At 63.6% G+C, this 54,064-nt stretch carries 54 protein-coding genes; 25 read left to right on the top strand and 29 right to left on the bottom strand.

From position 1 onward, the window contains the following. Positions 1 to 224: 224 nt before the first annotated feature. On the bottom strand, positions 225 to 1,982 hold the full coding sequence (locus tag C667_RS02135) for a PHA/PHB synthase family protein (RefSeq protein ID WP_004356024.1): 1,758 nt from the start codon (positions 1,980 to 1,982) through the stop codon (positions 225 to 227). A 336-nt stretch (positions 1,983 to 2,318) separates the two neighbouring features. Here C667_RS02135 and C667_RS02130 point away from each other — a divergent pair, with 336 nt between their 5' ends. From C667_RS02130 to C667_RS02065, 14 genes are all read left to right on the top strand, one after another. Continuing rightward, a complete protein-coding gene (locus C667_RS02130; RefSeq protein WP_004356022.1) occupies positions 2,319 to 2,927 on the top strand; it encodes a TetR/AcrR family transcriptional regulator in 609 nt (202 codons plus the stop codon). Between the two features lie 67 nt (positions 2,928 to 2,994). Beyond that, on the top strand, positions 2,995 to 3,414 hold the full coding sequence (locus C667_RS02125) for a hypothetical protein (RefSeq protein WP_004356020.1): 420 nt from the start codon (positions 2,995 to 2,997) through the stop codon (positions 3,412 to 3,414). 27 nt (positions 3,415 to 3,441) lie between these two features. Next, on the top strand, positions 3,442 to 4,482 hold the full coding sequence (gene hlyD, locus C667_RS02120) for a secretion protein HlyD (protein ID WP_004356018.1): 1,041 nt from the start codon (positions 3,442 to 3,444) through the stop codon (positions 4,480 to 4,482). Position 4,483: 1 nt separating this feature from the next. After that, the gene (locus C667_RS02115; protein ID WP_004356016.1) at positions 4,484 to 6,259 is read left to right on the top strand and encodes an ATP-binding cassette domain-containing protein; all 1,776 of its coding nucleotides are present in this window, start codon (positions 4,484 to 4,486) and stop codon (positions 6,257 to 6,259) included. Then, positions 6,256 to 7,425 (top strand): ABC transporter permease, encoded by a 1,170-nt coding sequence (locus C667_RS02110; protein ID WP_004356014.1) that lies wholly within the window; start codon positions 6,256 to 6,258, stop codon positions 7,423 to 7,425. Before C667_RS02115 ends, C667_RS02110 begins: the two co-directional genes overlap by 4 nt. 4 nt (positions 7,426 to 7,429) lie before the next feature. Beyond that, positions 7,430 to 8,548, top strand: a complete 1,119-nt coding sequence (locus C667_RS02105; RefSeq protein WP_004356012.1) for an ABC transporter permease — start codon at positions 7,430 to 7,432, stop codon at positions 8,546 to 8,548. After that, a complete protein-coding gene (locus tag C667_RS02100) occupies positions 8,545 to 10,083 on the top strand; it encodes an efflux transporter outer membrane subunit (protein WP_039920582.1) in 1,539 nt (512 codons plus the stop codon). The genes C667_RS02105 and C667_RS02100 overlap by 4 nt, the downstream gene beginning before the upstream one ends. Before the next feature lie 20 nt (positions 10,084 to 10,103). After that, the gene (locus C667_RS02095) at positions 10,104 to 10,310 is read left to right on the top strand and encodes a YgaP family membrane protein (RefSeq protein ID WP_004356008.1); all 207 of its coding nucleotides are present in this window, start codon (positions 10,104 to 10,106) and stop codon (positions 10,308 to 10,310) included. A 7-nt stretch (positions 10,311 to 10,317) separates the two neighbouring features. Beyond that, on the top strand, positions 10,318 to 11,730 hold the full coding sequence (locus C667_RS02090) for an MBL fold metallo-hydrolase RNA specificity domain-containing protein (protein ID WP_004356006.1): 1,413 nt from the start codon (positions 10,318 to 10,320) through the stop codon (positions 11,728 to 11,730). Then, positions 11,727 to 12,593, top strand: coding sequence for an LOG family protein (locus tag C667_RS02085; protein WP_004356003.1), 867 nt, complete (start codon positions 11,727 to 11,729; stop codon positions 12,591 to 12,593). Before C667_RS02090 ends, C667_RS02085 begins: the two co-directional genes overlap by 4 nt. A gap of 5 nt (positions 12,594 to 12,598) precedes the next feature. After that, a complete protein-coding gene (locus tag C667_RS02080) occupies positions 12,599 to 13,792 on the top strand; it encodes a lipid A deacylase LpxR family protein (protein ID WP_004356000.1) in 1,194 nt (397 codons plus the stop codon). 2 nt (positions 13,793 to 13,794) lie between these two features. Further along, positions 13,795 to 14,316 carry a cytochrome c gene (locus C667_RS02075; RefSeq protein WP_245538407.1) on the top strand — a complete coding sequence of 174 codons (522 nt, stop codon included), beginning with the start codon at positions 13,795 to 13,797 and terminating at the stop codon, positions 14,314 to 14,316. A 54-nt stretch (positions 14,317 to 14,370) separates the two neighbouring features. Next, on the top strand, positions 14,371 to 15,579 hold the full coding sequence (locus C667_RS02070; RefSeq protein WP_004355996.1) for an acetate/propionate family kinase: 1,209 nt from the start codon (positions 14,371 to 14,373) through the stop codon (positions 15,577 to 15,579). Positions 15,580 to 15,621: 42 nt separating this feature from the next. Next, on the top strand, positions 15,622 to 17,994 hold the full coding sequence (locus C667_RS02065) for a phosphoketolase family protein (RefSeq protein ID WP_004355994.1): 2,373 nt from the start codon (positions 15,622 to 15,624) through the stop codon (positions 17,992 to 17,994). Between the two features lie 100 nt (positions 17,995 to 18,094). Here the strand turns inward: C667_RS02065 and C667_RS02060 are convergent, their stop codons facing one another. From C667_RS02060 to C667_RS02020, 9 genes are all read right to left on the bottom strand, one after another. Beyond that, entirely contained in the window at positions 18,095 to 20,086 is a 1,992-nt protein-coding gene (locus tag C667_RS02060; RefSeq protein WP_039920579.1) for a relaxase/mobilization nuclease domain-containing protein, read from the bottom strand. A 436-nt stretch (positions 20,087 to 20,522) separates the two neighbouring features. Further along, on the bottom strand, positions 20,523 to 21,122 hold the full coding sequence (locus tag C667_RS02055) for a S26 family signal peptidase (protein ID WP_004355992.1): 600 nt from the start codon (positions 21,120 to 21,122) through the stop codon (positions 20,523 to 20,525). Further along, a complete protein-coding gene (locus tag C667_RS02050; RefSeq protein WP_004355991.1) occupies positions 21,119 to 21,664 on the bottom strand; it encodes a DUF2840 domain-containing protein in 546 nt (181 codons plus the stop codon). The genes C667_RS02055 and C667_RS02050 overlap by 4 nt, the downstream gene beginning before the upstream one ends. Continuing rightward, positions 21,661 to 21,933, bottom strand: coding sequence for a hypothetical protein (locus C667_RS02045; RefSeq protein ID WP_004355990.1), 273 nt, complete (start codon positions 21,931 to 21,933; stop codon positions 21,661 to 21,663). Before C667_RS02045 ends, C667_RS02050 begins: the two co-directional genes overlap by 4 nt. Then, the gene (parA, locus tag C667_RS02040; protein WP_004355989.1) at positions 21,930 to 22,568 is read right to left on the bottom strand and encodes a ParA family partition ATPase; all 639 of its coding nucleotides are present in this window, start codon (positions 22,566 to 22,568) and stop codon (positions 21,930 to 21,932) included. The genes C667_RS02045 and parA overlap by 4 nt, the downstream gene beginning before the upstream one ends. Before the next feature lie 253 nt (positions 22,569 to 22,821). Beyond that, entirely contained in the window at positions 22,822 to 23,679 is an 858-nt protein-coding gene (locus C667_RS02035; RefSeq protein ID WP_004355988.1) for a replication initiator protein A, read from the bottom strand. 26 nt (positions 23,680 to 23,705) lie between these two features. Continuing rightward, positions 23,706 to 23,999, bottom strand: coding sequence for a helix-turn-helix domain-containing protein (locus C667_RS02030; protein WP_028838244.1), 294 nt, complete (start codon positions 23,997 to 23,999; stop codon positions 23,706 to 23,708). Positions 24,000 to 24,082: 83 nt separating this feature from the next. Next, positions 24,083 to 24,856 carry a DUF2285 domain-containing protein gene (locus C667_RS02025; protein WP_004355986.1) on the bottom strand — a complete coding sequence of 258 codons (774 nt, stop codon included), beginning with the start codon at positions 24,854 to 24,856 and terminating at the stop codon, positions 24,083 to 24,085. Positions 24,857 to 25,180: 324 nt separating this feature from the next. Then, positions 25,181 to 25,531, bottom strand: coding sequence for a DUF2958 domain-containing protein (locus tag C667_RS02020; RefSeq protein WP_004355984.1), 351 nt, complete (start codon positions 25,529 to 25,531; stop codon positions 25,181 to 25,183). Between the two features lie 273 nt (positions 25,532 to 25,804). On the opposite strand from C667_RS02020, the gene C667_RS02015 reads away from it, so the two are divergent. The 3 genes from C667_RS02015 to C667_RS02010 are packed head-to-tail and all read left to right on the top strand — an operon-like array spanning position 25,805 to position 27,507. Further along, complete coding sequence (locus C667_RS02015; RefSeq protein WP_442478165.1) at positions 25,805 to 26,065, top strand: helix-turn-helix domain-containing protein; 261 nt, start codon at positions 25,805 to 25,807, stop codon at positions 26,063 to 26,065. A gap of 8 nt (positions 26,066 to 26,073) precedes the next feature. Beyond that, the gene (locus C667_RS24600) at positions 26,074 to 26,637 is read left to right on the top strand and encodes a TIR domain-containing protein (RefSeq protein WP_004355979.1); all 564 of its coding nucleotides are present in this window, start codon (positions 26,074 to 26,076) and stop codon (positions 26,635 to 26,637) included. A gap of 33 nt (positions 26,638 to 26,670) precedes the next feature. Then, positions 26,671 to 27,507 (top strand): macro domain-containing protein, encoded by an 837-nt coding sequence (locus C667_RS02010; RefSeq protein WP_004355978.1) that lies wholly within the window; start codon positions 26,671 to 26,673, stop codon positions 27,505 to 27,507. Between the two features lie 105 nt (positions 27,508 to 27,612). Here the strand turns inward: C667_RS02010 and C667_RS02005 are convergent, their stop codons facing one another. After that, complete coding sequence (locus tag C667_RS02005) at positions 27,613 to 27,927, bottom strand: DUF736 domain-containing protein (protein ID WP_004355976.1); 315 nt, start codon at positions 27,925 to 27,927, stop codon at positions 27,613 to 27,615. Between the two features lie 892 nt (positions 27,928 to 28,819). Between C667_RS02005 and C667_RS02000 the strand changes: the two genes are divergently transcribed. Continuing rightward, the gene (locus C667_RS02000; protein WP_004355974.1) at positions 28,820 to 29,485 is read left to right on the top strand and encodes a hypothetical protein; all 666 of its coding nucleotides are present in this window, start codon (positions 28,820 to 28,822) and stop codon (positions 29,483 to 29,485) included. A gap of 174 nt (positions 29,486 to 29,659) precedes the next feature. Here the strand turns inward: C667_RS02000 and C667_RS01995 are convergent, their stop codons facing one another. From C667_RS01995 to radC, 6 genes are all read right to left on the bottom strand, one after another. Then, positions 29,660 to 29,839 carry a hypothetical protein gene (locus C667_RS01995; RefSeq protein WP_004355972.1) on the bottom strand — a complete coding sequence of 60 codons (180 nt, stop codon included), beginning with the start codon at positions 29,837 to 29,839 and terminating at the stop codon, positions 29,660 to 29,662. Positions 29,840 to 29,927: 88 nt separating this feature from the next. Continuing rightward, the gene (locus tag C667_RS01990) at positions 29,928 to 32,003 is read right to left on the bottom strand and encodes a ParB/RepB/Spo0J family partition protein (protein WP_004355970.1); all 2,076 of its coding nucleotides are present in this window, start codon (positions 32,001 to 32,003) and stop codon (positions 29,928 to 29,930) included. Between the two features lie 64 nt (positions 32,004 to 32,067). Further along, positions 32,068 to 32,895, bottom strand: a complete 828-nt coding sequence (locus C667_RS01985) for a DUF932 domain-containing protein (RefSeq protein ID WP_004355968.1) — start codon at positions 32,893 to 32,895, stop codon at positions 32,068 to 32,070. A gap of 725 nt (positions 32,896 to 33,620) precedes the next feature. Beyond that, a complete protein-coding gene (locus C667_RS01980; RefSeq protein ID WP_004355966.1) occupies positions 33,621 to 33,899 on the bottom strand; it encodes a hypothetical protein in 279 nt (92 codons plus the stop codon). A 65-nt stretch (positions 33,900 to 33,964) separates the two neighbouring features. After that, positions 33,965 to 34,315 (bottom strand): DUF2958 domain-containing protein, encoded by a 351-nt coding sequence (locus tag C667_RS01975; RefSeq protein ID WP_004355963.1) that lies wholly within the window; start codon positions 34,313 to 34,315, stop codon positions 33,965 to 33,967. A 281-nt stretch (positions 34,316 to 34,596) separates the two neighbouring features. After that, positions 34,597 to 35,103, bottom strand: coding sequence for a RadC family protein (radC, locus tag C667_RS01970; RefSeq protein WP_004355961.1), 507 nt, complete (start codon positions 35,101 to 35,103; stop codon positions 34,597 to 34,599). Between the two features lie 555 nt (positions 35,104 to 35,658). Between radC and C667_RS01965 the strand changes: the two genes are divergently transcribed. Then, on the top strand, positions 35,659 to 36,585 hold the full coding sequence (locus C667_RS01965; protein ID WP_004355959.1) for a hypothetical protein: 927 nt from the start codon (positions 35,659 to 35,661) through the stop codon (positions 36,583 to 36,585). A gap of 68 nt (positions 36,586 to 36,653) precedes the next feature. Here the strand turns inward: C667_RS01965 and C667_RS01960 are convergent, their stop codons facing one another. Then, positions 36,654 to 36,968, bottom strand: coding sequence for a DUF2958 domain-containing protein (locus C667_RS01960; RefSeq protein WP_442478164.1), 315 nt, complete (start codon positions 36,966 to 36,968; stop codon positions 36,654 to 36,656). A gap of 38 nt (positions 36,969 to 37,006) precedes the next feature. Between C667_RS01960 and C667_RS24585 the strand changes: the two genes are divergently transcribed. The 3 genes from C667_RS24585 to C667_RS26790 all read left to right on the top strand — a co-directional run bounded on the left by C667_RS24585 (position 37,007) and on the right by C667_RS26790 (position 41,679). Beyond that, complete coding sequence (locus C667_RS24585; protein ID WP_083881242.1) at positions 37,007 to 37,780, top strand: Hachiman antiphage defense system protein HamA; 774 nt, start codon at positions 37,007 to 37,009, stop codon at positions 37,778 to 37,780. Then, a complete protein-coding gene (locus tag C667_RS01955; RefSeq protein ID WP_039920575.1) occupies positions 37,767 to 41,171 on the top strand; it encodes a DEAD/DEAH box helicase in 3,405 nt (1,134 codons plus the stop codon). The genes C667_RS24585 and C667_RS01955 overlap by 14 nt, the downstream gene beginning before the upstream one ends. A 79-nt stretch (positions 41,172 to 41,250) precedes the next feature. Continuing rightward, positions 41,251 to 41,679: a helix-turn-helix transcriptional regulator gene (locus C667_RS26790; protein ID WP_004355953.1), complete on the top strand. Its 429-nt coding sequence runs from the start codon at positions 41,251 to 41,253 to the stop codon at positions 41,677 to 41,679. Between the two features lie 46 nt (positions 41,680 to 41,725). On the opposite strand, the gene C667_RS01945 is transcribed toward C667_RS26790, so the two are convergent. The 7 genes from C667_RS01945 to guaB all read right to left on the bottom strand — a co-directional run bounded on the left by C667_RS01945 (position 41,726) and on the right by guaB (position 50,514). Then, positions 41,726 to 44,917 carry a hypothetical protein gene (locus C667_RS01945; RefSeq protein WP_039920574.1) on the bottom strand — a complete coding sequence of 1,064 codons (3,192 nt, stop codon included), beginning with the start codon at positions 44,915 to 44,917 and terminating at the stop codon, positions 41,726 to 41,728. Positions 44,918 to 44,990: 73 nt separating this feature from the next. Further along, positions 44,991 to 45,515, bottom strand: a complete 525-nt coding sequence (locus C667_RS01940) for a helix-turn-helix transcriptional regulator (RefSeq protein WP_004355949.1) — start codon at positions 45,513 to 45,515, stop codon at positions 44,991 to 44,993. A gap of 4 nt (positions 45,516 to 45,519) precedes the next feature. After that, positions 45,520 to 45,795, bottom strand: coding sequence for a hypothetical protein (locus C667_RS24580; protein ID WP_083881241.1), 276 nt, complete (start codon positions 45,793 to 45,795; stop codon positions 45,520 to 45,522). Between the two features lie 60 nt (positions 45,796 to 45,855). Then, entirely contained in the window at positions 45,856 to 47,112 is a 1,257-nt protein-coding gene (locus tag C667_RS01935) for a tyrosine-type recombinase/integrase (protein WP_004355947.1), read from the bottom strand. 43 nt (positions 47,113 to 47,155) lie between these two features. Further along, on the bottom strand, positions 47,156 to 47,326 hold the full coding sequence (locus C667_RS25465) for a hypothetical protein (protein WP_157302106.1): 171 nt from the start codon (positions 47,324 to 47,326) through the stop codon (positions 47,156 to 47,158). Between the two features lie 86 nt (positions 47,327 to 47,412). Beyond that, on the bottom strand, positions 47,413 to 48,978 hold the full coding sequence (gene guaA / locus C667_RS01930) for a glutamine-hydrolyzing GMP synthase (RefSeq protein ID WP_004355946.1): 1,566 nt from the start codon (positions 48,976 to 48,978) through the stop codon (positions 47,413 to 47,415). Positions 48,979 to 49,050: 72 nt separating this feature from the next. After that, complete coding sequence (gene guaB, locus C667_RS01925) at positions 49,051 to 50,514, bottom strand: IMP dehydrogenase (protein ID WP_004355943.1); 1,464 nt, start codon at positions 50,512 to 50,514, stop codon at positions 49,051 to 49,053. An 82-nt stretch (positions 50,515 to 50,596) separates the two neighbouring features. Here guaB and C667_RS01920 point away from each other — a divergent pair, with 82 nt between their 5' ends. After that, the gene (locus tag C667_RS01920; protein WP_004355941.1) at positions 50,597 to 51,103 is read left to right on the top strand and encodes a DUF4124 domain-containing protein; all 507 of its coding nucleotides are present in this window, start codon (positions 50,597 to 50,599) and stop codon (positions 51,101 to 51,103) included. A gap of 119 nt (positions 51,104 to 51,222) precedes the next feature. On the opposite strand, the gene C667_RS01915 is transcribed toward C667_RS01920, so the two are convergent. Continuing rightward, positions 51,223 to 51,549: an RnfH family protein gene (locus C667_RS01915; protein WP_004355940.1), complete on the bottom strand. Its 327-nt coding sequence runs from the start codon at positions 51,547 to 51,549 to the stop codon at positions 51,223 to 51,225. Further along, on the bottom strand, positions 51,546 to 51,998 hold the full coding sequence (locus C667_RS01910; protein WP_039920583.1) for a type II toxin-antitoxin system RatA family toxin: 453 nt from the start codon (positions 51,996 to 51,998) through the stop codon (positions 51,546 to 51,548). The genes C667_RS01915 and C667_RS01910 overlap by 4 nt, the downstream gene beginning before the upstream one ends. A gap of 122 nt (positions 51,999 to 52,120) precedes the next feature. On the opposite strand from C667_RS01910, the gene smpB reads away from it, so the two are divergent. Further along, positions 52,121 to 52,567: an SsrA-binding protein SmpB gene (gene smpB / locus C667_RS01905; RefSeq protein WP_004355936.1), complete on the top strand. Its 447-nt coding sequence runs from the start codon at positions 52,121 to 52,123 to the stop codon at positions 52,565 to 52,567. 27 nt (positions 52,568 to 52,594) lie between these two features. On the opposite strand, the gene C667_RS01900 is transcribed toward smpB, so the two are convergent. After that, positions 52,595 to 53,167 (bottom strand): YIP1 family protein, encoded by a 573-nt coding sequence (locus C667_RS01900; RefSeq protein ID WP_004355934.1) that lies wholly within the window; start codon positions 53,165 to 53,167, stop codon positions 52,595 to 52,597. Between the two features lie 178 nt (positions 53,168 to 53,345). On the opposite strand from C667_RS01900, the gene C667_RS01895 reads away from it, so the two are divergent. Next, on the top strand, positions 53,346 to 53,753 hold the full coding sequence (locus C667_RS01895; protein ID WP_004355932.1) for a MarR family winged helix-turn-helix transcriptional regulator: 408 nt from the start codon (positions 53,346 to 53,348) through the stop codon (positions 53,751 to 53,753). A gap of 32 nt (positions 53,754 to 53,785) precedes the next feature. On the opposite strand, the gene C667_RS01890 is transcribed toward C667_RS01895, so the two are convergent. Further along, positions 53,786 to 54,064, bottom strand: a 279-nt coding sequence (locus C667_RS01890; protein WP_004355929.1) for a response regulator transcription factor, incomplete at its 5' end; no start/stop codon positions are given.

The raw sequence follows: 54,064 nt of genomic DNA, 5'->3' as shown, positions 1-54,064 counted from the left end.
TGCCGTTTACGGCGCCGCCGGCGCCCACTCGACGACGCCGTTTAACGACGCCAGATTTGTGCGGAATCAGGGAGCCGGCAACACTTGTAAAGTTGGATGGGCAGTTCACTGTTCATTTCATTGCTCCACGGTCATGAAATGCCCCATTGGGGCGGGTATGGGCCATCCCGGAGGAATGTCCCGGTCGAAGTCGGGTCGCTGAATCGCGGCCTTGGGGCGTCATGTCATCGCATCGCCACATAGGTCCCCGGCGCATCACCAAGCTGTGGTTGCGTGCCGCTCATCGCAGGCGGCGCCACGCGCCCGGTCGAACGCCGCGCCAGCCATTGCTGCCAGGCCGGCCACCAGGAGCCCTCGTTCAGCGGGGTTTCGGCACGCCACGTTTGCGGATCGACGTAGCGAGCGCCGACGCTGCGGGTCGCAATCTGGTAGCTGCGCCGCGGGTGCCCCGGCTCGCTGACCACGCCAGCGTTGTGCCCGCCACTGGTAAGTACGAAGGTCAGCTCCGCATCACTGAGCAGGTGCATCTTGTACACGGATGGCCAAGGGGCAACGTGGTCGCGCACCGTGCCGACGATGAGCATCGGCACTTCGATGTCGGCGATCGCTACCGGCCGTCCGCCGACCTGGTAGCGTCCCTCCGCCAGATCGTTGCTCAGATACAAGCGCCGCAGGTACTCGCTGTGCATGCGATAGGGCATGCGCGTCACGTCGGCGTTCCAGGCCATCAGGTCATTGAACTGCTGGCGTTCGCCCAGCAGGTACTCGCGCACGCGGCGGGACCAGATCAGGTCGCGCGAGTTGAGCATCTGAAACGCACCGGCCATCTGCTTGCCGTCGAGATAGCCCTTGTCCCACATCCCGGCTTCTAGCCAAGCCAACTGGCTGTCGTCGATGAACAGTGCGATTTCGCCCGATTCGCGGAAATCGGTCTCCGACGCCAGCAGGGTCAAACTGTGCAGCCGATCGTCGCCATCGCGCGCCATCGCGGCAGCGGCGATCGTCAGCAAGGTGCCGCCCAGGCAATAGCCAACCGCCTGCACCTTGCGCTCGGGCACGATGGCCGTGACCGTGTCCAGCGCATCCATGACCCCCAGCCACCGGTAATCCTCCAGGCCAAGGTCACGATCGGCCGCGGTCGGGTTCTTCCATGAAATGATGAACACCGTGTGCCCGTGATCGACCAGGTACTTCACCATCGAGTTGTGTGGCGACAGGTCGAGGATGTAGTACTTCATGATCCACGAGGGCACGATCAGCACCGGCTCGGCATACACATCGGGCGTCGTCGGTGTGTACTGGATCAGCTCGATGAGGTGGTTGCGGAACACCACCTTTCCTGGCGTGACCGCCACGTCCTTGCCGACCTCGAAGCCTTCGACCCCGGCCGGCGCATCCTCAAGCGCGAGACGCTGCGCATCGTCGAAGAAGTTCATGGCGCCACGCCACAGGTTGGCGCCGCCGCTGGCACTGATGGCTTCCAGCACTTCCGGATTGGTCCAGACGAAATTCGAAGGCGACCACATGTCCAGCCACTGCCGCCCCGCGAAAGTGACCATGTTCTCGTGATGGCGCGACACGCCACGCACGCCGGTGGTGGCGTTGTGCCACCACTGCTGCTGCAGCAAGAAGCCCTGGTAAATGACGTTGAACGGCCACTGCTGCCACGCTGGAGCCGCGAACCGCCGATCCTGCTCCAGCGGTTCGATGCACGTGGGGCAGCCTTGGGCGCTTGCAGCGTGCGCGGCGTAACGTGCCAAGCGTTGCTGCTTGTGCAACCCCTTTTCGATCAGGCTGCGCTGCTTGCCCGGTGAAAGGCTCAGGTGCAGCGCCCAGTCGTACCAAGCCAGCAAACCCGCAGCCGGCGACAGCCCGCCAGTGGCGCGCGCCCGCCAGGCGTTCGCCAGCGTATCCAGGACATCGGGGTGAAAGATTTCGGATGGTGCCGGCACGGGCTTGTCAGACGTGGCAAGGGCGTTCATGTTTTATCATCTCATTTAGCAAGTGACTTGTTACTATCTTATCGCTTGCAGGAAAAGATGCAAGCCTTGCTGGCCATGTGGGATGAATTTCCGCTGGCGCCCCGGCGAACCGACTTCCCGCACCCTCAACGAACTAGCCGACTTGTCAGTCGAATGCCTCGTCCCCGCTTGAATGGCGCGCTCGCCTCTTGAGATTCATCAAAGTCGGTCGTTGAGCGCACCGGATGGACAAGAGCTGGCCCTTACCGCCCCAGCCTGTCTGCTTTCTGATCTTGCGTCATGGTTAATTTGCGTGTTAGGATAGTAATAGGTCACTTACTACATGGAGTCTAATCGGTGAACGAACGTCCTCAATATCTGTCCGCCGAAGAGCGGCGGGAGGCCACGGTGCAAGCCGTGGTCGACTTGGCAGCCGAGCAAAACCCGGCCGAAATCACGACTACGGCCATTGCCGATCGAATGGGTTTGACGCAGGGAGCGCTGTTTCGCCACTTCCCCACCAAGCACGCGATCCTGGAGGCAACGATGACCTGGGTCGGCGAGCGACTGCTGGAGCGCGTGGACAAGGCGGCCGAAGGCACTAAGTCGCCTGCCGCGGCGCTCGAAGCCATGTTCATGGCGCATATCGACTTCGTGGCCAAGCATCCAGGCGTGCCGCGCATGCTGTTCGGAGAACTGCAGCGCTCTAGCGAGACGCTCGCCAAGCGGATGGTGCAGACCTTGATTCGTCAATACGAACAGCGCCTGCGCCGTGTGATGGAAGCCGGCAAGGTGCAGGGCGAGTTGGATGCGGATCTGAATGTGGATGCCGCCGCCGTGTTGTTCATCGGCACGATCCAGGGACTCGTCATGCAGTCGCTGCTGGCCGGCAAGGTCAGTCGCATTCGGCGAGACGCGCCGGGCGTGTTTGCCATCTATCGGCGTGGCATCGAAAGCACCAAATGAAGGATCCGTCTGCTCCGCAAGCGCGACTGCGACCTCCAAACCCTTCGATAAATCGGGAGCAACAAACATGATGGCACACAGCGGACGCGCGATCTGGATGCGTGTGATTTCCTTGATTGCCATCGGATTTGGCCTGCTGACCCTCCAGGAAGGTGGCGCAGTGCTGTTTGTCGACGGTGCGGCGCGCCAGGCAGCCGGGCACTATGTGCCGTTCGTGCTCTGGTTCAATTTTCTGGCCGGTTTCGCCTACATCGTCGCGGGCGTTGGCTTGTGGATGCGCCGGCGCTGGGCTATGTGGTTGGCGGTTGCCATCGCGGTGGCGAGTGCGCTCGTGTTCCTGGCTTTCGGAGTGCATGTGGTTCTGGGTGGCGCCTGGGAGCGGCGGACGGCGGCGGCCATGACGCTGCGCACGCTGGTGTGGGCGGGCATAGCGGCCATGGCTTGGCGCCGGTCAGCGGCGAATGTGCCGACCGCGCGCGAGCACTGAACATATTTATCTAGCGGAAACCCTTCAATGACCACTCCAAACCTCTCCATCAAAAAAATTCGTTGGGCCGTGATCGCTGTCGTCGTGATCGCTCTTGGCGGCGCACTGGCGTTCTGGCTATCGCGCGACCGTAACAAGGAAGATGCGTTGCGCCTCTACGGCAACGTAGACATCCGCGAGGTGCAACTGGCCTTCCGCCAGCCCGGGCGCGTGATGCAGATGGCTTTCGATGAGGGTGATGCCGTCCGCGCCGGCGCGCGCCTGGCCGCGCTCGACGCGCAACCGTATCGGGACGCCCTTGTGGCGGCACAGGCCCAGGTGCAGGTGGCGCAGGCGGAACTGGCCAAGCTGCGCCGTGGCCTGCGGCCGCAGGAAATCACCCAGGCGCGCGAGGCGCTCAAGAAAGCTCAGGCGCTCGTCACCGAGGCCGAGCGCAATTTTCAGCGCCAGAGCGGCCTGCTGGCATCGGGCGCCAGCAGCCAGCGTACGGTCGATGCCGCCCGCACCGCAAGGGATCAGGCCGCCGCGGGCGCCGAAGCAGCCAAGGCCGCCTTGTCGCAAGCAATCGAAGGTTTTCGCAAAGAGGACATCGCCGCGGCAGAGGCTCGTCTGGCGGCCGCGCAGGCAGCAGCAGCGCAAGCCACCACGTCCCTGGCGGACACCGAATTGACGTCGCCCAGCGACGGAACCGTCATCGCGCGGGTGCGCGAACCCGGCAGCATGGTCGCGAGCCAGAGCACGGTCTACAGCCTGAGTCTGGATAAGCCTGTGTATGTGCGCGCCTACGTGGGTGAGTCGGATCTGGGGCGCATCGCGCCCGGCACGGCGGTGCGCGTCAAGAGCGATTCTTCGGAGAAGGTCTATCGCGGCCAGATCGGCTTCATCTCGCCGCGCGCCGAGTTCACGCCCAAGACGGTGGAGACAACGGACTTGCGCACGGATCTGGTCTATCGCCTGCGCATCGTCATCGACGAAGCCGATGACGACGCCGCCTTGCGCCAGGGCATGCCCGTGACGATAGCGGTCGATGCCAAACCAGTCTCTGGCGCGCGCGTGGGGGAGCGTTGAGATGCAGGCGAACACGGCCATGGCCACCACGCCTACAAGCGCCAGCGCCGATAGCGCCGCCGTCGTCATCGAAGGCCTGAACAAGCATTTTGGCGACGTAAAGGCCCTGCGGAGCTTGAGCGCACGCATCCACTATGGGCGGCTGACGGGACTGGTCGGCCCCGATGGCGCCGGTAAGACGACGCTGATGCGGATTCTGACCGGGCTCCTGGTGCCCAATGCTGGCCGTGTCACTCTGGCCGGCTTCGACGTGGTCAAGGACAACGACGCGATCCACGTCGCCAGCGGCTACATGCCGCAGCGCTTCGGCCTGTACGAAGACCTGTCGGTGATGGAGAACATGCGGCTGTATGCGCAGTTGCGCGGCATGGATGCGGATCGCAACGCCGCGCTGTTCGCCGAACTGCTAGATTTCACGCGCCTCGCGCCCTTCACCAAGCGCCTGGCCGGCAAGCTCTCCGGCGGCATGAAACAAAAGCTCGGCCTTGCCTGTGCGCTCATGGCGCGACCCAAGGTGCTGCTGCTGGACGAGCCTGGAGTCGGGGTGGACCCGGTCAGCCGCCAGGATTTGTGGCGCATGGTGCAGGCCCTGACCGATGAGGGCATGGCGGTGGTCTGGTCCACCGCCTATCTGGACGAGGCCGAGCGTTGCGAAAGCGTGCTTCTGCTCAACGAAGGCCAGTTGCTCTTCGACGGCCCACCGCAAGAGCTGACCGCGCAGCTCAAAGGCCGGAGCTTCCGTCTTGAAGATGTCGGCACCGAACGCCGAGCAGTCCTGACGAAAGTCCTGGATTTGCCCAGTGTCAGCGATGGTGTGATTCAGGGCGCTGGTGTCCGCGTGGTGCTGCGCGAGGGCGCGACCGTGCAGGACGTACAACTGCTGGCGGATCAGGCCCAAGTGCGCCTGGCCCAAGTGCCGGCCCGCTTCGAAGACGCCTTCATCGATCTTCTCGGCGGCGGCCCCGGCGGTACATCGCAGCTCGCCGAGCGCCTGTCGCCGGTCGAGCTGGGTTCCGACATTGCGGTGTCTTGCCGCAATCTCACCAAGCGCTTCGGCGAATTCACGGCCACCGACAACGTCAGCTTCGAAGTGCAAAAGGGTGAAATCTTCGGCCTGCTTGGGCCCAATGGCGCCGGCAAATCCACTACCTTCAAGATGCTGTGCGGCCTGCTCAAGCCCACTGCGGGCGAGGCGCAAGTGGTGGGGCACGATCTGCGCCGCGCCACCGGCGCAGCCAAGAGCCGACTCGGCTACATGGCGCAGAAGTTCTCACTCTACGGCCTGCTTTCGGTGCGGCAGAACCTGGAATTCTCGGCCGGCGTCTACGGGCTGGAAGGTGAAACCCGCCGCGAACGCATCGAGGAAATGATCGCCACCTTTGATCTGGGCGGCTGGCTGTCCTCGACACCCGACTCCCTGCCGCTGGGGCACAAGCAACGCTTGGCATTGGCCTGCTCGCTGATGCACAGGCCCCCGGTGCTGTTTCTGGACGAACCCACTTCAGGGGTAGATCCCATCACCCGGCGCGAATTCTGGACCCACATCAACGGTCTGGCACGCAAGGGCGTGACCATCATGGTCACCACCCATTTCATGGACGAGGCCGAATACTGCGACCGCGTCGCCATGCTTTCGCGCGCGCGTCTAATCGCCCTGGATACGCCTGATGCGCTCAAGCGAATCGCCGCCAATTCCGAGCGGCCCGACCCGACCATGGAGGACGCCTTCATTCACCTGGTGGAGTCTGCCGACCGTCAGATGGAGGTTGCCGCATGAACGCCGTTGAGAAGCACAAGGCCGACGCTGGCCCGACCCAGGGCGATCTGCGCCGCTTTGACCTGCGGCGCCTGGTGGCCCTGGTCACCAAGGAAAGCTACCAGGCACTGCGCGATCCCTCGACGCTGCTGATCGCGTTCGTGCTGCCGGTGGTGTTGCTTTTGCTGTTCGCCTATGCGGTATCGCTGGATGCCAAGGAGGTTCGCGTCGGTGTGGTGCTGGAGTCGCCCGGCGCGTCGGCCCAATCTTTGGGCGCAGCCTTTTCCGGCACGCGCTTCCTGAACACACACTTCGCCCATGACCGCCGCGAAGTGGCCGAGCAGCTCATCTCAGGCACGCTGCGCGGCTACGTGGTGATCCCGCAGGACTTCGAGCAGCGTTTGGCCCAGCGCGGTAGTGAACCGCTGGTGCAGATCGTCACCGATGGTTCCTACCCCAACACTGCCAACTACGTCGAAAACTATGCCCGCGGCGTGGTGCAGTCCTGGCGTGCGGGATTGGATGCTGCAGCGCCGGCGCAAGCCATCGTGCTGGAGCCACGCTACTGGTTCAACCCCGAGTTGGAAAGCCGCCGCGCGCTGATTCCTGGCGCCATCGCCATCGTCATGACCATCATCGGCACCATGCTAACGGCGCTGGTGGTGGCGCGCGAATGGGAGCGCGGCACGATGGAGGCGGTGCTGTCCACACCGGCCTCGGTGGCCGAAATCCTGATCGGCAAGCTGCTGCCGTACTTCGTGCTCGGCATGCTGTCCACGCTTGGCGCGGCGGCGCTGGCGGTGTTCGTGTTCGGCGTGCCGATGCGGGGCTCGCTGGCAGCGCTGCTGCTGCTGTCGGCGGTGTTCATGGTGCCGGCGCTGGGCCAGGGTCTGCTGATCTCGTCACTGGCGCGCAACCAGTTCTTGGCGGCGCAGATCGCGCTGTTCTCGGGCTTCCTGCCGGCTTTCATGCTGTCGGGCTTCCTGTACGAGATCGACGCGATGCCCGCACCGATCCGGGCCATCACCCGGGCGGTTCCGGCGCGCTACTTCGTCGATTCGCTCAAGACAGTGTTCCTGGCCGGCGACATCTGGGCCGTCTTCCTGCCCAACCTGGCGGCCATGGCGGCGATCGGTGCGCTGTTCTTCGTCATCGCCAAGCGCGCCACGCGCAAAAACCTGGAGTGAACCGATGTTCTTCTCTGCATTCTCGTTCACCCGCCTGCGCGCCCAGTTCATCAAGGAAGTGCTGAGCGTCCTGCGCGACCCGCGCAGCCGCATGGTGGTGTTCGCCCCACCGATCCTTCAATTGCTCATATTCGCTTTTGCCGCGACGCTGGAGGTGCGCAACGTCGACATTGCCGTCTACAACCAGGACGCCGGGCGTTGGTCAAACGAACTGGTGCAGCGCCTGGACAGTGCCCGCTTCATCACCCACGTCCGGCACGTCGACAGCCAGCTGCAGCTGCACGAGCTTATCGACCGCGGCGAGGTGATCGCCGCGCTCGCTATTCCCGTCGATTTCTCGCGCGCCATCGCCGCCGGTGACAGCGGCAGCGCCCAGGTGCTGGTCGATGGCCGGCGCAGCAACTCGGGGCAAATCACTGTGGCCTATCTGTCCACTATCGCTGCTGAGGTCGGCGCTGAGGTCATTCCCGACGCGCAAGCGCCGACGCCGGTCGTCGTGCGCCACTGGTTCAATCCGAACCTGGTCTATCGCTGGTACATAGTGCCCGGCCTCACGGGCATCCTGGCGCTGTTCAGTTCGCTGATGATCACTTCATTGTCGATTGCGCGCGAACGCGAGCTCGGCACCTTCGACCAATTGCTGGTGTCGCCCACCTCGACACCGGAAATCATCATTTCCAAGTCGCTGCCGGCGCTGGCCATCGGCACGCTGCTGGGCCTGTTCATGATCAGCGCCGGCGTCTTCCTGTTCGGCATTCCGTTCACGGGCTCGTTCGCGCTGCTGCTGGCCAGCCTGGTGCTATTCATCGCCTCGGTGGTCGGCATCGGCCTGATGATTTCCGCCGTCAGCATGACGCAGCAGCAGGCCATCCTGGGCGCGTTCGCCGTCGGTATTCCGGCGGTGCTGATGTCCGGCTTTGCCACGCCTGTGGAAAACATGCCCGTCGTCCTGCAATGGCTGGCTCAGGCCATTCCGCTGACCCACTTCCTGATCATCGTCGAAGGCAGCTTTCTCAAGGCCATGCCGACCGGTGACATTCTCGCCAGCCTGTGGCCGCTGGCGGTCATCGCCCTCGCCACGCTGACCATGGCCACCGTATTCGTCCGAGGACGCCTGCAATGAAATCCAAGACCCGCACACCCTTTCTTCGCGCAACCGCCACCGGCCTGACCCCTGGGCGCGTACGTCCCCTCGCGCTGGCACTGTCCTGCGTGCTGCTGACTGCCTGCGCAACCGTGGGCCCCGACTACCGCGAACCACCGCCGGTCGACATCGGCAGCGGCTGGACTCTGCCGTTGGCAAGCGCATCCCAATCCGCAGACTTAAGCCAATGGTGGTCTGCACTGGATGACCCCGCCCTCGATCGCCTGATGGTCACGGCGCTGGCACAGAACCTGGATCTGCGCCAGGCTGCGGCACGCATCGATGAGGCGCGCGCCTTGCGCGATCGTGTGGCCGGCGAAGCATTGCCCACTGTCGGCGCAGGTGTCAGCGTCAACCGGCGCCGTCAAAGCGAGAACGGCCCTTTGCCCGTAGGCTCCATCCCCGGTCTTGACGCCACGCAGACCATCTACGACGCGGGTTTCGACGCGGCCTGGGAGGCCGACTTGTTCGGGGCCAAGCGGCGCGCCCTGGAAGGCGCTGGCGCCCGCCTGCAGGCGACCGAAGCCGAGGCACAGGGCGTACGCATGCGCATCGTGGCCGAGGTCGCGCGCACCTGGTTCAACGCCGTCGGCGCCCGCTACGAGTTGCACGCACAACAAGCCACGCTGGATACGCTGCAGCAGACTTGGGAGTTGGTGCGCCTGCGGCATGCGCTGGGCGACGCGTCGGCCGCCGATGTAGAGGCAGCTTACGCCCAATGGACGGCAGTCAACGCGCTCATCCCGGATATCGAGGCGCGCCAGCGCGCCGCGGTGCTCAGCCTGGGCGTGCTACTCGGCGCACCGCCGGAGCGGGAGCTGGCACTGCTTGATAGCCCCTTGGCGCCGAGCACGCTGCGGGCGCTGCCGGTGGGCGAGCGCGCCGACATGCTGCGCCGGCGCCCGGACGTGCTGGCTGCGGAACGTCGCCTGGCAGCGAGTTCGGCCGACATCGGCGTGGCCACGGCCGAGCTGTTTCCCAAACTCTCCATCGGTGTCGGTGGCGGGTTCCAAGCGCTCAGTACGGGCGATTGGTTCGATGCCTCCAGTGCGCGCTTCTCCATCCTGCCGATGATTTCCTGGCGCCTGTTCGACGGCGGCCGCGTGCGAGCCGAAATTCGGGCACGCGAGGCCGCCGAGCGCCAGGCCGCGCTGGCCTATGAGCAGGCCGTGTTAGCGGCCCTGGGCGACGCCGAACGCGCGCTGGTCGACTACCACAGCGGGCTGGATACTTTGGCGCGCCGCGGCATGTCACTGGATGCGGCGCGCACCAGCTACGGCCACGCCAGGACGCGCTACGCGGCAGGCGACATCGCGCTGGTCGAACTGCTGGCCGCCCAGCGCAGCCTGCACGAGGCCGAAACCGCAGCCGCGCGGGCACATACCAACGCCGCCGTGCAATTGGTGGCGCTGTACAAGGCCCTTGGTGGTGGCTGGGACGTATCCACGGCGGCACCGACCGCAACCCATCCGCTTCGTGGCGCTACCGCCCCCCTCGCGTTTTCAAGCCGTTGACTCAACACAAGGAGACCGTCATGCAAATCAACGTTGGAAGTCTCGACCGCATTGTCCGCATCGTCGTCGGGCTGATTCTGCTCAGCTTGCCGTTGTGGCTGGACTCACCCTGGCGGTGGCTGGGGCTCATCGGAATCATGCCCCTCATCACTGGCCTGGCTGGTCGCTGTCCGGGCTACCGTCTGCTTGGCCTGAGCACTTGCCCGATACAAAAAAAACCGGAGTGAGCATCCCATGAAACTGCATTTTCTGGGCGCTGCGCGCGAAGTTACCGGGTCGTGTTTCCTGGTGGAAGCGCTCAACGTACGCTTCCTGGTGGATTGCGGCATGGTTCAGGGCGGACGCACGGCGGCGGCACGCAACCATGAACCATTCCCGTTCGACCCGGCGGCGATTGATTTCGTGCTCCTGACCCATGCCCATATCGACCATAGCGGGCTATTACCCAAACTCACGCGTGCCGGGTTCAAAGGCGCCATCTATGCCACCACCGCCACGGTTGATCTGCTGGGCGTGATGCTGCCCGACAGCGCTCACATCCAGGAGAGCGATGCAAAGCGCAATGCGCAGCGACTCCGCGGAAAGGACGCACTGCCGCCGCTGTATACGCTGCAGGATGCCAGCGACTGCTTGCAGCAGGCGCGAGGCGTCGAATACGACCGGGAGTTCGCGCCCCGCGTCGGGGTGCGCGCACGTTTCCGCGATGCCGGGCACATTCTTGGGTCGGCCATCATCGAGGTTTGGGTTACCGAATATGGCTACCCGACAAAGCTCGTCTTCAGTGGCGACCTCGGTCAGCCGGGGCGCCCAATACTGCGCGACCCGACACCCATCGAGGACGCCGACATCCTCGTCATCGAGTCCACCTACGGCAACCGCCAGCACAAGGATTTCTCGGCGACCGAAGAGGAAATGATCGGCATCGTCGAAAAAACATTGTTCGAACGCGGCGGCAATGTCATTGTGCCGGCCTTCGCGGTCGGCCGAACCCAGGAAATCCTTTATCACCTGCACCGACTAACCTGCGAGGGGCGGCTGCGGCAACCGAAGGTATTCGTCGATTCGCCAATGGCCACGCAGGCCACGCGCATCACGCGCGAGCATCTTGAACTATTCGACGAACAGGCAAAACACCTGGCCGGGTGGCATGCGCGCGGCGAAAACCTCCCATACCTGCACTTCACGGAGAGCGCTGAGGAGTCCATGGCGCTGAACCGGATCCGCTCCGGGGCCATCATTATTTCTGCCAGTGGCATGTGCGATGCGGGGCGCATCCGGCACCACCTTCGCCACAATTTGCCACGCCGGGAATGCAGCATCTTGTTTCCCGGTTTTCAGGCGCAGGGGACGCTTGGTCGGCGCCTGATCGAGGGTGCCGAACGTGTACGCATCTTCGGTGAGGACATCCCGGTACGTGCGGCGATCCACAGCGTGGACGGCCTCTCCGCGCATGCCGACCAGAAGGCGTTGCTGGATTGGGCTCGGGGTTTTGTTCAACCCCCGGCGCAAACCTTCGTGGTGCATGGGGAACTGTCCGCCGCGCAGGCCTTCGCCGAACTCTTGCAACAGCAACTCGGCTGGCAGGTTACGGTGCCCGAATATGGTCATGTGCTGCGCTGGCCGGATTTTCTGGCGGTCGAGCGATGACCCCGTCGGCAAATCCTGACGAGCGCCTGCGCGCCATCCTCGATTCACCCACTTACCGCCTCGCATACGAGGACATCGACTTGCTTGGCCAGGAAGAACTGCGGCCATTGCGGCTGCAGCTCGAACTGCTCAAGCCCGAACGCATCCTGCACGAACAAGGGATCCATTCGACGGTGGTGGTCTTCGGCAGTGCCCGCATCAGCGACGCCGAAACCGCGGCTGCGCGCCGCGACACGCTGGAGCGACAGACACGCGCCGCGCCGTCCGATGCCAAGCTGGCGCGGGAACTCGCCCAGGCCCGACGCCGGGTGGATCAAGCGCGCCACTATGAGCAGGCGCGACGCTTCGCAAGCCTGATCTCTGCACGATTTCAGCAGCAGAACCGCCGTGACTTCGTCGTCGTCACTGGCGGCGGGCCGGGCATCATGGAGGCGGCCAACCGTGGTGCCTTCGAGGCTGGCGCACGCTCGATCGGCCTCAACATCACGCTGCCGCACGAACAAGCGCCGAACCCTTATATGTGTCCGGAGCTGGCGTTCCGGTTTCACTATTTCGCGGTGCGCAAGATGCATTTCCTGCTGCACGCAAAAGGTTTGGTGGCCTTCCCCGGCGGCTATGGAACGCTTGATGAGCTGTTCGAGGTGCTGACCTTGATCCAGTCCGGCAAGATGAAGCGGATTCCGGTGATTCTTGCGGGGCGCGCATTCTGGCGCCGCGCCGTCGATTTTGATCTTCTGCTCGACGAAGGCTATGTATCACCATCGGATCTCGACTTGTTCACCTGCGTGGACGAAGCCGAGGAAATCATCGACGCCCTCGAACGCTTTTACGTCGATCGGGCAGTGGATGGCGGGCCAGCGTGATGCGGATGGGCAAGCAGAATGCGCGCCTGCGCGGCACCAAGACGCCGCGGCCGATATGGGCCGCCACCGCGTTGCTGCTTGCCGGCGCGGCGCTCGGTTCCAACGCTGCCCGCAGCGCGGAACTCCCGCTCTCGATTGATCTTTCCCACTGTCCGCCCGAGCAATCCCTGCGCTGGAGGGGCGGGACCTTGCGCCTGGAGAACGATTTGTTCACCGGCACCGACCGCAACTACACCAATGGGGTGGCGTTGACCTTGGTGTCGCGCGATCTGCAAGGTGCGCTCCGCCCGGAGTGCCTGCCCCGGCCGATCGGTTGGTACGCCCGTTTCATCGGTTGGGCTGATCCCGAGTTCTGGCGAGACTCCGGCGCCCAGGCATCGTCGCAAAACCTTGTCGTTCGCTTTGGCCAGTCTATGTACACACCCGAGGACAAGACGCGTACCGATCTGATTGCCGACGATCGGCCGTACGCTGGCCTGCTCTACCTGGGCCTGGCGTGGAATCGCCGAATCCACCCACAGGCTGCCAGCTATGAAATGCTGGACGTACGCGAACTAACCCTGGGCGTGATCGGCCCCTGGTCGCTGGCAGAGAAGTCGCAGGATCTGGTGCATCGGGTGCGTGGCATCGAGCGATTTCGCGGCTGGGACAACCAGTTGCGCAACGAGCCTGCGTTCCAGATGGCCATGGAGCGCAAGTTCAAGTCGTACACGGAGGGTGCCGTCCAGCCAGGATGGGACAGCGACGTGATCGGCAGCTATGCCCTGCGGATCGGAAACATTGAAACCGCGGCCAGCACCGGGGTGGAATGGCGGGCCGGCTGGAACATTCCGAACGACTTCGGCAGCTATCCAATCCGCCCTGGCGCGGAAAACCGGCCACCTTCAGCGGTTGCCGATTTGCGCACGACAACACCGCAATCGGCCTTGGCGCCCAAACCCGGCGCGCATGTCTTCCTGAACCTCGAGGCCAAGGCGGTCGCCTGGGACTTCTCGCTCGACGGAAACCTGTTTCGCCACAGTCACCACGTCAGCCGTCGGCCCTGGGTCGTTCAGGCGGCCATCGGCATCAGCAGCCAATGGATTGTTGCCGGGCACGGCGTGCGGCTTGCAGTCATGCGCGTCTGGAGAACCCGCGAGTTCGACCAGCAGATCGGCCGCCACGCCTTCGGATCGATTGCCCTGAGCATCGAATTTTGAGCATGCCAGCCACCATCAGCCCGTTTGCAAAACATTCATCAACGACCCCCATGGAGAATCCCGTGAGCCACCCCTTGAACACCCGCTCGCTTTTCACAGTCGCCTTGTCCGTGGCCTTGGCCATTACCGCAACAGGACTTGGCGCACAGTCCGTAGAGGCCACGAAACCAATGGCACTGCGCACCGTCATGGAGAAGCTTGGCCGTGACATGCAAGCCGTCACTGGCGCGATTTCCAAGGAAGAATGGGCGCTGGTCGCCGAGTTGGCGCCAAAAATCGCCAAGCACGCCGAACCGCCCCTTTCGGAAAAGATGCGCATCCTCGGCTGGCTTGGCACTGATGCCGGAAAGTTTCGAGACTTCGATGGCCACGTCCACGACGCCGCGACCGCCATGGGGGATGCCGCGAAGCGGGGCGACGGCCAGGCCGTGATTACAGCGTTTTCCAAAACGCAGCAAAGCTGCCTGGCCTGCCACCAAAGCTTCCGGCAATCGTTCGTGGAGCAGTTCTATGGGAAACGCTGACAGGGATTTTTCACAGACCGGTTCGCATAAGACATCACGATCGAGAGAGTCACGATGAGCAACTCACAGCCGAGCCTCATCCTGGTGCTCAACTGCGGTTCCTCAAGCATCAAGTTCGCAGTATTCCCTGTTGATGCCGACCCATTGCCGCGCACGCCGCTCTGGAACGGCAAGGTACAAGGTATCGGCGGGCCTGCACCGAATTTCGGCGAATCCGGCGTGGAGCCGTTTCCGGTGGAACTGGATGCCGAGCATCCGCACACCGCCGCCCTGCAGTTTATTCAGGAACGCATCAGCAAACGCCTTGATGGCCGCCGCGTAACCACCGTGGCGCATCGCGTAGTGCATGGTGGGAGCCGCTATTGGGCCCCCACCCTTGTCACCCAGCAGATGCTGGACGACCTGCGCAGCTACATTCCGCTGGCCCCACTGCACCAACCGTTCCCGCTGAAGGCGATGGGACTTTTGCTGGAGCAGCGCCCGGACATCGTGCAAGTGGCCTGTTTCGACACTGCCTTTCACCACAGCCTGCCGAAGGTGGAGCAGATCCTGCCGCTACCGTATTCAGCCTGGGAACGCGGTCTGCGCCGCTACGGTTTCCACGGGCTTTCGTACGACTACATGAGCCACGCTCTGCCCGAGCGCCATGGTGATCTGGCACGAGGCCGCACCATTGTTGCGCACCTCGGCAGCGGGGCCAGCTTGTGCGCTATGCAGAACCTGGAAAGCGTCGCCACCACGATGGGCTTTTCCGCGCTTGACGGCCTGATGATGGGCACCCGCACGGGCTCGCTCGATCCCGGCGCTTTGCTCTACTTGATGGAGGTCGAAAGACTTTCGCTGGAAGAAGTGGGCAGCACGCTTTACAACCAGTCCGGCCTTCTCGGTGTTTCCGGGATTTCGGCCGAACCGCGCGTGGTGGTGAAGCACGAGAATGATCCCGGTGAGGCTGGCGAACGCGCCCGCATCGCGCTGGCGCTCTACGTGCGCCGCATCGTGCGCGAGATCGGCGCGCTGACCGCAGTCCTGGGCGGCCTGGATCTGCTCGTGTTCACTGCCGGTGTCGGTGAGCACAACGCCTTCGTGCGCGAGCGCGTCTGCCGCGACCTGGCCTTCCTCGGCATCAAGCTCGATGCCGATGCCAACACCATTAATGCCCCCGTCATCTCCACCACTGGCAGCCGCGTGCGTGTCGCGTTGGAGCCCACCAACGAGGAATGGGTCGCAGCACGCTGTACGCAGAAACTCATGATCGCCGGGTGATGTCCCACGCAGGGTTCATCGGCACCAAAGAAGGACAATCGTATGACCACCGGTTCCATCATTCGCCAGCGCTGGTTTGCCGGCCACGGCCCCATCGTCCATCACGAGGAGACCGTCGCACGTGTAGATGCATTGGTAGCCGGTTTGATCGCCGATGGCCGCGTTGCCGATGAGGCGACAGCCTACACCTTGCTTGCTGCCGCCGACCGCTTGGGTTGCGTGGCAATGAACGTGGTCGCGCACATGACCTATGCGAAGCGCATTGACCTGTCCGGCGCGCTGCTGGCTGAGGAGGACTTCAAGCTGACGCCAGAAGGCCACACCGGTGGCTCGCTGAACATGGTGCAGGCCTTCGTCGGCTACCTGCTCGCCAACGCGCTCACCGGCAGCACGCGCGGCTGGATCATGGGCCAAGGCCACTGCGTCGCCGCCATCGAAGCCGTCAATGCGCTCACCGGCGACATCTCGCCCGCGCAGCGGGGCCGTTACGACCGCAGTGAGGAAGGCCTGTCGCGCCTGTGCGCTGATTTCTATTCCTATGCCATCAATGCGCAGGGCCTCCCGGCTGTGCCGCTGGGCAGCCATGCCGGCCCCAACACCGCCGGCGCCGTGTCCGAAGGCGGCTACCTCGGCTTTGCCGAACTGCAGTACATCCACATGCCGCTGCCTGGCGAATCGCTGGTTGCCTTTCTCAGCGACGGTGCCTTCGAGGAACAGCGCGGCCCGGACTGGGCACCACGCTGGTGGCGCGCGCAGGACAGCGGCTTCGCCGTGCCGGTGATGATTCTCAATGGCCGCCGCATCGAGCAGCGTACTCAGATCATGCAAGAAGGCGGTGCGCAATGGCTGGCTGAAGACGTGCGCCACAACGGCTTTGATCCAGTGATCGTCGATGGTCGCGACCCGTCCGCGATCGCCTGGGCGATCCTCAAAGCCGAGGACACGCTGCATGCCTTCGCCGCCGATCCGGATCGGCGCTATCCGGCGCCTCTGCCTTACGTGATCGCCGAGACCGAGAAGGGCTTCGGCTTTCCCGGTGCAGGCAGCAATGCCGCGCACAACCTGCCGCTGAGCGGCAATCCACACACCGATGCCGCCATGCGCGGGCTGTTCAACGAGAGCGCGGCGGCGCTGTTCGTTCCGCCTGTTGAACTCAACGCCGCACTCGACGCCTTCGCGTGCCATGCCGCCCAACAACGTCCGCTGGAGAGCGCGAATCCGATGGCGCATCGCTATCCCGCCGCGCCCAAACTGCCCGAGCCATGCTGGGAGACACCAGGCAGCGAAGGCAGTGCAATGACGGCTCTGGATCAGTGGTTTGTCGAATTCGCCAAGGCCAATCCCGATCTGCGCATGCGTATCGGCAACCCTGACGAATTGGCCAGCAACAAAATGGGCGGCACGTTGGCGCTGCTCAAGCACCGCGTCAACGAGCCCGAAGCCGGTGTGCCTGAGGATTTGCACGGCGCCATCATCACCGCGCTCAACGAGGAAGCTGTGGCTGCGGCAGCACTCGGCAACAAAGGCGGACTGAATCTGGTCGTCAGCTACGAGGCCTTCGCGGTCAAGATGCTTGGCCTGATACGGCAGGAAATCATCTTCGCCCGCCACCAGCGTCAGGCCGGCCGGCCAGCTGACTGGCTGTCGGTGCCGCTTATCGTCACCTCGCACACTTGGGAGAATGCGAAGAACGAACAGTCGCACCAAGATCCGACCATCGGTGAAGCCCTGCTGGGCGAAATGTCTGACACCTCGCGCGTGCTGTTCCCGGTGGATGGCAATACCGCCGTCGCCGCACTGCGTGACGTCTATGCTGGACGCGGCCAGCTGGCTTGCCTGATCGTCTCCAAGCGCGACGTGGAGAATCGCTTCGACGCCGAATCGGCGCAACGTCTGATCCGTGACGGCGCAGCCCATCTGATAGGCAATCCCGCCAATGCCGAGGTGCAACTCATCGCGCTGGGCGCCTACCAGTTGGACGAGGCAATCAAGGCACAGCAGCACCTCGCTGAGCTGGGCAAGTGCGCCTGTGTCACCGTCGTCCTGGAACCCGGCCGCCTGCGTATTCCACGCGATGCCATCGAAGCTGAATTCGTCGATGACGACGTAACCGTTAGCACACTGTTCCCATCGGGCCTGCCGCGCGTGATTGTCACGCACACTCGCCCGGAACCCATGCTTGGCATTCTGCGCCGCATTGACAGTGGCCCCGCCAAGACTCGCGCCCTTGGCTACATCAGCCGCGGCGGTACCTTCGATGTCCCTGGCATGCTGTTCGCCAACCGCTGCACCTGGGCACATGTGGTGGATGCAGCAGCGACCGTAGCCGGTTGGAGTCGCGAGGTGCTGCTCGATCGCGCACAGCGCACCGCTATTGATGGCATCGGCGATCCAAGTGATTTACTGATCCGGTGAGCCGGGTGCGCGAGCCCTATGCCAGCCATCAAGTGTGCCGACAGCGCTGCCCGGTAGTATGTCTCTGCGATGGCGCGATGACCGTTCTCTTGGAGTAGCTTCAGCCGATCGACACCCCCCGTCCCCGCCCCATATCCCAGGACACACCGGCGTCTTTGATCGTCGCGGCGATCTGCTGTCCCAGCCGTTGCTCGATGACTGGCCTCCACGGCACCAGGCTGAAACCCATGCCGTCATCGAGCATGGCGTAGCGTCCGCTGGCCAGCTTGACGGAGCGCCGGTAGATGCCCGCCACGCGCTGCCCGTCGGCCACCGGGCGATGCTCCAGGCCGGTTTCGGCCGCAATGTCCTTGGCGGCCTGCGCCAATTCCCGATTGCGCAGCGTGCCCAACAGGTTCCGGGCTAGGATTACGCGCTGCCCGCGCCGCTCGACCAGCCCCTGTTCGGCCAGGAAGTCGGCGCGCTGCTGCATCGCCTGTTTGGCCTCGCTGCCGAAGCCCAGGTCGCCCAGGCCAGAGCCGCCGCCGATCAGTTGCTGGTCGAGCCAAGTGGCCCCGATCACGCGGGCCTGCCGCTCGATAGGCAGGTGCGATTTCAGTTCCACGGCCACGCCGCCCAGGCGCTGCGCGTCGTAGCGGCGGCCCTGCTCCGGCAGATCGTGCGGCACCTTCCATAGACCTTCGGCCACGCGCTCCACAATGCCGGCCCGGCGCAGGGCTTCCAGCCGGCGGACGTGGGCCGCGACGACTTCGTGCGGATCACGACCCGGCACAGCCTGACCCTGCGCGACGGCCAGATGATGGTCAGTGCGGTACAGGCCACCGCTCGCCAGTGCGGTGATGTTCCTGTCGGCTGCGCGCACGTCGGCCGATCCCTTCACCTCCACCACGGCGCCGGTCGGATAGTTCGCCAGCTCGTCGTGGGCGTTGAGCGCGACGTAGTGGGCCTTGCCGTCCACGCCGTCGATGACCAGATAGCCCCGATCGCGCAGCTCGTCGGCCAGCCCCTTCGCGGCTACGCGGCCGAGGATGGTGCGGCCGTCGTCGCCCGGCTCGAATACCGCCAGCTCACGCGGCTCGCCGCGCATGGCCCGTTGCATGGTGCGGATGATGTCGCCACGCTCGCCCAGGGCGCGCAGGGTCTTTTCCGCGTCGGCATGGACAGCCCATGTGCCGGGCTGCATCTCGCCGGCCAGGCCCAGGCGCTGCAAGCGTTGCAGGCGGCCGATCAGCAACAGGCGCTGGCGTTGCAGCCGCGGTTCGTTGAAGCGTTCGATCTGCACTCGGCCGTCCTCGCCGGCCTCGCGTTGCAGGGTGCGATCCAGGCTCGTCCACCGCTCTTGTTCCACCTCGCGCTGCAAGGTCTGCTGGATTTCGAGCTCCGTGCGCGGCCCCAGCCATTCGGTCGCCAGCTCAGCAGCGCGATGGCGGAAGCCATCGGCGATGTAGTCGCCCGCGATGATGAGGTCTTTGCCGGTGTCGTCGCGCCCACGCACGACGATGTGCGTGTGCGGGTTGTCGGTGTTCCAGTGGTTGACGGCTACCCAATCGAGGCCCGTGCCCAGGTCGGCCTCCATGCGACCCATGAGGTGCCGCGTATAGGTGCGCAGGTCTTCCAGCTCCGCGCCATCCTCAGGCGAGAGGATGAAGCGGAAATGGTGCCGGTCGTCGGCGCAGCCCTCCGTGAAGGCGTCGAGGTCGGCAGCATCGGTCTGTGGCCCGTAGGCTTGGCCAGGCTCGCCTTCGCGGCCTACGCCATCGCGCTCGATGTAGCGAAGGTGCTTGGCGAGCGACTGCGGGCTGGCCTGGCGCTGATTGACCAGCAGCGTCTTGATGGTTACGCGCCGCGACATGGGAGTGAGCTTCGCGCCCGCGAAGCGCGCCGCCGTGTGGCCGCGCCCGAGGCGCGAGCCGGGCCGCTGGCCGGAGTGCTGTCCGTTGCCGCCAGTGCGAGGACGGCGCATCGCCGATTTGCCGCCGCTGGCCTTGCCCGCCTGCTTGAGCACCTTCGAGACGAAGCCCTGGCCCCGGTTCATCGGGGCCTTTGGAGGGTTCGGGCGGATACGGAAATCGTCGTCTCGGCGGTCACTCATGGCTGTGCTCCCTGCAAGCTCTGGCGTGTCCGGTCGTGCAAAGCACGCGGACACACCCGCATTGGCGCGGGCCTCGCGCCACAAGCGGCACGGCGGCGAAGCCGCTGTGTGCCGCGCCACCCCCATGTGCAGACTGGCTTTCGACGCGGCCCGGTGCCGCGTCCTTTTGTCTTGCCTTCCGCCTTTGCCCCTCGCTGGCGCTTCGGGCAGCGGTTGCCCGGCGGCGCTACTGCGCGAGCAGCCAGCGCGCCGGCGAACGCGGCGACGGCCATAGGCCGGGCGCATTCGAGGCAAGACGCCTGCACATGGGAAGGCAGCGCGAAGTGCAGCGCGGATGCGCTCGCACTGCACACGCGACGACATGCGGAAAGCCACCGGATCGGCACGCCCGATGGCACGATGAGATGCACGGCAACGTGCAGCGAATCGGCGGCCATCATGGGCGAGACTCCAGCCAGACCGGATGCGCGACGCTGATCACGGCGGATACGCTGACCGGCCCGAAATACCGGCTGTCGAACGATGCCGGGTTGGTCACGCTGAGCAGGAACAGTTCGCCGGAATTAAGGAGACGGCATTGCTGCCAGGATGGCAGCGGCCGGCCCCAACGGTCAGCGGGCAGCACGGTGGCCGAAGGCAGGCCGTCGATGCGGACGATGCGGCCAGTGATGCACACCTCCTGCGGAGCGACAGCGCCCACGCGCTTGAGCAGCGGCACGCGCGCCGGCAGGTAGCCGCGCTGCGCGGCCAGCGCGGCAGCCTCTGGCGGCAGCGTGGTCAGCACGATGCTGCCCACGGACAAAGGACGTGGCAGCGAGCCGGCACCGTGGTCCAGCGAATCGACGCGATACCAGCCGACCGCCACACTGTCGGACGGGTTGTAGATCAGGCGCGGCAGCGGATGCGCGAAGGACGCCCAACCCAGCGCAGCGAGGCCGCAGGCGGACAGGCCCGCCAGCACGATGCGGGTGCGCAAACGTGCGCGGGGTCGCGGGCGAGCACGCGATGCGGTGCTGGCAGTAGAAACGGCGGTCATGGCAGCGCCCTCCCGATCAGCCAGGCGGCGTGCCGCTCGGCGGTGTATTCGGGCAGCGGCAGGCGCGCGGCGAGGCGGTTGGCGAGCGTGCGCCAGTACGCGGGCGAGGCGCCGACAGGCGCAATGCCCAGCGCCTCGATGGCGTCGATGCGCTCCAGCACGGGGCGCACCTGGTTGTCACCCTCGGCGTGCAGCAGCAGGCGCGCGCCCGGCTGCACGCCGGGGATGCGCTGCGCCGCATCGAACGGCGTGCAAGCCTGCATCACCATGAGCTGCCAGCGCACGGTGCCGTAGTCGTTGGCCTGCCAGCGGACGCGGCACAAAACCGCGTTCGGCAGGAACACGGCGCTGCGCCGCCAGCGGTCGAGCCGGTGCGTGCGCGCGGGTTCGCCAAAGCGCAGGTAGAGTTTGAAGCGCGGTTCGATGTAGGCCAGCGCCACGCGCGTCAGCGGCGCGCTGGCAGGTTGGCCGGAAGGTGCTGCGAGCGCAGCCGTGGCCGCGCCAGCGGCGGACACGTTGGCAGATGAAGCGGATGCGGTCATGGCGTGTTCTCCTTGCGGTGTTCTGGAAACTCCCGCTCCAGCAAGCTGCGCAGCAAGTCAACCACGGTCACGCCTTGCGTGAAGGCCGACACCTTGATGCGCGCCCGCATGGCGGGCGTGATGTCGAGGGTCAGACGCGCGGTGTAGAGGTCGCCCTTGTTGAGTGCATCGGCGTCGCCCTGGCGAATCCACGCCTCGGCGTGCGGATTCGCGGGCGGGCGCGCGCCGATGCCGACGCGCTTTGCGCGTATGGGTGGCTTCGCTGTCATGTCGGCCACCGCAGCAGTTCATCGACCAGCGCGGTGATTTCACGGGCGGCGGCGCTGTCCGGCGCCGTCTCGCGTGCAAGCCGGCCAGCGGCCACGCTGTCGGCGAACACGATGCGCTGATGTACTTCCGCGCGCAGCGCGGGGAGCGGCTGGTCGGCGAGCGTCTGACGCGCTTCGCGCCCGATCACGGTGGTACTGACGCGCCGATTGATAACAAAGGCTGCGCGGAGCAGCGGCCGAAACACCTGCGCCTCGCGGATCAGCGCCACCATCTCGGCGCTGGCCCACAAGTCATAGGGGCTGGGCTGCACCGGGATCAGCACGCGCTCGGCCGCCAGCAGCGCGGAGCGCGCCAAGGCGGCAATCCTGGGCGGCCCGTCGATGACGACGTGATCGGCCCGCCTGGCGAGTTCTGGCGCCTCTTGGTGCAGCGTTTCGCGTGCGAGGCCCACGGCGCTGAACAGCCGTGGCAAGCCTTGCTGGCTTCTGCGCTGCGTCCAGTCCAGCGATGAACCCTGCGGGTCGGCGTCCAACAGGACGACGTGCTGGCCGCACATCGCCAGCTCGCCGGCGATGTGCGTGGCGAGCGTCGTCTTGCCGACGCCGCCTTTCTGGTTGAGTAGCGCGACGATCATGGCCTGGCCCCCCATGCTGGAAAGCCGGGCTTTGGCTGCTGCGTTTGTTGCCGCGTGGCGGTTATCCACCGCAGCGGCGTTTTCCTACTAAAAGTTAGAGAAATGAAGTTAGGGAAGTTAGAGGGCGAGGAAACCCAGTACTGGCGCGGGCTTGCGACCGATCGGCACGCCTGATAGCACGATAGTCCCACGCCTGATAGCACGATACCCCGCACGCCTGATAGCACGACACCATCCACAGGCTTTCCCGGAGTTATCCCAGTGCCGTCGGCGGCACGGGCCGGAACGTCAGCAGCTCCATGCCGTTGTCCGGCATCCGCTCGATGCCCAGGACGTAGCCGGGCAGCGACTGCCGCGCGACGAGCGCGCGCAGGTCGCAGGCGAAGTCGTAGGGCTTCGCGGTACTGCCCGATTTCTGGTGCAGGTAGCGAAAGTCGAACTGCCAGCCGTAAGCCTGTTTGCCGCCGTGCTTGCGCACCAGGCGGTACAGCCATCGCTCGATGCCGCCCGAGAGCCGGAAATACGCCGGGTCGATGGTCAACACCAGCGCGGCGTCGAGCACGCCCGCATAGAACCAGTCCGGCAGAATCAGTTCGATGCCCAGCGGCGTGCCGCTGGCATCGGCCAGCTCCTTCCATTCGTTGATCCACGAGAAACGATGCAGGCGCCGCCCGGTCGTCTCGCGGATCGACGTGGCCACCGTGGTCGATTGCAGCCGGTCGAGCGCGGCCTTGAGGCGCTGGTAGTCGCGCAGCGACTTGCCGCGCCCGATGAAGCGCAGGATCTCGTAGGGCGTGGCGCGCATCAGCCGCGACGGCCGCAGGCCCGCGTCCTTCGCCTCCACGATCTGCGAGGCAGCCCAGATCAGCACGTCCGCATCCCAGATTGTGGCGATGCCGTGCTCCTGCGTGCCTTCCACGCGGATCGTGACGTTGCCCGCGCGGAAGTCGATGGGCTTGACCCGCTTGGATTTGCCGAGCGAGAAGAACGGATAGGCCATCAGGTCTTGGCTGTCGCGCGGCGCCATGTCGCCGGGCAAGGCGCGGAACAGGTCGAGCTGTTCGCGCTCTTGCGTCGGCCGCTGCCGCATGGGCAGCGCGGTGCTGGACATGGCGATGGCCTGCCGCGCGCCGTCGATCAGCGCGCACGGCTGTCGGCCGAGTGGTGCTCGGCGTATTCGGGATCGGAGGTCGTCTCGAAACTGCGGTCGGCGGCCCAGGTGTCGAGGTCGGCCACGGCGTACATGACGCGCCGGCCGAACTTGCGAAAGCGCGGGCCGCCGCCGATCACGCGCTGCTTTTCCAGCGTGCGCGGCGATAGGCGCAGGTACTCGGCGGCTTCGTCGTTGGTGAGATAGCGTTGGGGCTGCGGGGCAGCGGTCGAGGCAGTGGCCGAAACTGTTGCAGAGGGCCGCAAGGGAGCGGGACGCATGGTGTGAACCTCCATCGGTTGAAAACGCCCGGCCACACAGCGCAACCGGATGGAGGCAGTCTCAGAAGACGCGGCCCTTCTGCTCAGGGTCGTTTTGCGTTGCCTTCGAAACGGCCCTTCTCAAGCGGCGGAAGCTGTGCTAGGCAGCGATAGCCGTTGCGCATCAACGCATCGCCGCGCCGCACCAGGCGGCGCACCTTGGAGCGCAGGCCTCCGTCGGCGTACCAATCGGCCACAGCATCCGCACCGAATAAGCCTTCGCCAACCTCGCGCAAGGACGCGCCCGCAAGGGTTGCGTCGAGCGCCTGCAAGGTGTGCAGCTCCAGCAATGCGGCGGGCGTTGGCCGGGAATTGACGATGAATAGGGCCGTGCCCAGCGAATGACTGCGCGCAGGCGCAACAGCACCGCCGCGATGGGCATAGGCGACGGCCATGCCGTCTTCCAGGCCGGGCGCCAGCGCGAAGCGCAAGCAATGGCCTGGGCTGCGAGCGATCAGCGCCAGCCCTTTGCCGTCGTGGAGCAGTTGCTTGTGGCCGGGAATGCGCCAGAACGCGAAAACCGTGGCATCGAGTGGCGGATCGGCATCGGGATAGAGCTGCACCACAGCGGCATGGCCGGGCAACCAGGCTGGATGCGCGTCACGCGCGTCCAGCGCCGGATTTTCCAGCAGGCGCAGGCCCCAGCGATGCGCCGCTTGCTGTGTGCTTTCCGGTCGGCGATGGTGGCGCAGCCAGTCAAGGCGGTAATCGGGATGACGGCGCAGGTACTCCCAAGCCAGCGCGAGCGCGTCCAGCCACAAGACGTACAGGTAGGCCGCAGTCGGATACCAATGCGCGACGTGATGAGGATCGACCATGACGCCTCCTCCTGTGAACAGGAATCGCCGCCGCGTCAGGACTACGTGCTACATCGCCATCGTCCGAACGTCATGGGTGAAAAAGTTGGATAGGCGTTGGCAAGACCGATCGGCTCCGAAGCGCTGCGGTTTCCGTCTCAATGCTGCGGCGGCAGCGCCCCGATCGTGGGACGCCGTACAGGCCAGCCTGGCGCAGCAGGCGCAGGAGATCATGACTATTTGGATCAGACTGACTGGGGTATGCCGCAACAATGCCGATTGAGACCGTCCCGGCATGACGTCAGACTGAAAAAGTCACAGTAGGCGGCGTCCCGCCGGCCGTATTCAGTCCGGGATAGCTCCGTCATGCTCGGCCAGTCGGGTGTATTCCGCCAGCGTGCGCGTGGGCTGGAAATAGAGATCGCGCATCACCGGCTGCTTGCGCGGCCCGACGATACAGGCCAGCTCGGACAGCTTGACGGTGCCTTGCGCCGGCATCCCGATCCCCAGGTCGATGAGACCCCAGGCGGTGTCGCCATCGGCGGGATCGAGCGCGGCCAATAGCCAGGTTATATGCGCGTCCGGCGTGAACAGTCGAACCACAGGCACCGGGTCGATGGTTTCGCCAGCGGCGCGGGCCTTGCCGTTGGCGAGCAGTTGCGCACGCTCCGAGTCGGTGGCAAGTGGCTGGGGCATGGTCGGAAATCCCACAAGTCCAATGATGCACGGATGCGGTTTCACGCCGAAGCGCAGAACCGCGAAACCGGATTTGCGCCTTCGTGCTCAAGCACGGATGCGCTTGCGTGGCTTTGCTGGAACCCGCCGATGCGGATTTCCGTAAAGTCACGAAACCGGAAAATAACATAAGATGAACACTATAGATTGTAGCTCTATAGAGCGCAATAAGCTGTCATCTTGGTTTTCGAAGGGAAACCATAGGTGGCGGCTCGGTACTCATTGGCGAAGGCGTTGAAGACGGTCAGAAAAGCGCGGGGCTTGAGCCAAGAAGCGTTTTCGGACGTGTCGAGCCGCACCTACATGAGCACCCTTGAGCGCGACCTTAAAAGCCCGACCTTGAACAAGCTGGCCGAGCTGTGCAAGGTCATGGAAGTGCATCCGCTCACGCTGCTGACGCTGGCCTATGCCGGGGACAGCACGAGCAAGGCCGAGGAGTTGTTGGCGCAGGTGCGCCGTGAACTTGAGGCGGTATTGAATTCAGATGGAGATTGAGAAGCGCAATGGCATATAGAAATGGAAACTACACCGCCTTTTATGTTGCAGAGCCATTCAATCCCAGCTCGCTGGGCGCCAATGCGACAAAAGATTTTCAGTATTATAATGTCCTGCGGATGTGGAAAGGCGCTGATGCGACGTTCCCCTTCGTCGATTCGCACGATAAAACATACAGTGTCCGTGATGGCAGCGATTGGGAATACACCCTGAAACCGAGACTTAGGGAACGCCTTCGGAACTCGAAGAACATCATCCTCATATTGAGTTCGATCACGACCAACTCCCGTGCCCTCCGAGAAGAAATCGACTACGGGATCAACGACCAGGGGCTACCCGTCATCGTCGTCTACCCTGAATATTCCACCAAGGAAAGCCTGCTTATCGGTGGATCATTGAAGCAGGCTGTCAAGAACCTGTGGGAAAATCTTCCGGTGCTCCGGGATTCGATGAGCAAAGTTCCTACGCTTCATGTTCCGATGGACAAGGCGCTCATTAAGAGTGCCTTGCAGGATGGTGGATTCATGGTTGGGAGTAAGAAGACCCCAGATATCTATAGGTACAACCCATAATCATTTGGCACGTCGGAGCAAACGGCCCACGTCATGGTGAAGGTCAACTTTTTTGACAAGCGGGTCATCAAGAAATTCCTTGAGGTCACCGCTGTCGTCAGCGGTACGCTGTCATTCGTGGTTATTTTTGTTGACGTCCCTGCCGAGTGGAAACTGAAGGCTGGATTGGCTTTCTTGGCAATACTGGCACTCACCTACTTGGCGATATGGCTCTGGTCGAACAACCTAAACAGTATCGACATCAATGTCGAGGGCAGCGATGTCGCGATCAAGACTGGCGATATTTTCCAGCAGCCTGGATTGAAGGCAATCGCCTTCAATGAATATTTCGATACGCAGGTGGACAACAAGATAATTGGGGAGACTTCCCTCAACGGCGTTTTCATCCAGAAGCATCTCGGCGTCCCGCTCTCCGAGCTAGACCGTCACATCGAGGAATACGCTTTTGATAACAGCGAAGTCCTGGATGAAAACGAGGCCAGGAAACAGGGGAAGAAGAAAAGGTATCAGATTGGCACAATCTGCCTATACAAAGACTACCTCCTGACCGCGTTCTCCAAGTTCGACGAGAACAACAAGGCGCTGCTGACAATGCCGGAGTACCTTGAGTTTCTCATCAATTTCTGGGACAAGGTAAACAACATCTACGCCCAGCAAAGCGTATCTACCACGATCTTCGGTTCGGGAATAACGCGGATCAAGGGACACAAAAACATCTCCGACGAGGATCTCCTGAAGATAATGCTGTGGACGTTCAGAATCAGCGAAATGCGATTCAAGTACCCCGCGAAGCTGACCATCGTGATTCACGAAGACAAGATTGACCAGATCAATCTTCTCGATATTAAATCCGCCAGGAACGGCGTGTAATCTCCAATAGGAGTTCGGGGCGAACCTGCTGCTCATGGGTGCTGTCTGGGCAGGTACTGCATCAGCAGCACAGCGCCCCGCCGCGTGGGCGGGACGCTGCGGCGGTCACGCCGCCTGGGGCTTGCTGCGCGACCAGATCAGATCGTGCGTGCCGCCCTCGCCTTCGATCAGGCGGGCATAGACCGTGGCCGGGAACGAAGGATCGTCGAGGGTCACGGAGATGTACTCCCGCCCGGCCTCGCTGGTCTTCTTCCACGCCGCGCCGATGTCGTGGCCGGCGGCCTGCAGGCGGAAGTCCGGGGCCTTCTCGTTGTCCCCCTTGTCGTTGGGCACCAGCTTGACCTTGACGTTGAGCGTCAGGGTGCGAAGCGTGCCGGTGAAGCCGTCTTTGTCGGTGGTGAAGGTGCCGATGTTGGCCATGATGGATCTCCTTTCGGTTGAACAAGGTTCGCGCCCATCGCGTCCTTGTTGTGATCCGGCCGGCGGGGGACGGGCGGGCTGCACCGCTTGCGGCCGCAACGCTGTGGAGGGCCGGGAGGCGAAAAGAATTTGTCCCGCGAGGAATCTGCGCAGCAGAGGGGAAATTGTTTTCGCCGGACGGTTGCAGCCATGAAGCCCGAGGCGCAGCCGCGCCACCGCCAGGATTCACAACGAGACAAGGATGCTTTGGGCCGAACCGCTCCGAAAGGAGATAGGGCCGGCTCGACATCCCCGCACGAATGCTTCTCCGGCTCGCACATTGACGCGGGCCAGGTCATTCCCCCAACGACAAGCGAGAACGCCCCTGCCGCACCTTGCGGCGCCGGTTTTGAGGCGTGGCGTGGAAGCTCCATAGCGATGCCGGGCGGGTTGTCCGTGAACCGTCCTTCGTGACGTGATGGGCAGGAACCGCCAGCGTCGAGGACGGTACGCATCCGCACAACCTGCCGGAGAAAGCGCCAGCGTGTTCACCAGCACCCCGTCCCCTCGCCGCGGGGCGCTGGTCGGGCCGATCCAGCGCAGCCGGTTCGGCCGCATCGAGGGGCGCCAAGCTGTGCGCGGCGGGGATAGCCCGCAGGGCTTTCCCCTGGAGGCAAGTAGAGCGCGCAGCGCCGCAGGCGCGAAGGCGTGAGGGATTGGAGCCGAATGGCCGTGACGACAAAGACGGCACGGGGCGCAGCCCGCAAAGCCCGGCGGTGCAAGGCACCGACACGCCCAGGAGCGTCGCAGCATCATTCTGCCATATGCGCAACAAATATATTTGGCGCACAAAACATCATTTTCATGCAAAAATATCGACCATCATGCACAACATAGCCAACTGAGGTGAATCATGACCTTCCGAGCAGATGAAGCAGCACGCGCCGGGTACGAGGAAGTGGAGAAGTACCTTGTCCCCCGTCCCCGGGACGCCGATGAGGCCCAGCGGGCGCGAAGCAGGAGGGCGCTAGAGGACATAGCTGACGGGCTGGGGCCAGTCGTTGACCGATACCCTTCGTGGCATCCGCTGGTGCGCAATCACGATAGCCGCCATCCCGTCACCGTCCCCAGCGATCGTTGCGGCTACAAGGGGCTGGATCACACGAGGTTCTTCGTCAACGGATTCATCACCTGCCCGTATGGTGATGGCCAAGAGGTTTTAGATTCCGTTCTGGCACTTCCCCGCCACCACGCGGCCTACATCACGGCGGAAAAGCTGGATGTGCAGTTCTACAACCCGCAGACGACGCCCATTCTGGTCAAGTGTCATTGGGAAGAACTTTTCCCAGACCACATGATTCCGCTGTCTGTCGCTGTCCCCCTGCTTCTGGAGAAGGAAGTCCCCTGCTGGACGTGGTCGCAAGTCGCCGAGACCTGGGAGTCGATGCGCTCGTATTTCCTGGGTGCGCCTCACGGTGCCCGGTCATCGCTGTTCGTAAGCCAGGAAACTGGACAAGGCATCAAAAAGGTCTGGGAGACGCTGATCTACACAGGGATGTTTGGCCCGATCAAGGTGTGATGGACGCAACGAGGCATCTCAAGTGATACGCCAACGCCGCCTGCGCATAAGCGTAGGCAGCGGCGTTCTCGTTCGGCTGTTGGCCTTGAACACCGGGCGCGGCCACTGCCGCGCCCGGATTTTTGCGCCCACCGCGCCCAGGACGGAGCGGCCTGGGCGCGGTGCTGATCGCGGCTATTCCTTCGTCTCGATGATCCACCACACGGCCCGCGCCAAGGCGCAGCCCGTGACGGGGTGAATGTCGGTGAGGTCGGCGTATGCCGTCCAGCCCGAGGGCGGACGATAGCCGCACACGTCGCCTTCGCCGTGCCAGCGGCGGGCGCGTACCGTGCCGGGGGCGTAGATCGCCGCCATGCGCGGGCGGCTGGTGGTGGTGTGGGTGGCGGTTCTCCTTCTAGCGAAGCGCCTCGGTCGGGGCCGGGGCGCTTCCCTTCGGCGCGGGTCAAGCGGCCAGCGCCTCGGCGGGTTCATCCGCCATTGCTTCTGCATCCTCCGGGGCGTCCTGCTCCGGGCCTTCTTCCTGCGCGCCTTGCTGCGTTGCCTGCTGCGGACCTGCGACCTTGAAGATGGCGGGCATCCACCCCGTGCCATCCGCCAGCCGTTCGGCTTCGCTGGCAATGTCGGCCTTCTTGAGCTTCGCCAGCCGGTTGACCTGCTCGGGCGCGTACTCGCCCACGGCATCCAGAATCACGGCCTTGGAAACGTGCTTGAAGTAGCCTTCTGCGGTTGGCTTCCACCATGCGGCCATATCGAGGCCCACGGCCTGCGCCAGTTCCTCGCCGCGTTGGTGCGTCGTGGCGCGGGGCGTCACCACGTCCACCGTTGCGGCAACGCATACCGCCAGCAGGCGTACCAGCTCGTCTTGCGGCTTCGCCAGCAGCACGGCGAACAGTTCGGCGCTGTCCTCCGGCAAGCCTTCACCGGCCACCTGTTGCAGTTCGCGCAGCGCCACGGCGGCAAGCGATTGCGGCCAGTCCGGGGCCATGCCTTCCAGTCGGTCTTGCACCGTGAGGCGCACGCCCAGCGGCAGATTGTGGCCGTAATGGCTCCCCTGCAAGACAGTCTGCACCATGCCATGCACCACGGCAGCCAGCGCCGCTTGCGGATGCCGGGCCACTTCGATTTGCAGCGCGGCGGTGCGATGGGCGCTCAACCGTTGCGCCAGCCGGTCGGACATGGCTGCGGTCTTGGGCTGACTGTCGTCGTCTCCGTCCTCGCCTTCGTCATCGTTATCGGCATCCTCGCCGCCGGAACCTTGCCGCAGCCGTTCCAGCGTGCGCAATGCCTTGGCCTCAGCCTCGCGCATCAGGCCGCGATGAATGACGGCCTCGCCATTACGGTCGATGGTGACGATGGCACCGGCTGCAACCTTCACGTTCGAGCCGTAGCCTTGCAAACTATCTTCCAGCGCCTGCAACTGCTCGCCCAGGGCTTCGCCTTCCTCCTGCAAGGCGTCGGCCTTATCCTCGTCGTCGGCATCCATCGCCGCATCCACGGCTTCACCGATGGCCCGCATCTTCTCCTGCAGCCGCTCGATGCGCTGCGCCTCGCGCTTGGACGGCTCGCGCCGTTCCCTCGGTGCGCGCTGGAAGACGTGCAGGTCGGCATGGGTCACGCCCGGCGTGGCATCCACCCAGGCCCAGCCCTCGGCCTTCACCTCGGCGGCAATGCCCGCCAGCCGGTCTTGTGCCAGCTTGTCCAGCAGCGCGGAATCGATCAGATACACGCCCGCGTCACCTTCCGCGAACAGGTCACGGCGCACGCCACCGCCTGCGGCTTCGTAGGTATCCAGTCCCACGAATCGCACCAGCGGGTGCCGGTTCGCGTCAATCTCGCGCTCGGTGAGGCGTTCGCGCAAGTTGGACGGGTGCCGCTGCCAAGTCGGCGCATCGTAGAACGCGCTTTCCTGCGCGGCGTGGTCGTCGGTGATGGCAAGGGCCATCAATTGATCGAGTGTGACGGCATCGGCGCGATAGTCGGCCATCAGGCGCGGCGAGACGTTCGCCAGCTTCAAGCGGCGCTGCACCACCAGCGGCGTCACGCTGAAATCCGCCGCAATGTCCTCGATGGGCCGACCTTCGGCCACCAGCGCGGCGAACGCCTCGAACTGGTCTGCCGCGTGCATGGCTTCGCGCTGCACGTTCTCGGTGAGGCTGGCGGTACGGGCGGTGCCATCGGCTACCAGCAGGCAAGGCACCTCCCAATCTTTGGCGATGCGGTGCTTCTTTGCCAGTAGCTTGAGGGCTGCGAAGCGACGGCCACCTGCCACGACTTCGTAATGCTCGCCATCGGCGGCGGCGATTACGATCAGGTTTTGCAGCAAGCCCACGCGCTGAATGGACGCGGTCAGTTCGGGGATGGACATGCGCGGGGTCTTGCGCACGTTGCGCCCCGTGGGGCGCAGCACCAGCCGCGACAGGGGAACCAGAATCAGGTTCTTGCTCGGGTCGGCGGCTTCCAGCGGAATAGCGGCGGCGGTGTTGATGGCGCGGGCTTCGGTTTGGGTAGCGGCGTTCATGGTGTATCTCCAATCGAATGAAACAAGGAATGGAGGGGAAACCGCCCCTCCGGCGGGGGACGATTCAGGCCTTGAGGGCGCGCATGCCGTCGGCCAGCAGCCACAGCGCGCGGTTCAGGCGGATGTTTTGGTCAATGCCCTGCACCGGGCGTGTGCTCTGCCTGCGGCCATTCGCGGCGCGGCCATGCAATCCGCCCTTGGTCAAGTTCTCCTGCGTGCGGTTGAACACGCTCCACAGGTCGGGGCGGCGGTCGTCGAACCGGCGCGGCATCAGGATTTGCGATTCGGTGATGGGTGCGGGCTTGTCCGGGTCGTCGTACTTGAGGGACAGCGCGGCACGGGCGAACACTTCGGATTCGCCATCGTCTAGCGTGATGCCGCGCATCAGGTCGCGCGATTCCTTCACCTGCTCGAAGCCGCCCAACACTTGATAAGCGCCTTCGATGACGTGCCCGGCCACGTTGCCTTTGTGGGGCACGCGCACGTCCGCCACGGTGTCGCCGCAGACAAGGCCATTACTGCAAACGAAACGAAACATCCCGGCCAGCATCTGATAGCTGCTCGTCCCGTCATGGGAATTCAGGAGGACAATTTCATTGGCTTCCGCGCCGTTGATCTGGCTGGCGTGGCGCAGGCGGAGCATGTGCTTTGTGTGCTCGCGCTTGCCTTCATCGCGCACGCGGGTCTGCGTCACCATGAAAGGCTGGAAGCCTTCTTTGCGCAGTTCGGTCAGCACGGCGGCGGTGGGGATGTAGCTGTACCGCTCGGAACGGCTCTCATGTGGGGCGTCCGCGAAGATGGACGGGGCCACGCGGCGGATTTGGTCATCGGACAGCGGGGAGTCGCTGCGCAGCGACGGGGAACGGGAAGCGAAACGGGATGCGAGTTGCATGATCTTTCTCCTGACAAAAAAGGGGTTGCTGTTCACACCGCACACCGGATTCCAAGATTCGGAGCCCAGCCTTTCGGCTGTTCGGTGCGGTCGGCACGAAGAACCCGGTTGGCCTCGTTGCCACCGTCTTTCCTGAGTTCATCGCCCGCGACGGTCAGGAGCGCGCGGACGGGGGCCGTCAAGGAAACAAGCGCGGGGTTGGTGCGGCCCACAGGCGCAGCCGAGGACACGGCCCTGCGCGCCTTGACGGCACATGGCCGCGGGCTACAGTCGCGAGCAAGGTGATGGAGTCAGGGAAGATGGCTGGACAGGCAACGGCCGCCTTGATGTGCCGACTGCACGGCAAGCGAAGCGCGCAGGCCCGAAGCTGGAAGCTGGGCCGGAGGCGTCAGCCGAGCGGAGCGAGGGAACGATGGAAGCCCGACGGGGGCGAGACGCCGCAGGTGACTCGATGCACAGCACGACAGCGCGACCGGCCGTGTCGCATTGGCCGGGGACGCCATGACTTCGATGCCCGATGAACACAACGCCCAGGACGGCCCTCATGCACAAAGCATCAAGGAGCGGCCTCTGCTGTTGGAACTGCGATTGGTTCCTGGCCGATCCGGCGCAGCCGGTTCGGCGGTCTTCGAGGGGCGCCAAGTACCGCGCGGCGGGGATAGGCCGCAGGGCTTTCCCCTGGAGGCAAGCGAAGCGCGCAGCGCCCCGTCAGGGGCGCGAAGGCTTCAGGCCGAGTCGTCAGGGCGCAGGCTGGATTCCGAAATCGGCATCCACGGCGAGGACGAGTTCAGCAGATAGCGCGCGCCGCGCGCGTACAGCCCCGAAGGTTCGGCAGGTCGGTAGAACCCGGTAACGCGGCGCCGGAACTGCAAGCCGGCATCGTTCGTGTAAATCACCGCGTCGCCGATCCTGAAGCGCAAGGGCTGGCCGTTCTCCGGTGCGAACGGTTTGAGCGCATCGTGCTGCGCCGTGATTTCGATGATGTAGTCGTGAAGGCTGCCCATGGCATTGATCTCCTGTGATGGTTGAGAAAGTGCAAGGAGCGCCTTGCGGCGCTCCAAGGGCCGAGTCAAACGACGACCCGCCCAGCCAGGCGCGCATCGCGCGCATAGGCGCTCAACCGCTTCTCGGCGCGGAACGCCAGGTCACGCTCGATCGGCAAGCCCAGCCCACCGCGCACAGTCGCCAACTCGCCCAGGCTGACCCAGCCGATTTCCGGCATCCCCAAGCCCAGGTCGCACAAGCCGAAGGCGTGATCGTGGTCGTCGGGATCAATCTCGGTCAGCAGCCAGGTCGCGCCAGCGTCCGGCGTGAAGAGCTTGACCACGGGCGCCGGATCGAAGTCCGGGTTGTCCAAAGAGTCGCGGCCGTTGGCCAGCAGCATCGCGCGCTGCGCGTCGGTGATGAGTGCGTTGTTCATGGTGAACTCCTGAAGATTGCCGGGCGGAATTGCCCGTCACCTCCGGGGCACGGCGCAGCGCAAGCGGTCAGGGGTCGAAGACGGCCGGAGGCCGCCAGCGTGCTTGCACGCGCAGCCCTTGACGGCGAGAACGCCGTGGCACGATGAAGGGAACAGCAAGACCGCCCCACCCCACCACCCACGCAGACCTGCCTTCGGCAAGTGCGCAGCACGCGCAGGCCCGCGAGGGCCGGAGTTGCATCGCTGGGCGCAGCAAAAAAAGGGGGCCGAAGCCCCCGTGGTCAGAGCAGGCCACATTCGGCGAATGAAGTGGTGACTGCACCACCCACGACGATGTGATCCAGCGTGCGCACGTCCACCAGCGCCAGGGCCTCCTTGAGACGCTGGGTCAGAACCCTGTCGGCCTGGCTCGGCTCGGGACTCCCGCTCGGATGGTTGTGCGAAAAGACCACCGCTGCCGCGTTGAGCCGCAGAGCCTCCTTCACCACCTCGCGCGGATACACCGATGCCTGGTCGATGGTGCCGCGGAACAGTTCCACGTACTCGATCAGCCGATGCTGGCTGTCGAGGAACAGCCCCGCGAAGACCTCGTGCCCGAAGCTGGCCAGCTTGGTGCGCAGGTAGTCCTTGACCAGCGTCGGCGAAGTGAACAGCGTCCCGCGCGGGTTCTTCTGGTCGATGACCTGGCGTGCCGCCGCCAGAATCTGGTCCGCCGACGCCAACAGGTAACGCCCCTGTGCGTCACGCACCAGCAGCGAAGAATCGAGAGACAGAGAAAGTTGCGACATGATCGTGCTCCGGTTGCTCAGGCGGAATTGCCTGGAACCGGCCCCAGAACGGCGCAGCGCAAGCCGTCACAGGGTCGAAGACGGCCTCGGCCGCAAGCGCCAAAGGCGTGCAGCCCTTGACGGCGAGAACGCCGTGATACGGTGTAGGGAACAGCAAGACCGCCCTCCCCGCCCACACAGACTTGACTGGGCAAGCGGAGCGCGCAGGCCCCGATCACAAAGCGGGGCCGGAGGCGTCAGCCGAGCGCAGCGAGGGAACGATGGAAACCCACCGGGGGCGAGACCCGCGCAGTGGGGCTCGATGCGCAGCACGACAGCGCGACCGGCCATCCCTTGGCCGGGGACGCCCCTACGGCGATCCGACCCCGGATGGGGTTTGTGCTTTGGCTGATTTCGCGGATAATGTCGCCAAGGCCTCGTCCGCCTGAGCTTCGAGCGGCTCAATCAAGACCGGTTTTCCTGATTTCTCCCTCTTTGTGCCACCCACCATGCGATGTCGCCTGGGCGTGGACCAAGTAAGCGCTCGATTGGTCCCCGCTGAAACAGGAGAATCGTATGTCCCTCGGCATTTCCGACCTCGCCCATGCCCTTCGCAAGAACAGCGCCGCTGCTGCCGTGCCTGTGCCGCTTGGCCATGCGCAGCAACTCATCGCCGCCGCATTGGGCTACAAGACGTTTGCCGCCTTCCAGGCGGCACAAGCCACCACGCGAGAACCCGCGAGCCTGACCGACGTTCACCACGTCGTGCTGGACGAAGACCTGCTCGATCAACGCGCCAGTGAACTGGGGGCAGCCCCGCCCCCGGATCGCTTGCACGAACTGATCGAAACAGCCTTCCGGGAACGAGCGCCCCACACGCGCATCCATGCCTCTTATGCCGCCTTCGAGGATTACCTGCGCCAGCACGTTGACCAGGTAGTCATTGACGATGACGACGTGAACAGCGAAATGGCCAACGCCAACTACGATGGCGTCGATGAGGTCTATTTCGATTTCGAGGTCGAGTTCGAGAAAGTCCCGGTCGGCGGTGCGCTGGATATCGACCTCGACGGACACGTCGGCCTTGGCATCGACACCGAGCGCCCCTACGCGGGCCACATCGTCAATGTGGAAGGCACCCTGAGCGTGCAGCGTTTGGGCCGCCACTGCTTTGGGTCGGTGGACTGCCAAGTGACCAACGCAGATCTCGATATGGACTGGGGCGGCGACGACCACGAAGACGGGCAGCCCGTGCGCAGCATGTCCCAGGCCTATGCCGATCTGTTGGGCCTGGACCTGCACGAAGTGGGCAACCTCGTCGATGTGGACGCCGAACCGCAGGACGGCAACAGCGGCGAGATGGTCTACAGCTACATCCTCGATTTCACGGACTACGCCTCACCCGAAGTGGCACGGAAGATCCTGCAGCGCCACGCTTCGCTGCGCATCCAGGTCGGCCCCGACTTCTTCGAGAACGTGCGCAGCGACGACTGGCCTCGTTGAAGGAGGCCGATGTTACGTTGCAGCACGCCGCGTAACGAACAGGGCATCGCTCGACGCCCCGTTCAAGCTCAAGCGACGATCCGGCCGGTGTGCCGCGTATCGCGCGCATGAGCCCTCAGCCGCTTCTCTGCCTGGAAGCTCAAATCACGCTCGATCGGCAGCCCCAGCCGACCACGTATCGTGGCCAATTCCCGCAGGATGACCCAGCCCAGCTCGGGAAAACCCAAGCCAAGGTCGCACAACCCAAAGGCGCGGTCGCGCTCCTCCGGGTCGATCTCCGTAAGCAGCCAGGTCGCGCCGGTGTCGGGGGTAAACAGCTTGAGCACGGGTGCGGGATCGAAGTCCGTTTTGTCCTGGGTGTCCGAACCCAGAGTCTCCGGCACAATGTAGCAAAACGTAGCAAGTCAATCAGGGAGGGAACGTGCTGTATCAACCTTGGTGCGACAGAGATGTCGAGGAAGACGCCAGTAAGCAGCTATGGCGATTAGCCGAGCGCGAAGGGGGAAGAGCCGCGATTGAAGCGATTCTCACCACCCGCATCCGATCTCACTACGACAACCTGGACCAAATAGCCGATGATGTGCGCGAACTGGGGTATCCAGGTGCGGCTGCTATCTTGTCCGAGCGCATGCCACGCTCAGCCCGAGCGCGTTCGGGAGAACTCGGCGAAATCCTCGCAACCGAGTTGGTCGAGGAACACCTTGACTTCAAGGTTCCGGTCCGTCGGTTGCGTTACAAGGACGGTCGGGAAATGGCGCTGCGTGGCGATGACTTCGTTGGACTGAGGCTCGATGACCAAGCCAATCTGCATTTTCTGAAAGGCGAGTCGAAAAGTCGCGCCAACCTTGCCAGAGCCACCATCTCAGAGGCCCGTGAGGCGCTATCTCGGGATGACGGCCGCCCCACCGCCACATCTTTGCTGTTCGTCGCGGATCGCCTTATGGAAGGCGGCGGTGAGCGCCGGGACGTGGGCCGGAAAATTCGCAACGAAGTCGCCAGCAGAGCAGCGCCCCCCGCGAGGACCAGCCACATGCTATTCACCATGTCGGGCAACGCGACGCCTCAGGCGCAGCTTGACGATTTGGCAGCAGCCGGCGGAAACCGCCCTCACTTATCTGCTCACCTGCGCATAGAGGATCACCAGACCTTTATCCGGGCCTGCTACGAAAGGGCGCTGGCACTTGGAAACGATTGAAGAACTGACAGGCTTCCTGCGCGAAACCACCCAAGACGGATATCGAGGCCGCCTGCAGGCCCGTGGACAGGCGCGGGCGCTGATCCGTCATGACGGGCATTTGCCACCGGATGCCCCCGCTTTCAGTGAAGGAATCGACGCGGACCTCGCTGACTATGGCTTTTCCGTACTGCGAGCCTCACTGGCATTGCGGGAGCTTGGAGGCGATCAAGAGACTTGGCGGCGTGGCTTCGTGCATGCAGGTGGTGCTTTCGAAGCACTGGTCCAGAACGGCGCGCAGGAAGACACATTCCGAGGCTTCTATCGAACAGTCGGGGCTGCTGCCTATCACTTGGCAAACTACTCCGCACTGGCGTTCTCTCTTCTGACACAAGCGCAAGCTGACCAGAACCGCTCGCCAGCCGAGGATGCACTTGCACTGCTGATCGTGCGCGATCTGAAAGGACTTGGACAACGTGCACGGGCGTGGCTACACGACCCCGTCAATGGCGACGAAGGCATCAGCCGAGCGGCGGGCGAAGGGGAACTTGACCCCGACGACGTAGTCTCCCGCGTAGCGACATCAACGATGTTCAGGGCGCTAGTGTTCTTCGAGTTTGGCCTGCAAACCGGCCATGATTCCCTCGTTGTGGAAGCGAGCAACCTGCTAAGGCGAGCCACTTCGCTAACGAAGGCAGCCAGTGCAGTTTCGCTTTGGTGGATTCTCCGGATCACCGCAAACCTCATCGATGACCTTTGGTCAAGCAGCCTACACAAGGTCTTGCCCATCCAAGGCCCGCCCGGTTCAGGAGACTATGCCCAGCTCAGGAAGCTGTTTGTTTCCGAGTTGTATAGCCGGCGCTCCTCTGAGGTGGAACTGTGGCCTTCTCAGTTGCTGGCAGCGCAACGAGCTGCCGACGTATCCGACGACTTGGTGGTCGCGCTTCCTACCAGTGCGGGCAAGACGCGAATAGCAGAGATCGCGGCATTGATGGCACTGGCTTGTGGGCATAGGGTCTTGATCGTGACGCCACTGCGTGCACTTTCGGCCCAAACCGAGCGTTCATTTCGCAAGACATTCACGCCTCTTGGGTTCTCTGTCTCATCGCTTTATGGAAGCAGCGGCGTAGCTGGAACAGACGAGGACGCTCTTCGGGAACAGAGCATCGTTATCGCCACGCCAGAGAAACTGGATTTTGCGCTGCGCAATGATCCTGACATCATTGACGACGTTGGATTGATCGTCCTCGACGAAGGGCATCTGATCGGCCCGAGCGAGCGCGAGATCCGCTATGAGAATCTGGTGCAGCGATTGCTGCGGCGCCCTGACCATGACGACCGACGAATCGTTTGTCTTTCAGCGATCCTGCCGGCAGGGGATCAACTCGATGACCTGACTGCATGGATTCGCAGTGATGCTCCGGGCGACCCGATTCAGTCAGATTGGCGACCTACGCGCCAGCGATTTGGCACGTTGTCCTGGATTGGCAATTCCGCACGTCTGAGCTTCGACCTTGAGCACGACGGCCCATTCATTCGCCATTTTGTGCCGGAAGTTCCTCCTATTCGCCCCCGTCGGACGCCGTTCCCCAGAGACAACAAAGAGTTGACGCTGGCGGCAGCGTGGAAGTTCTCCGAGCAAGGAAAACGAGCGCTCGTCTTTTGCACCCAACGTGATCATGTTGAGGGATTTGCAGAAACCGCTCTGGAGTTGCAACGACGAGGCTTTCTTCCGTCACTGCTTGCCAACGCCCAGGAAGTCGAGCGTGCTATGGCCGTGGGTCGGGAATGGCTGGGAGCCGAGCACCCAGCAGTCCGTTGCCTGGCCATCGGCGTCGCCATTCATCATGGGCGCCTCCCGGGCCCCTTCTTGCGTGAAGTGGAGGCACTGCTTGCCGCAGGCGTTCTGCGCGTTACTGTGGCCTCACCGACGTTGGCCCAAGGCTTGAACCTCAATGCTGCGGTGCTCCTGATCCCCAACCTGTACAGGGCGGGCACGCTGATCTCGGGAGAAGAGTTTGCCAACGTCGCAGGACGCGCTGGCCGCGCGTTTGTGGATCTTGAAGGACTGGTGATCCACGTGATGCATCAACCGGAAGACTGGCGTCATCAGAGGTGGCGAGAGCTGGTCACGTCGGCCAAGGCCCGCTCGCTTTCGAGTGGCATTATCGTCGTCGTCAACGAGGTGATCAGGCGTCTCTCGACTTCGGGAGTATTTGCGCGGGAGGATGCCATGGACTACCTGTCAAACACACAGGGGGCTTGGTTCCCCGACGCCGTAGAGGGCGATCAAGAGTCGGACTCGATAGAAAGCCTTATCGAGCGGTTGGACGCAACTGTTCTTGGCCTGATCGAAGCACTTGATGCTGAGAGCGCGGATCTTCCACGGCTGCTTGATGAGGCCCTTGTTGGCTCACTTTGGTCAAGGCAAATTGCTCGACTTGATGTCCTCGAAAAGCAAAAGCAGCTCTGGATTCTCGTCAGTAGAGCACAGCTCATCTGGAACAAGACAACGATCGAGCAGCGCAAGGGACAGTTTGCGATGGGTGTAGGCCTGGAATCAGGGCTCGCCATCGATGCAATAGCTACAGAACTGACGGAGCTTCTTGACCTTGGTGATGCTGCCGCCCTCCTTGGCAATGTGGAAGCCTTGACTGACGCACTCAGTGGAATGGGAGACAAGCTTCTTGCGATCCGGCCCTTTGTTCCAGATGACCCACTGCCTGCAAACTGGAAAGACCTTCTGAGCGCCTGGATTCGAGGTGAGGACGTGGCTGTCATCGGCCAAGAGGGAATGCGCGTGGTGGACGATGCCTTCGTCTATCGCCTGGTATGGGCGATCGAAGCCGTCCGAATGAATCGACGCATCAATGGTGGCGAATCAGAGATGCTTGTTGAAGGTGCTGCCGCCGCATGCCTGGAAGCTGGGCTTCCATCCAATGCGATGGCTATGCTTGTCCGAGCGGGCTTGCCCTCTCGCGTCGCGGCCAAGACGGTAGTTGAGCAAATGGCGCCTGACTTCACCACTCGCGCAGAGATGAAGACCTGGCTGCGTTCAGCGGCGGTGGAAGCTTTCGATGGTGTCCCCAATTGGCCTACGCTCGAAACAAGGTCAATCTGGCAGCAGTTCCGGCGCGACGTTCTTTCAAGCGTAGATGGGAAATGGGCATCGCAAGAGTGGACGATGCAATGGCCCTCGCGCTCCGCATTCCCCATGCGGGTGGAGATTGATCCGCAAAGTGGTCAAGTGTCTGTTGCAACGCCTGACTTTGTGCAGCTCACGACGATCAGACAGAAGCTTCAGGCCGAATCACCGAGCCTGCTTGAAGTCGAGCCGCTGCCGGACGGAACGAGTGTCATCATCCGCCGTATTGGGCGAGGCGAAGCGCGCTGGACGGGACACGATGTGTAACCAGGTGAGCACGAAGGCGTAAACGTTCTATGCCCACCTACGCCACAACAGGTTGTGCCGATAGGTACTGAAATTCACCATGTCTCCATACAACGTATTCATGGAGTTCGAGGTGAAAACCCTATCGCAGGTATCCAATGTTCTCGACACCGCCCTTGACCAATCTCTCCCCTTGCCTGGGACGGAAGCCTACGAGGCGCTGCCACAGTTCCCCAAGCGCAGTCCACTTCCTTTCCGGCGCACCATCCGCCGCCACGAACTGCGTCAGATTGTCCCCTTGGCTGAAACGACGATTTACGAAATGGAGCGACGCGGTGAGTTCCCGCGCCGCTTCAACCTGACACCAAGGTGCGTCGTATGGGACCTGGCTGAAGTGGAAGCCTGGATCGAGATGCGCAAACAAGCCTCGCGCTCCTGCTCCACAAACATCACCAAGGGGCCGGATGTCAGGCAGCGCAAGACACGCCCCATTCACAGGTTCACAACTGAACCAGATGCCACCATCTAAACTTGCAGCTTGGCACTACGTTTCAATCACCGTAGCGATCACGGCACTAATCGGGTCCAAGCGCCATCATTTCTATCTCATGCTCCCCCACCTCTGAGGCATTCTTTACGCTCAATTTCCGCTTCAGGATGGCAAGCTCCAGCAGGAACTGCGGTGAACTCCCGCCCCGCAATATCGCAGGCACAAGCAAGTAAGCCTGCGATCGCCCATACGCGTCGACAAAGCGCACAAGGTTGGCATCGGATTCCGCGTGCATCGTTTGAATTCGTGACGCCACCATTAATGACCGATTGCCAGAACGTTCATCCTCGGAGGGTAGCCGCGAGGTGATGAGTACGCGATAGTGAGCGGGATTCTCAGCAGAGATGCCACGCACGATCGCAATGTAGATATCGCCGTCCTTGTCGATCTCCCCAAAACGTTCGCGCCAGCGCTGAAAGATCTTCCTTGCAGCATCCTCATCCGTAAACATCAGGGCGATCGCGGGCGGATAAGCCGCCCCCCAGTCGGCAAATGCCGCGCCAGTCCACCCAGCGCGATTCCAAAGATGCAAATCGATGACTGATCGGACACCGAGATCACGATGATCTTTCGGCCAAGAGGGGCTGCGCGTATCGATTGCCGCAGCATCGTCATTCTCTACAGCAGCGCCCAGCGCGCGGCGACGGATACTCGGGCGCGATGGCACCAGCGGGAATGACGTCGTCGCCAACTGTGCCCAATCACTGAGCTTTGATACAGCCTTCTTAAAGATGCGCTGGCGGCTGTTCCCGGCTACAACAATCATCGAAATCCGATCGAGCACAGCCTCGTTCGCAAAGAAGCGTTCGACGGTCTGCTGCAAATCCTTCACGAAGCAGGTGGCAGCGAAGATCGTCGCAGCCAAACCAATCAATGTCCGCTGAACCTCATCTTGTCGTCCATATGTAGCCGGCGCCAAGCCGACAGGCCAATTAACAGTCGCGGCCATTCCTTCCTCGTCAACCGTGAAGTCAGGTGCAAGCACGTCAGCACCCTCTTGAATCCAGATACGGAAGTTTTCAGTGTGCGCTGCAGCGCCAATCTCAGGAGCCGTCGCAAAAAGCGCCTCAATGACTCCAACGACCGACTCGGCCACAAGGATCGAGGTCTCCGACATCTGGTAGTGAACCACGATCCGCATGCCCTGCACTCTCGACACATAAGAGTGCGAATCTGACTCGTTGAAGACGACTGGCCCATGCAAGTTGTCGGATACTGGTTGACTGGCGAGCAATGTGAAGAACTCTGCAATGCTCTCTGGTGTTTCCTCCTTCGGTATAGAACCCTCCTCGCGGAGCACTGCCTCATAGCCGAGCGCGTAGAGCAGCGAATTTCGACTCTGATGCAAGCCAAGCCGATCAAGAACGTCGGGTAGTTGAATAACTTGCTCAAGCTCTGCTGACGTGAAATTCAGCAACTGGCTTCCAAGAATGAGATCGAACTCCATAAGGCGCTTCGCGACACGCTCATTGGAGGCGTCGTCGAGCGGAAGCCCTGCCGCACAGCCTCGAACCAGTCGAACGGCTTCAAGGGAATCTGGCAAATGCCGCAGTTCGACAGCGATCCAAGCAAGCATCATGACCGTTGGCACGATTGAGGCCGGAAGATCGCTATCCTCTTCAGCTTCGATGAATATCGAAGCCATTGCAAGAATGCAGCTTGCTCGTGCGGCCCATAGCAGTCCGGCACTGCGATAGGCCAGCGTGAGAAGTTGCATAGTCTCGATCAGCGCGTCGGCATACTCTTTCTTGGTGAGCTGCCGCGCGGCCTTGCCCAGCAATCTGATCATTTCGAAGTTGTCTTCGAAATCGAGCTGCTGAGCGCGCCTGAGGAGCACGAGTGCTCCCTGAGCTTCGCCAGTGCGCTCCGACACGAACGCCGCAACGTCGTCGACAAGGCGGGTATAGCCCTGATCCTTTCCCGCGACGTTGCCAAACACCTCAATCATCCTGGTCAAGCGCTCGGCAGCAAACTCGCCAAGACCATTTGCTTGCTTGATCACCTCAGAAAACTGCGGCCAAAGTGAGCTGAGCCGTTGAGGATCTTTCTTGAGCGCCGCCTGATTGACTTCGATAACGAGTAGTGAGGTTCGTGCCTCCAAAGAATTGTTTGGACGATCATGGTCCGCCACCATCGCCTTCAATCTGTCGCTCAGTCGAGCGATGCGCTCCTCCAGCTTGGCCTCATCGGCAGTCAAATGCTGATGAATGACCGAGTTGAACAGCAGTTGAGCCAAGTTACACAGAAGCTCAAGGTTCTTGGCGTGATCTGTGTCGATCACGAGCTTCTCGAAAGCGTCATAGCTGGCGTTCAAGTGCGCGACATCGTCAAACCACCAGAAGGCGGTCCAGATCCATTCGTAGTGTGCTTCAAGCGTCTGACGGGAAGTACCATCTCGTTCGGCCAATCGAACTGCGCGTGCAAACCGTCCATCCGTTTCTGTTCGCGGACGCTCTAAATTGCGCGAAAGCTTGGCCGCAACCAAAGCCTCTGTCACGCGCTGCATTTCCATTCCGGAAAATGCATCCGGGTTGCCGATCAACTTCTCGACATCTTCGAGCTGCCGGGAGCGGGAATAGTCCGTCGGCCCCAGTCGGCGCGCGTCGGCAATCTCTTGTCCAACGCCGAGGTAGTTAAAAGCGAGGTCCCTGCGATCACCGTCAACGACCTGCTCAACGATCCAGCTCCGGTCGAGAATGGTGACGGTCAGGCCATATTTCTTGGTGAGTTCGTCCTCGACCCGAGCGCGGTCCTTCGCACGGGCGAACTGTGCGGTAACGCAATAGACCTTCTGATAGCCACGTTGCGTCTCCACAATGCCTGCCACGTCGTTGCGTGCTTTCTCTGCCCACGTTTTCTTAGCGCTGAAGGCGAACGCCCAACGCTCCTTACCGGAATTCGGTTCGCCCACATAGGTAAGAGTTGCGATCTCGTCCGCAACCGGAATGGTTTCGGTATCAGCCTTGCTGTCCCCACCCCCTTCGGGTCCGGTGGCAGGTTTCAGGTTTGGGCAAATCGTGCGCTCACACAGCTTGCGGCAAAAGAGCTCGAAGTCGTGAGTCTGGTTGCGTGCGGTGATGGTTTCGAGGCGGTACTCAAGCGTCGTTGCGTCAAGCAGGTAGGTCGTGCGATCGCTCGTATCTGAGTAGAGCGCAGGACGCAGTTGGCGCATGAACTCCGATGGCGATACTTTCTTTTTTTCCACGCCCTCAGTCATTCATCGCCTCTCTAGAAAACTAATGGCATCATCGTACCTATTCGACGAGCAGGAAAAGATCAATTCACAGCCCTCATCCAACGAGAGCTTCCAGCTCCTCGGAAGCCGAGCGCGATAACCGCCTCCCCTCCTTGGCCACGTTGACCTGCAAGGCAACGCACGCCACCTCCAGAACGTCCATGGCCAGCGAGTAGCTACCCTTCGCCTGCAGCCAGGCAAGCACATCCGCCAAGTGCCAGATCGACGCGCTGCCTTCATGCACCGGCGCTGGGAAGCTGCCCGGATGGGCCAGCATCAGCTTGCGCATGTTCTGCCGCGACACGCCCACGATGTCGGCCACATCGGTCAGCCCGACCAGATCCGGTGCGACCTCGATCAGCCTGGCCGATGGCACGGCGCTCCGCACGTCGGCCAACGCGCTGCGCACAGCCGCGTCCGCACTGTCCGCCTCTCGGGTGAACTCCAGCGCGAGCCGCCCCGGCTGCCCGATGCCGACCAGGGCATCGTCGCACCCGGCCTCGCCCAGACGCTCGACCAGCGCATCCGGGTCACGGTCATCGTCGGCGAGTTGGTATTTCAGGGTGAAGGTGTATTCCATCGTGCTACTCCTCGGCATCGTCGGCTGCCTCCTGCTGCTTGCGGTGCGTCGTGCAGTTGTCCACGACTCGCCGCAAGGCGCGCGCATGGTTGCCAGGGTTCTTCGGCGTACTCCACACGCTGGTGATACAGAACTCGCCGCAGCGACACTCCGCATCGTTGTACGGACAATAAATCCGCCCCCAGGCGTGGCTGCCACCGACTTCCACGCGCCAGCCCTGCCCTTCGGCGTGCCTGAGTGCTTCCTCGACTTCTTTCTTCGGATGAGAGGACCGGGCCATCAACAGTCTCTAGTATGGGAATGATTGCCAAGGTTGTCAAGTGACAACCTTGACCCTGCCTCAGGCCATCGCACTCAACACCGGCACGACCACGTTCTCCGGCATCAGCTTCGGCACGTAGGTCTGCCCGTCGATCCAGGCATCGACCATGTTGGCCCACTCCTGCAGCATGTGGCGCCGCTGCTCGGCGTACTCGGCCTTGTTGTAGATCGAGCGCGAGGAACGCCCTTCTTCGTGCGCAAGGCACTTCTCGATCCAGTCTCGGTTGAACCCGATCTCGTTGAGCAACGTCGAACCTGTGCGGCGCAGATCGTGGACGGTGAACGGCTCCAGCGGCAGGCCTGCGGCCTTGGCCCGTTGCGCCACGATCTGCGTGACCCGGTTGAGAGTCGCATGAGACATGCAATGGTCGGAGTCGTAGCGCGATGGCAGCACGAACTTCGAGCCGGCCGCGCAGGTGTGCAACGCCACCAGGATGTCCAGCGCCTGGCGCGACAGGTAGACCACATGCGGGTTGCGCCCCTTCATCCGCTGCTTCGGAATGGTCCAGGTCGCATTCTCGAAATCGACCTCGTCCCAGGTGGCCTCGATCAGCTCGCTCTTGCGCACCAGCGTCAGCAGGATCATTCGCAACGCCAGCCGGATGGTCGGATAGGTGGCCACCGACTCCATCTGCCGCGACATCAAGCGGATCTCCAGCGGCGACAAGGCTCGGTCCTTGGGCACGAAGGTCGCAATCGAGGCTGCGCCCACGTCGGCCGCCGGGTTGTCCACCTTCTCCCCATGCAGGATGGCGAAGGCATAGACCTGCTTCACGATGTCGCGGATGTGCACCGCGGTGGCCGGGGCGCCGCGCCCCTTCACCTTGCCGCACAGGGCGCGCAAGTCGTCGGCGGTGATTTCGTTGAGCAAGCGGTTCTGGAAGGCCGGCAGGATGTCCCGATCAACGATGCTCTTGCGCATCGCTCGCGTGCTGTCGGCCATCCGGGCACCGGCCAGCCACTGGGAGGTCATGTCGCCGAAGTTCTTGGCGGCAGTCAGACGGCGCTTCTCGCGCTGCTTCTCATACGCCGGGGACTTGCCCTGGGCAACGGCCTTCTTGGCATCCAGCAGCTTTTCGCGGGCCATCGCGAGCGAAATGCCGGACGGCCCATACCGTCCAATGGTCAGCGTCTCGCGCCGGCCGTTGAGACGGTAATCGTAGCGGAAGGTGACGGTACCGGTGGTTGATACCGTTACGTACATGCCGTCGCGGTCGGAAGCCTTGTAAATCTTGGACTTAGGCTTGAGATTGCGTAGTGCGGTGTCGGTAAGCATCGAGGTTTTTCCTCCTGTTCATGACGGCTTTTACCGTCAGGGGTCAGGAGACCTGCTGATGCTCGGAAAGCCGCATGAAACAAGCTTTCCTGATGAGTGATTTACCGTCAAAGACCGGTTTGGTCTGGATAGTAAACGGGAGGGTCTTAATCCGGCCTCCGGTTTCTACCGTCACCTCTACCGCCAATCCGTTTTGCTGGTCGGCGATAGCCACCGATAGCTGCCGTGACGTATTTCATTATAAATCAACACGTTACGACAGTTTTCGATAGGTCACGATAGTCCCCGAAGGACCTGATTTCACTCCCACTCGATCGTCGCCGGCGGCTTGCCCGAAATGTCGTACACCACGCGGTTGATGCCACGCACCTCGTTGATGATGCGGTTGCTGACCTTGCCGAGCAGGCTGTGCGGCAGCTCCGCCCAGTGCGCGGTCATGAAGTCCTGCGTCTGCACCGCGCGCAGCGCCACCACGTACTCGTAGGTGCGCCCGTCGCCCATCACGCCCACGCTCTTCACCGGCAGGAAGACCGCGAAGGCCTGGCTGGTCTTGTCGTACCAGTCGGCGGCGCGCAGCTCGTCGATGAAGATCGCGTCGGCCCTGCGCAGCAGGTCGGCGAAGTCCTGGCGGACCTCGCCGAGGATGCGCACCCCCAGGCCCGGCCCCGGGAAGGGATGGCGATAGACCATGTCGTGCGGCAGGCCGAGCGCCACGCCGAGCTCGCGCACCTCGTCCTTGAAGAGGTCGCGCAGCGGCTCGAGCAGCTTCAGGCCGAGCGTCTCGGGCAAGCCGCCGACGTTATGGTGACTCTTGATGGTGTGCGCCTTCTTGCTCTTGGCGCCGCCGGATTCGATCACGTCGGGGTAGATCGTGCCCTGGGCGAGCCACTTCGCGTTCGGAAGCTTCTGCGCTTCCGCCTGGAACACCTCGACAAACTCGCGCCCGATAATCTTGCGCTTCTGCTCGGGGTCGGTGACGCCCTTGAGGTGGCCCATGAACTGATCGGTGGCGTCCACATGCACGACCTTGGCGTGCAGCCGCCCGGCGAACATCTCCATCACCAGCTTGCCTTCGTTCAAGCGCAGCAGGCCGTGGTCGACGAACACGCAGGTGAGCTGGTCGCCGATCGCGCGGTGGATCAGCGCCGCCGCCACCGACGAATCCACGCCGCCCGACAGGCCGAGGATGACCTCCTCGTCGCCGACCTGGTCGCGGATCTTCTGCACCGCCTCGGCGATGTAGTCGGGCATGTTCCAGTCGTGGCCGCAGCCGCAGATGTCGTGCACGAAACGCCCGATCATCTCCTTGCCCTTCAACGTGTGCGTGACCTCGGGGTGGAACTGCACGCCGTAGAAGCCGCGCGCCTCGTCGGCCATGGCCGCGATCGGGGTGGACTCGTTGCTGCCGATGACCTTGAAGCCCGCAGGCAGCTCGGTGACCTTGTCGCCGTGACTCATCCACACGTCGAGCAGGCCGTGGCCTTCGGCGTTGCTGCGATCCTCGATGCCGGTGAACAGCTTCGAGTGCCCGCGCGCGCGCATCTCGGCGTAGCCGAACTCGCGCTTGGCCGAGCTCTCGACCTTGCCGCCGAGCTGGCTGGCCATGGTCTGCATGCCGTAGCAGATGCCCAGCACCGGCACGCCGAGCTCGAACACCGCCTGCGGTGCGCGCCAGTCCTCGGCCTCGTAGACCGAGTTGGGACCGCCGGACAGGATCACGCCCTGGGCGCCGAAACTGCGCACGAACTCGTCCGAGACGTCGAAGGGGTGCAGCTCGCAGTACACCTGCTGCTCGCGCACGCGGCGCGCGATGAGCTGGGAGACCTGGGAGCCGAAATCGAGGATGAGGATCTTCTGGTGGGCCATGGGGCGGAAATCTCGAACGTCGAAAAAGGAAGGGCGGCCTCGCAGCCGCCCGGGTGTCTCGAAGGAGCGCGCTCAGCTGATCTGGTAGTTGGGCGCTTCCTTGGTGATCTGCACGTCGTGCACATGCGACTCGCGCATGCCCGCCGAACTGATCTGCACGAACTCGGCACGCGCGTGCACGTTCGGGATGTCGGCGCACCCCAGGTAACCCATCGAGGCGCGCAGGCCGCCGACGAGCTGGTGGATCACCGCCGTGACCGAGCCCTTGTAGGGCACGCGGCCCTCGATGCCCTCGGGCACGAGCTTGTCGATGTTGCCGGTGTTCTCTTCCTGAAAGTAGCGGTCGGCCGCGCCCTTCTCCATCGCGCCGAGCGAACCCATGCCGCGGTAGGACTTGTAGGAACGGCCCTGGAACAGCACCGTCTCGCCCGGCGCCTCCTCGGTGCCGGCGAACAGGCCGCCGAGCATGACCACGTTGGCGCCCGCGGCGATCGCCTTGGCGATGTCGCCCGAGAAGCGGATGCCACCGTCGGCGATCATCGGCACGCCCGTACCCGCCAGCGCGTTGGCGACGTTGTCGATCGCACTGATCTGCGGCACGCCCACGCCGGCGACGATGCGGGTGGTGCAGATCGAGCCCGGACCGATGCCGACCTTGACCCCGTCGGCGCCCGCATCGACCAGCGCACGCGCGGCGTCGGCGGTGGCGATGTTGCCCCCCACCACCTCGATGTGCGGGAAGTGCTTCTTGACCCAGCCGACGCGGTCGAGCACGCCCTGGGAGTGACCGTGGGCGGTGTCGACCACGATCATGTCCACACCGGCGTCGGCGAGGCGCTCGGCGCGCTCCTCGGTGCCGGCACCGACGCCGATCGCCGCGGCCACGCGCAGGCGACCGTGTTCGTCCTTGGCGGCGAGCGGGTGCTCGGTGGACTTCATCATGTCCTTGACGGTGATGAGGCCGCACAGCTCGCCGGCTTCGTTCATCACCAGCACGCGCTCGAGGCGGTGCACGCGCAGCAGCTCGCGCGCCTCTTCCAGGCTGGCGCCCTCGCGCACGGTGACGAGGCGGTCCTGCGGCGTCATGATCTCGGAGACGAGCTGGTCGAGATTGGTCTCGAAGCGGGTGTCGCGGTTGGTGACGATGCCGACGACCTTGCCACCCTCGACCACCGGCACGCCGGAGAAGCGGTGCTGGCGCTGCAGCGCGATCACCTCGCCGACGGTCATCGTCGGCGGGATGATGATCGGGTCCTTGAGGATGCCCGACTCGTGGCGCTTGACCTTGTGCACTTCGCCGGCCTGCTGGGCGGGGGTGAGGTTCTTGTGCACCACGCCGATGCCGCCTTCCTGCGCGAGCGCGATGGCGAGGCGGCTTTCGGTCACCGTATCCATGGCAGCCGAAACGAGGGGGATATTGAGACGGATGCGGCGCGTGACCTGGCTCTGCAGGCTCACGTCGCGCGGAAGAACCGTGGAGTGGGCAGGAACGAGAAGGACGTCATCGAAGGTCAGCGCCTTCTGGATCACTCGCATGGCTTTTTTCCTTTCGACCAAATCCGTATTATACAGAGCGCTCCCGCACCACGTAAGCGGCTCGCCGCGGAGAATTGTGCCGATGAACCGTCGATTCGCCCCGCTCACGATCCTGGCCCTGCTGCTGGCCGCCCTCCCCGCTTTCGGCCAAGTGTATAGCTGGAAGGACAAGGACGGACGCACCCACTACGGCGACATGCCGCCCGCCGCCGTGGAGGCCACCTTGCTCCGCGGCCCCCAGGCGGGCGCCGCCCCGACCGTGCGTTCGAGTGGCGAAGCGGGGGGCGCGCCAGACCTGCCAGCCCCCGTGTCGCCGTCCGCTCCGCGTTCGCTCGCCGAACGCGAGCAGGCCTTCCAGGAACGCCGCGCCGCAGAGGCGGAAGCCGCAGCGAAGCTGGCCGAGGAGGCCGCGGCAAGGGACGAGACGGAGCGTTTCTGCGCGAGCGCGCAGCACGAACTCGCGGCCCTGCGCGCAGGCCAGCGCATGGTCCGCTTCAACGCCAGGGGCGAGCGCGAGTTCCTCGACGATCAAGCCCGTGCGGAGCAGGCGGCACGGCTGGAGCGCCAGCTCGCCGAGCGCTGTCGCTAGCCACCCACGCTAGCCACCCACGCTGGCGACCGGCTCTCGCCACGAGACACCCGGAACCGTACGACCACAGCCTCTCGCAGCGCCGCGCGCGGTCATGAGCGCCCGGCCGCGGCGCAGCTTCACTCGGCCGCTTCGGCCGGTCCCCCGCCCTTCTTCATGACCTTGCCCTCGTCGGCGCGCTTCTTCCGTACCGCCTTCGGGTCGGCGATCAGCGGGCGGTAGATCTCCACCCTGTCGCGGTCGCGCACCTCGGTGTCGAGCTTGACCAGCTTCGCATACACCCCCAGCTTGTTGGCGCGATCGGGCTGGATGTCGGGATATTTCTGCAACAGGCCCGACGCCTCCAGCGCATCGCGCACCGTCGCGCCCTCGGCGAGGCGTACGCTCACCAGCTCCTGGCGCTGCGGCAGCGCATACACCACTTCCACGTTGATCGACCCGCTCATGCTGCACTCCCCTGGCCGGCCCGGTACACCTGGCCGGCGCGCTTGACGAAGGAATCGACGAAAGTGTTCGCGATGTGGTTGAACACCGGCCCGAGCACCTTCTCCAGCAGCTTGCTCGCGAACTGGTAGCGCAGCTGGAACTCGACCTTGCACGCGGTCTCGCCGAGCGCGGTGAAGCGCCAGTGCCCGTCGAGGTGGGTGAAGGGCCCGTCGGTCAGGCGCAGCTTCATCTCCTGCGGGTAGCGCTTGGTGTTCTCGGTGCTGAAGTGTGCCTTGATGCCGTGGTAGTTGATGTGCAGCGTCGCCGCGGTGATCGTCTCGGTGCGCTCGATCAATTCGATCCCGCCGCACCAGGGCAGGAACAGCGGATAGTCCTCGCAGCGATCGACGAGCTCGAACATCTGCGCAGGCGTGAATTCGATCAGAACCAGCTTATTGACTTCGGCCATGAGCAAGGTCGCGGGCGGCACCACCATGACGGAACGGAGGTGCGGCCGAACTGTTAAAATCCGCGATTCTACCGCATACGGATGCGCCGGCTCAGGGCCGCGCCGCCACGAGACGCCGAACCATGAGCATCATCGAAAACCGCAAGGCCTTCCACGACTACTTCATCGAGGAGAAGCACGAAGCCGGCATCGTCCTCGAAGGCTGGGAGGTCAAGGCGATCCGCGCAGGTCGCTCGAACATCAAGGAATCCTACGTCGTGATCCGCGGCGAGGAGATCTTCCTCTTCGGCATGCACATCACCCCGCTGACCACTGCCTCCAGCCACGTGCGCCATGACCCCACGCGCACGCGCAAGCTGTTGCTGCACAAGAAGGAAATCGCCCGCCTGATCGGCAAGGTCGAGCGCGCCGGCTATACGCTGGTGCCGCTCGACCTGCACTACAAGAATGGCCTGATCAAGCTCGAGATCGGTCTCGCCAAGGGCAAGAAGCTGCACGACAAGCGCGAGGACGAGAAGAAGAAGGACTGGGACCGCGAGAAGCAGCGCCTGATGCGGGTCAAGGCCTGAGCGCCCCCGGTCCCCCGAGCGCCCCTCTTACAGCAGCATCACCGCGCTCGCCGCGACCGCCAGCAGCACCAGCCAGGTCAGCACGCCGAAGCTGGTGACCTGCATCGCCACCTCGCTCGCCTCGACCTGCTCCTCGATGCCGAGCAGGCGGTCGACCCCGTGCCGGATCAGCATGGCCGAAGCGCCGAGGGCGACGACGCCGACGAGCACCACGAACCACGCGCTGCCGAACACCACCGCGAGCGAGGACAGCCACAGCGGCACCGGCGCGATCGCCGCCACCGCGTAGGCGTCCTGGAGCCGGCTGCTGCCGTTCTTGGCCATCGAGGCCTGGCGGATGGAGTTCGCCATGATCGGCACACTGAAGTGCTCGGCCACGAAGAACAGCACCGCCGCGATCAGCCAGTTGCCGAACCCCGCCTCGGGGAACACCCGCTCGCCCACGCCACCGGATGCAAGCAGGATCATCAGCGGCGGCAGCAGCGACATCGGCAGCACCAGGCGGCGGAACAGCCAATCCATCGGCGGCCGCGCGCGCGCGACCAGGTCCCAGCCTTCGCGGCTCGAAACGACCATGCGGGGAAATTGCATCACGTCCATGATTCGGTCTCCTCTTCCGGGTGGGAAGCCGGCCACACACTCCGTCGATCCCGGCGGACCGGTAGCCGTGCTTTTTTTACATCACGTTTTGATATTAATCCTCAATCGCCGGATTGCAAGCACGATCTCGCGATCGGGCTGCCGAAGCGGGTCCGGAAGCAGATAAAATCCGCGCACGATGAACACTCCACTCGACAAGTCCGAATTCGAGGCCCTCGCCGATTTCCGCTACCAGTTGCGGCGCTTCCTGCGCTTCTCCGAGTTGCTCACCCGGCGTCACGGCATCACCAACCTCCAATACCTGCTGCTGCTCCAGGTCAAGGGCTATCCCGGACGCGAGTGGGCCTGCATCGGCGAACTCGCCGAGCGCCTGCAGGCCCATCAGCATGGCGTGGTGTCGCTGGTGTCGCGCTGCGAAAAGCTAGGGCTGGTCGAACGCCGCCCGGGACGCGAGGATCGGCGCGCGGTCGAGGTGCACCTCACCGCCGAAGGCGAGCGTCTCGCCGAATCGATCGCCCTGCACCACCGCGAGGAGGTCAAGCTGCTCGGCGGCGTGTTCCGCGACCTCGCCTCGCAACTGCGCTGAGGGTCGCCGCCGCAGGCTTACGGCGCGGCACCTCAGGTCTCCGGCCCCTGCCCCAGGCCATTCTCCACCGCGAACACCGCCGCCTGCACGCGGCTGCTCAGGTTGAGCTTGCGCAGCATGTTCTGCACGTGGATCTTCACTGTGCTCTCGGCAAGCTCGAGCGCACGTGCGATCTCCTTGTTGCTCTGCCCGCGCGCGATGAAGCGCAGGATCTCGCGTTCGCGCGGCGACAGCTTGTCGAGCTCGGCCGCCTCGGCCCCGGGAACGGCGGCGTTTCTGGGCGGCGCCGCGGGCGCAGGCGGCAGCCCGCC

This window comes from Thauera phenylacetica B4P, from assembly GCF_000310225.1.
Taxonomy (GTDB): Bacteria; Pseudomonadota; Gammaproteobacteria; order Burkholderiales; family Rhodocyclaceae; genus Thauera; species Thauera phenylacetica.
This window is presented reverse-complemented; position numbering and strand designations above follow the sequence as displayed.

Excerpts from the sequence above, each read along its gene's own strand:
- C667_RS01995 (WP_004355972.1), bottom strand. The coding sequence starts at position 29,839 with ATGGCGGCGATCTACGCCCCCGGCACGGTACGCGCCCGCCGCTGGCAC.
- radC (WP_004355961.1), bottom strand. The coding sequence starts at position 35,103 with ATGTCGCAACTTTCTCTGTCTCTCGATTCTTCGCTGCTGGTGCGTGAC.
- C667_RS01945 (WP_039920574.1), bottom strand. The coding sequence starts at position 44,917 with ATGACTGAGGGCGTGGAAAAAAAGAAAGTATCGCCATCGGAGTTCATG.
- C667_RS01920 (WP_004355941.1), top strand. The coding sequence starts at position 50,597 with ATGAACCGTCGATTCGCCCCGCTCACGATCCTGGCCCTGCTGCTGGCC.
- C667_RS02100 (WP_039920582.1), top strand. The coding sequence starts at position 8,545 with ATGAAATCCAAGACCCGCACACCCTTTCTTCGCGCAACCGCCACCGGC.
- C667_RS02005 (WP_004355976.1), bottom strand. The coding sequence starts at position 27,927 with ATGGCCAACATCGGCACCTTCACCACCGACAAAGACGGCTTCACCGGC.
- C667_RS02125 (WP_004356020.1), top strand. The coding sequence starts at position 2,995 with ATGATGGCACACAGCGGACGCGCGATCTGGATGCGTGTGATTTCCTTG.
- C667_RS02035 (WP_004355988.1), bottom strand. The coding sequence starts at position 23,679 with ATGTCCAGCACCGCGCTGCCCATGCGGCAGCGGCCGACGCAAGAGCGC.
- C667_RS02030 (WP_028838244.1), bottom strand. The coding sequence starts at position 23,999 with ATGCGTCCCGCTCCCTTGCGGCCCTCTGCAACAGTTTCGGCCACTGCC.
- C667_RS01915 (WP_004355940.1), bottom strand. The coding sequence starts at position 51,549 with ATGAGCGGGTCGATCAACGTGGAAGTGGTGTATGCGCTGCCGCAGCGC.
- C667_RS01975 (WP_004355963.1), bottom strand. The coding sequence starts at position 34,315 with ATGAACAACGCACTCATCACCGACGCGCAGCGCGCGATGCTGCTGGCC.
- guaB (WP_004355943.1), bottom strand. The coding sequence starts at position 50,514 with ATGCGAGTGATCCAGAAGGCGCTGACCTTCGATGACGTCCTTCTCGTT.
- C667_RS24600 (WP_004355979.1), top strand. The coding sequence starts at position 26,074 with ATGGCATATAGAAATGGAAACTACACCGCCTTTTATGTTGCAGAGCCA.
- C667_RS02025 (WP_004355986.1), bottom strand. The coding sequence starts at position 24,856 with ATGGTCGATCCTCATCACGTCGCGCATTGGTATCCGACTGCGGCCTAC.
- C667_RS02050 (WP_004355991.1), bottom strand. The coding sequence starts at position 21,664 with ATGACCGCATCCGCTTCATCTGCCAACGTGTCCGCCGCTGGCGCGGCC.
- C667_RS02080 (WP_004356000.1), top strand. The coding sequence starts at position 12,599 with ATGGGCAAGCAGAATGCGCGCCTGCGCGGCACCAAGACGCCGCGGCCG.
- C667_RS02045 (WP_004355990.1), bottom strand. The coding sequence starts at position 21,933 with ATGACAGCGAAGCCACCCATACGCGCAAAGCGCGTCGGCATCGGCGCG.
- hlyD (WP_004356018.1), top strand. The coding sequence starts at position 3,442 with ATGACCACTCCAAACCTCTCCATCAAAAAAATTCGTTGGGCCGTGATC.
- C667_RS02115 (WP_004356016.1), top strand. The coding sequence starts at position 4,484 with ATGCAGGCGAACACGGCCATGGCCACCACGCCTACAAGCGCCAGCGCC.
- parA (WP_004355989.1), bottom strand. The coding sequence starts at position 22,568 with ATGATCGTCGCGCTACTCAACCAGAAAGGCGGCGTCGGCAAGACGACG.
- C667_RS02055 (WP_004355992.1), bottom strand. The coding sequence starts at position 21,122 with ATGACCGCCGTTTCTACTGCCAGCACCGCATCGCGTGCTCGCCCGCGA.
- smpB (WP_004355936.1), top strand. The coding sequence starts at position 52,121 with ATGAGCATCATCGAAAACCGCAAGGCCTTCCACGACTACTTCATCGAG.
- C667_RS02085 (WP_004356003.1), top strand. The coding sequence starts at position 11,727 with ATGACCCCGTCGGCAAATCCTGACGAGCGCCTGCGCGCCATCCTCGAT.
- C667_RS01935 (WP_004355947.1), bottom strand. The coding sequence starts at position 47,112 with ATGCTTACCGACACCGCACTACGCAATCTCAAGCCTAAGTCCAAGATT.
- C667_RS01895 (WP_004355932.1), top strand. The coding sequence starts at position 53,346 with ATGAACACTCCACTCGACAAGTCCGAATTCGAGGCCCTCGCCGATTTC.
- C667_RS01940 (WP_004355949.1), bottom strand. The coding sequence starts at position 45,515 with ATGGAATACACCTTCACCCTGAAATACCAACTCGCCGACGATGACCGT.
- C667_RS02020 (WP_004355984.1), bottom strand. The coding sequence starts at position 25,531 with ATGCCCCAGCCACTTGCCACCGACTCGGAGCGTGCGCAACTGCTCGCC.
- C667_RS02000 (WP_004355974.1), top strand. The coding sequence starts at position 28,820 with ATGACCTTCCGAGCAGATGAAGCAGCACGCGCCGGGTACGAGGAAGTG.
- C667_RS26790 (WP_004355953.1), top strand. The coding sequence starts at position 41,251 with ATGTCTCCATACAACGTATTCATGGAGTTCGAGGTGAAAACCCTATCG.
- C667_RS02090 (WP_004356006.1), top strand. The coding sequence starts at position 10,318 with ATGAAACTGCATTTTCTGGGCGCTGCGCGCGAAGTTACCGGGTCGTGT.
- C667_RS02095 (WP_004356008.1), top strand. The coding sequence starts at position 10,104 with ATGCAAATCAACGTTGGAAGTCTCGACCGCATTGTCCGCATCGTCGTC.
- C667_RS01900 (WP_004355934.1), bottom strand. The coding sequence starts at position 53,167 with ATGGACGTGATGCAATTTCCCCGCATGGTCGTTTCGAGCCGCGAAGGC.
- C667_RS02060 (WP_039920579.1), bottom strand. The coding sequence starts at position 20,086 with ATGAGTGACCGCCGAGACGACGATTTCCGTATCCGCCCGAACCCTCCA.
- C667_RS01910 (WP_039920583.1), bottom strand. The coding sequence starts at position 51,998 with ATGGCCGAAGTCAATAAGCTGGTTCTGATCGAATTCACGCCTGCGCAG.
- C667_RS02075 (WP_245538407.1), top strand. The coding sequence starts at position 13,795 with ATGCCAGCCACCATCAGCCCGTTTGCAAAACATTCATCAACGACCCCC.
- C667_RS02010 (WP_004355978.1), top strand. The coding sequence starts at position 26,671 with ATGGTGAAGGTCAACTTTTTTGACAAGCGGGTCATCAAGAAATTCCTT.
- C667_RS01965 (WP_004355959.1), top strand. The coding sequence starts at position 35,659 with ATGTCCCTCGGCATTTCCGACCTCGCCCATGCCCTTCGCAAGAACAGC.
- C667_RS02110 (WP_004356014.1), top strand. The coding sequence starts at position 6,256 with ATGAACGCCGTTGAGAAGCACAAGGCCGACGCTGGCCCGACCCAGGGC.
- C667_RS01985 (WP_004355968.1), bottom strand. The coding sequence starts at position 32,895 with ATGCAACTCGCATCCCGTTTCGCTTCCCGTTCCCCGTCGCTGCGCAGC.
- C667_RS01990 (WP_004355970.1), bottom strand. The coding sequence starts at position 32,003 with ATGAACGCCGCTACCCAAACCGAAGCCCGCGCCATCAACACCGCCGCC.
- guaA (WP_004355946.1), bottom strand. The coding sequence starts at position 48,978 with ATGGCCCACCAGAAGATCCTCATCCTCGATTTCGGCTCCCAGGTCTCC.
- C667_RS01980 (WP_004355966.1), bottom strand. The coding sequence starts at position 33,899 with ATGGGCAGCCTTCACGACTACATCATCGAAATCACGGCGCAGCACGAT.
- C667_RS02070 (WP_004355996.1), top strand. The coding sequence starts at position 14,371 with ATGAGCAACTCACAGCCGAGCCTCATCCTGGTGCTCAACTGCGGTTCC.
- C667_RS02135 (WP_004356024.1), bottom strand. The coding sequence starts at position 1,982 with ATGAACGCCCTTGCCACGTCTGACAAGCCCGTGCCGGCACCATCCGAA.
- C667_RS24580 (WP_083881241.1), bottom strand. The coding sequence starts at position 45,795 with ATGGCCCGGTCCTCTCATCCGAAGAAAGAAGTCGAGGAAGCACTCAGG.
- C667_RS02065 (WP_004355994.1), top strand. The coding sequence starts at position 15,622 with ATGACCACCGGTTCCATCATTCGCCAGCGCTGGTTTGCCGGCCACGGC.
- C667_RS02105 (WP_004356012.1), top strand. The coding sequence starts at position 7,430 with ATGTTCTTCTCTGCATTCTCGTTCACCCGCCTGCGCGCCCAGTTCATC.